We start from the raw sequence: 57,671 nt of genomic DNA, 5'->3' as shown, positions 1-57,671 counted from the left end.
ACATGCTTTTGAAACTGTTCGAGGCGTATAAGTCCTATAAGGCTTTAACATGTACTCCGGTGGTTCATCTTGTATTCATTGAGGAGCCTGAGGCTCACTTGCACCCGCAAATGCAGGAGGTCTTTATCCAGAAGCTCAATGAAATTGCACGGATATTCGTACAAATTTCAGGCGACGAGCGTCCCTGGCCAGTTCAGTTTGTCGTGAGTACGCATTCGTCGCACATGGCAAACAAAGCACCGTTTGATGCGATCAGATATTTCCTCGTGTCCACTGACCCAGCCGCAGTAGGATTCTTTAGCAGTCGAATTAGAGATCTAAAGAAAGATTTTGGAGATAAGAGCAACAAGGACAATGAGTTTTTACATCAGTACATGAGCCAGACGCGGTGCGATCTTTTGTTCGCGGACAAGGTCATGCTGATCGAAGGAACGGCCGAACACCTTCTCCTCCCACGTATGACGGAAAAGGTAGATGCCGGCTTAGTTGCTGGCGCGAAGCTTGGTAGCCAGTATGTTGCGATTCTGGAGGTCGGAGGCGCATACGCTCACATATTCGCACGGCTACTCGACTTCTTGGAACTTCCTGCCCTCATAATAACGGATCTCGACTCTGTGACGGGGCCGAATAGCGGCACTGCCTGCAAGGTATCGGAGGGAAAAGGCACGAGCAATGCCTGTATCCGTGATTGGTTCGGTGGGGCTAATGTGAGCCTTGCTGCATTACTCGACAAGAAACCTGAAGATAAGGCCAAGGGAAACCGCCGAATCGCTTATCAGGTACCCGAAGAGGGGGCGAAACCTTGCGGACGTAGCTTCGAGGATGCATTCGTTCTTGCGAATGCCGTCAAATTTGATGTTGATCCAAAGGATCCGGAGCAGTTTGCATGGGATTATGCTTCTAGGCAGAAGAAGTCCACTTTTGCGCTCAAGTACGCTATTGAAGATGGCGAATGGTCAGTCCCTCGTTATATTACAGAGGGCTTGGAATGGCTAGCGACTGCTGGATCGTTTGTTACTGCGGCTGCTGTGATCCTGGAAGTTATTATCCCGAACGAGGCAGCAGATGCCTAAGAACCCACTCATGCCGAATCCAGCCATAGTAGCCGCCGAAGAATCGCTTAATGCGATTTTCGAATGTATCGACCAAAGGCAGAGCTTCCTGCTCGAAGCTGGAGCTGGTTCCGGAAAGACCTACTCGTTGGTCAAAGCGCTGCGATATGTGACCGGCAATCAGGGCCGTGAATTCGCTCGACGCAATGCCAAGGTTGCTTGCATCACGTTCACTAACGTCGCTAGTGACGAGATAAAGTCGCGTATTGACGGACATCCTTCAGTCGTTACATCGACAATCCACGCTTTCTGTTGGTCCCTCATTAAGGACTTCCAGCCAAACCTGAGGGCAGAGTTGCCAAACCTTCCAAAATGGAAGGAGCGACTCGACGAAGGTGGTGACGTGGCAGGTAGACCAATCGAATATGACCTCGGCTATCCTTCTGCTGCACCGGAAGACAGCATGGTATCGTTGGGCCACAATGACGTGCTTGCACTCATAGTAAAGCTCATGAGGCTGCCAAAGTTTCGGAGGATATTCGCCGCACGTTATCCCGTTCTTTTCATCGACGAATATCAGGACACGGACAAAGAATTTGTAGAATCGCTGCTGGAACATTTTGTTGGGAAGGCTGATAGTCCGTTGATTGGTTTCTTTGGTGATCACTGGCAAAAGATTTATGCGGAAGGCACCGGAGGAATCAAAAACACCGATCTCATCACTGTTCCGCAGAAGTCAAATTTCCGTTCGGTTGAGACAGTAGTAAACGTTTTGAACCGAATGCGGCCTGGGTTGCCGCAGTCATGCAGCGAGCCTGGAAGCGCAGGCATTGCTGTCGCGTTTCACACTAACGGTTGGAAAGGAGTGCGTCGGGATGGCAAGGGGGGCGGGCACTGGACCAACGATCTTCCATCTGATGTGGCGCACGAACACCTCGAAGCGTTGCGCCTCAGGCTGGAGGGAGAAGGATGGGACTTCTCTGCGGAGAAAACAAAGATTCTCATGCTTACACATAGCGTTCTTGCTACTGAGCAGGGATACGATCAACTTGCAAAGGTGTACAGTCGAAATGAGTCGTTCCTAAAGAAAGAAGACGCTCACGTTAAGTTTCTACTGGATACTGTCGAGCCGGTTTGCTCTGCGTACGATAAGAAGAAGTTCGGTGAGATGTTTGCTGCACTCGATGCGCGCACACCGAATATCCGTTCGTTTACTGAAAAGGCCGCTTGGGTAAAAGATATGGCCACGCTGTTGAACTTCAGGGAAAACGGGACTGTGGGGGATGTTATGGATCATTTGATGACTACGCGGAGACCACGGATCCCAGACGCTGTAGAGCGCAGGGAGCGAGACCTTCAAAAGTGGGATGCTGAACCTGGAGAAGAAGAGCCTAAACTGATTGGGCGGGTGCGTAGCCTTCGAAGCGTGCCTTATAAGCAAGTCTCGGCGCTCGCGCGATTCGTCGATGACAGCACCCCTTTCTCCACAAAACACGGTGTCAAGGGAGCTGAATTCGAGAACGTGCTAGTTGTCGCTGGGCGTGGCTGGAGCCAGTACAATTTCAATGAGCTACTAGAAACGTTCGATGTCCCTGCCGACGAAGCAAAGTTCCAGCGAAACAGAAATTTATTTTATGTGGCATGCTCGCGACCAAAGAAACGATTGGCTGTACTCTTTACGCAGCATTTGTCGGAGGCATCACTCGGAAGGTTAGGAAAATGGTTTGGTGAGGAAAATGTACATGCTTTTGCTCCTTAGATTTAGTAGCCTAGATTTCACCTGACCTAATAGGTAAGGCAAGAGGCGGCTCCTCCCCACTGTCGTTAGATAAACTGAAGCACTTGGAAGTTACCGGTCTGTTAAACAAGTGTTTGGTCAGTCTGATTGTCCCGCATAGCTTTCAAATTATCAGCTTCAAGCCCGGCGGCAGCGCCTCGCCCAGCATGCGCTTGGTATTCGCTTCGTCCAGTTGCGTCACTTCGCTGACCATGGCCTGCCACAGCGGTGGGGCGCCCACGGCTTTCAGGCGGGCGAGGATGGTGGCGCGCAGTTCGTCGCCGATGTCGCGCGAGCGGTCGCCCGTCATGCGCGCCAGGTGGGTGGCGGCAAACGCCGCCGGTTCCGTCTTTTTCCAGTCCAGCGCCAGCAGCACGTGCAGCCAGTCGGCCACGGTGGCGCTGTCGACCACTTCGTGCGCGCTGCCGTGGAAGGGCTGGCGCGCGCCGACCCTGGCCAGCGCCCACAGGGTGTTCGTGTCCGCCGCTTCGCGGCCGGCTTTCTCCAGCCGCTTGATCAGCCACGCGCCCACTTCGGCCTTGTAGGCGCCGGGGATGCGCTCCAAGGAGGCGCCCAGGCGCAGCATGTCGTCGTCGCTGCCATTGACGAGGATGACGGGGCGGCTGCCCCGCTGGGCCGCATCGGCTTGCAGGTTGAAGGCGAAGTCGTCGAGCAGGCGCAGCTGCTGCTCCGTGCTCAAGCCGCCGGCCACCCGGCGCCACAGGGTCCACCATTCGGCGCACACCTGGTTATCCTTGTGATGCTGGACGCCCGTGTCGAACAGGGCCCACAGCTGCTCGATGCGCCACGGGTCGAGCGTATCGCCATAGCCGGGGCGCAAACAGTAGCCAGTCAGGTTCAGCCAGACCCGCTCATGCTCGGCGGAGCGGCGCCGGCCGCGCGCGCGCAGCATCAGGGCGTCGAACAGCTGGCGCAGCAGCGGCGTGTCCCAGCTTTCGCGTCCACCCAGCCCCCGTTCCAGGTGCTGGCGCAACTGGCGCACTTCCTTGGTCTCGACCTTTTGCGCCTTGCCGCCGAAGATGCGCTCGATCTTTTCGATGGCTTCCTTGATGCGTGGCGAAACGGCTTGAGCCTCGCCATCGCCTTGCTCTTCCTTACCAGCGCGCAGCTGGAATTCCAGCAGCCAGCGCTGGCCGGCATCGGCTTCGGCCACGCAGTGCACTTCCAACGTCCCCACTTCCGTCATGACGGTTGCCAGCTGCACGGTGATGTCGCGCTTGTCGCCGCTTTCCGCTTGCAGCACGCTGGCCAGCGGTGGCAGGCGCAAGTATTCTCCGGCGTCCAGATCGACGATCTCGCCCAGTTGCGGCGGCGTGCCCGCCTCAAAGAGGGACGTCGCCAGGTGGAAGCGCACGGGCCGGCCCAGGCGCAGCGCGAACAGCCGCTCCGTCAGGCGGATTTCTTCGCCGCTGGCGCTGCCACGGGGCAGGATGCACACGGCGCGGTGATCCTTGCCCGCCTCGCCCAGCACGAGGAAATAGCTGCGCGGCGAGCCGCCGCCGATGCGCGGTGCCTGGCCGCGCCGGGCCAGCGCGTAGGCGACGGCACCACGGGCCACGGCCACGTCGGGATTGTCGTTATGCAGGATGGTCAGGGGCTGGCCCCGCCAGTGCGCCATGGTTTCTGCCAGGCGTCGCGCCAGCGCGTCGGCGCGGAACACGCCGCCGTTCAGCAGCAGGGTGTCGGGCAGTGCGCCTTGGTGCTGTTGCAGAAAGCTGGCCAGGTGGCGCGTGATGGCCGCGTCTTGTGCATACGGCAGGCCGAATTCGACGATGCCCGCGCGGCCCTTTTTCGCCGTCTCGGTGAGTTCCACTTTCGGGAAGAAGCCGTCGACCACCATGGCCGCCACTTCCTCGCGCGTGACGTCGGCGGAACGGCTGCCGCCGATCAAACGTGATCCCCCGCCCAGCAAAGTGACGGTGGCCTTGTCCGGCGCGTCCTGCGACAGCAGCAGCTCCTTGGCGGCGCGGCAGCGTTCCATCAGCTGCGACAAGCGAGCGGCAGACAGCTTCATGCCGCCTTCGACGCCTGCGGCCATGCGCGTTTCCACGAGGTGGGCCAGCGCCAGGTCCATATTGTCGCCGCCCAGTATCAAATGGTTGCCCACGCTGCTGCGCGTGAGCTGCGGTTCGCCGTCGTCATCGAAGGCCACGTCGATCAGGCTGAAATCCGTGGTGCCGCCGCCCACGTCGCAGACTAAAATGCGACGCGTGTCGGCCAAGTCGTCGCGCAGGGTGGCGCGCCGGCGCTGCAGGTAATCATAAAAGGCCGCCTGCGGTTCTTCCACCAGCCGCAGGGTGGGCAAGCCCGCCATGCGGGCCGCTTCCAGGGTGAGTGCGCGCGCGCCCTCGTCGAACGAGGCGGGGATGGTCAGTACCAGTTCCTGCTTTTCGAGTGGAGCATGCGGGAAGCGGTGATTCCACGCGGCGCGCACATAGGCGAGGTAGCTGGCGCTGGCCGCCACGGGCGACACCTTGGCCACGTCGGCATCGGCGCCCCACGGCAGGATGGGTGCCTGGCGGTCCACGTTCGCATGCGACAGCCAGCTCTTCGCGCTGGTGACCAGCCGGCCCGGCACCTGGGCGCCCAGCTGGCGCGCCAGGACGCCCAGCACGGCGTGTTCGACGTCTTGCTGTGGCCACGGCAGCTGCAAGTCGCCCGCCGCCAGTTCGCCGGCAGCGGGGTGGTAGCGCAAGGACGGCAGCAGCGGGCGTGCGCCCACTTCGCCGGGAGCGACCAGCTGCTCGATGGGAAGCAGCTCGATGCCCGTCTGCGTATCGTTGGCATCTGCATAGGCCACCACCGTGTTGGTGGTGCCCAGGTCGATGCCGACCAGGAAGGCCGGCTGCACCTTCGCGCCGCGCATGCTTATTGCTGCGGCGTGCCGCGCACGTCGAATTCCACTTTCCAGCGCTCGGCGCCGTCAGGGGAAACGGCCAGCAGCTCCAAGGTGCCCGCTTCCGTCACGCGCGCATGCAATTTGACCTGCACCACGTCGCCGGCCGACCGGCCTTCGGCGGATAACGTCGCCTGGATTTCGCTCAGTTCCTGCAATTCATCGGGGCCCCAGAAATCGAGCAAGTCGCCGATCTGGTCATTGCGGCGCGTGGACGAGGCAAAGAAGCGGAAGTGCACGGGTTCGCCCACGACGAGGCCAAATTGCTGGCCTGGCAGTTCCAGTTCGCTGCCTTCTTCCATGCCGAACGGCGCCACGCACAGGGCCTGGATCGGCGGTTCCATGCCGGGGATGGCCGGCATGGCCGACTCGATTGCCACATAGAAGGAACTGGCCGTGCCGCCGCGGATGCGCACGCCATGGCCGCGCCGCACGTAGCTGTAGTAGGCGGCGCCGCGCGCGACGGCCAGGTCCAGGTCGGCCCCGGCCAGCATGCGCGCCGGTTCCGCGCCTTCCATGTACAGCCAGTCGTTGACGGTCGCCATGATGCGCTGGACCAGCAAGTCGGACTTGAAGACGCCGCCGTTGAACAGCACGGCCGTCGGGTGCAAAAAGCTGGCTTCCGCCGACTGGCGGCCCGCAAAGCCTTCCAGTTCGGCAGTCGCCGCCACTTGCCGGCCCAGGAAGGCGGCCAGGTGGCGCGTGATGGCCGCGTCCTGCGCATACGGCAAGCCCAGTTGCGTCAGGCCGGCGCGCGTGCGCACGGCGGGGCGGCTCGATGCTTCCACCTGCGGGAAGAAGCCGTCGAGGATGAAGGTGGACACTTCGGCGCGCGTCAGTTCCGTGCGGATGGAGCCGCCGATCAGTTTTGAGCCGCGGCTCGGCACGACGATCGGTGCCACATCGAGGCCGCTGTCGGCCAGCAGACTTTCCTTGGCGCTGCGGCAGCCATACGTGAGTGCGCGCATTTGCCAGGCGTCGAGCTGGGTGCCGTTGGCGGCCAGCTTGCGGGCCACCAGGTGGGCCAGGGCCAGGTCCATATTGTCGCCACCGAGCAGGATGTGTTCACCGACGGCCACGCGGTGCGGTTCCAGTACGCCGTCGCGCTCGAGCACGGCGATCAGCGAAAAGTCGCTGGTGCCGCCGCCCACGTCGACGACCAGGATGATGTCGCCCGGCTTGACTTCCTTGCGCCAGCGGCCTTCGCTCGTCTGGATCCAGCTGTACAGGGCCGCTTGCGGCTCTTCCAGCAGAGTGAGCGAGGTGTAGCCGGCCGCCTGCGCCGCTTCCATCGTCAGCTCGCGCGCGGCCGGGTCGAACGAGGCGGGAATCGTGACGGTGATTTCCTGCTCGGCGAACGGCGCTTGCGGGTGGGCGTTGTCCCAGGCCTGGCGCAAGTGCGTCAGGTAGCGCGTGGCGGCCGTGATCGGCGAGATGCGCGCCACTTCCGCCGGCGCGTCGTTCGGCAGGATGGCCGCGCGGCGGTCCACGCCCGGGTGGCACAGCCAGCTTTTCGCGCTCGACACCAGACGGATCGGCGTGGTGGCGCCGCGGCTGCGGGCCATTTCGCCGACGACGAACGGCGCTTCGGCTTCTTCGGTGACCCAGGGCAGGGCCAGGTCGCCGGCCGCCACTTCATCGGCGTGCGGCAGGTAGACGAACGATGGCAGCAGCGGCAATTCTTCGACCGTGCCCGGCGCCGACAGTTGCGGCACTTTCAGCACGCCGTGGCTCGATTGCTCGCCGTCGCTCTCGACCAGGTTCACATACGACAGGGCGCTGTGGGTGGTGCCCAGGTCGATGCCGATGGCGTAGCGCGCGGTGTTCGGGGTGGCGTTCCTTGTGTCGTTCACAGTTCCACCTCGGCCGGTGCGAGGATGGCGGCGTCGTGCTGCGCGCTCAGTTTCGGCAGGCGCACGCTGGACGCGCGCCAGCCGCGGTGGCTCAAGGTACCCGTGAATGGCGCCGAGCCGACCACGTTGCCCGTCAGGCGCACCTGGGCAGAATCAAAACCTTCCTGCAGGACGATGCGGCTGCCCTCTGCTTCCTGGCGCACGGCGTCGATGGTGAAGTATTCGCGCATGACCTTGGCGCAGCCTTCATGCACGAGGCGGGCGGCCGCGCCGATGTCTGCGTCCGCATGGCTGCCCAGGTTTTCCTGGGTGAAGTCGATCAGGCGCGCTTCGCGTTGCAGCAGGGCCAGCAATTGCAAGGCGGCGTCCGGCGTGGCTTCTTTCAAGATGACGGGGGCGGCGGCCGGTGTCGGCACGGGGGCTGGCGCCGGGGCCGCTGGCGCGACGGGAGCAGCCTCGGGCAGGGACAGCTTTTCCACGCGGGCCGCATAGGCTGCGTCCGACAGGGTGCTGAAGAAAGCGCCGAAAGCCAGCGGGACACGGCGCCAGAACGATGGGTGGGACGATGAAGTGCTCATAGGGAACTCGTTTCTCTGATCTGTAGGGTGGCGTCGGCGGCGCGCCCGGTGGCGGGGCCGCTTCGCAGGGTAGTGCTTGTGCCGGGCCTGTAGGGTCGGCTGTGTTTGCCCGCATGATACCAGCTACCGGGCCGCCGCCAAAGTCGCCGCCCCCGGAACGGCGAGCCTGACGCGTGGATTTTCTTTGTTCCTGCGCAAAGAAACGGTGAATGTTGCGAAGCTTCGACTAAAATCGCGCATTATCTTTTCGCATTGCCTTTATGCCATGTCTACCGACTTTTCCCCCGACTTTTCCATATATCTAGCCAGCAGCACCTACATCGACAGCGACCATCCGGCCGTGCGCGCCAAGGCGGCCGCACTGGCGGCCGGTGCCGTGGGCGACGCGGCCATCGCGGCCCGCTGCTTTGCCTTCGTGCGCGACGAGGTGGCCCACAGCTGGGATTACCAGCGTAATCCCGTCACTTGCCGCGCTTCCGACGTCTTGCAGCATGGAACGGGATACTGTTATGCGAAGAGCCATCTGCTGGCCGCGCTGCTGCGCGCCAACGGCATTCCTGCCGGCCTGTGCTACCAGCGCCTGGCTGTCGGCCAAGTGGGGCCGCCGTTTTGCCTGCATGGCTTGAATGCCGTGTATCTGCAGGAGTTTGGCTGGTACCGCATCGATGCGCGCGGCAACAAACCCGGCGTCGATGCCGCCTTTGTGCCGCCACGCGAGCAGCTGGCCTTTCCCGTGCTGGCGCCAGAGGAGCGCGACTTGCCGGAAATCTGGGCGGAACCGCTGCCGCAGGTGGTGGCGTCGCTGACGCAATACGCCACCGTGCACGACGTGGCGGCGCACCTGCCCGATATCACATTGCTGCCGCTGTAAAAATAATCCAGGAAAGAAATCATGAAAAAAGTGTATGTAGGCCTGATCGGCCTGATGTTGCTGGCCGGTTGCGGCGGCAAGGGCGAGAGCGGCGGGCAGTCGAGCGCCGCGCGTCTCGATGGCAAGGAAAAGGGCAGCGAGTTTCTTGCCTATGAACATAATGTCAGCGTCGATACGCACGAGGCGCAAGTGCGGCCCCTGTATGAAAAAGTGCTTGCCGCCTGCAAGGCCGATACGGAAAACGGCTGCCTGTTGCTCGATTCCAGCCTCGACAGTGGGCGCTATGTGCATGCGCGCATCAGCATGCGCGCCAAGCCGGCCGGCATCAAGAAGCTTGTCGCGCTGGTCGCGGCCGAAGGCGACGTCACCAGCCAGGGCACCAAGGTGGAAGACCTGGGCCGTCCCGTGCTCGACAGCAAGAAACGCCTGGAGATGCTCAAGCAATACCAGGCGCAATTGCAAGACCTGGAAAAGCGCTCGGGCGCAAATGTCGATGCCCTCATCAAGGTGACCAAGGAACTGGCCACTGTGCAAGTGGAGCTGGAGCAGGCGACGGCGGCCGACGCGCTGTTGATGCAGCGCATCGATACGGACTTGCTGAACGTGGCCATCAGCGCGGAAGGCAAGCAATCGTTCTGGACGCCCGTCAAGCGCTCGCTGGGCAATTTCACGGACAACCTGTCGGAAGGCGTGGCCAACGCCATCACGGCCATGGCCTACATCCTGCCGTGGCTGATCGCTTTCGTGCTGCTGTTCCCGCTGGGACGCAAGGGTTGGCGCCGCTTGAGAGGCGTACCGCGCAAGGATTGATGCCGGGATTGTTGCGTCCGGCGCACCGTTTTACGGCAATTTGAAACCTGGCTGCACAGTCCTTGTGCAGCCAGGTTTTTTTTCGTGCGGCGGGAGCCGCGTGCACCATGGCGGACACCTGCTGGCGCTGGCATGCATTCTGCTTTAACAACATCGTATGCCCAGCTCGACCCCCACGAACCCATCACAGGAGTCCCCATGTCACGACGCATCATCCTGAAAGCGGCCGCCGCCGGCGCACTGGCCCTTGCCACCTCCACTTACATGCAGGCAGCCCTGGCCGCCGATACGATCAAGGTAGGCATTTTGCACTCGCTGTCGGGCACCATGGCCATTTCCGAAACGTCGCTGAAAGACGTAGCCTTGATGACGATCGCCGAGATCAATGCCAAAGGTGGCGTGTTGGGCAAGAAGCTGGAAGCCGTCGTCGTCGACCCGGCGTCGAACTGGCCTTTGTTCGCGGAAAAAGCGCGCCAGCTGGTGGCGCAGGACAAGGTCGCCGTCGTGTTTGGCTGCTGGACGTCCGTGTCGCGCAAGTCGGTTTTACCCGTGTTCAAGGAACTCAACAGCCTGCTGTTTTACCCGGTGCAATACGAGGGCGAGGAACTGGAAAAGAATGTGTTTTACACGGGCGCCGCGCCGAACCAGCAGGCGATCCCCGCCGTCGAATACCTGATGAGCAAGGATGGCGGCGGCGCCAAGCGCTTCGTGCTGCTGGGCACGGATTACGTGTATCCGCGCACCACCAACAAGATCCTGCGTGCCTTCCTGAAAAGCAAGGGCGTCAAAGATAGCGATATCAGCGAGGTCTACACGCCGTTCGGCCACGCCGACTATCAAACCATCGTCGCCAACATCAAGAAGTTTTCCACGGGCGGCAAGACAGCCGTTATATCCACCATCAATGGCGATTCGAACGTGCCGTTCTACAAGGAGCTGGGCAATGCGGGCTTGAAAGCCACGGACGTGCCCGTCGTCGCGTTTTCCGTGGGCGAGGAAGAGCTGCGCGGCATCGATACCAAGCCCTTGCTCGGTCACTTGGCGGCGTGGAATTATTTTGAATCCGTCAAGAACCCCGTGAATACGGCCTTCATCAAGCAGTGGAAGGCTTACGCTGTGGCACAAAAACTGCCGAACGCGGGTTCGGTCGTGACGAACGACCCGATGGAAGCGACCTATGTCGGCATCCACATGTGGGCGCAAGCCGTGGAAAAAGCCAAGTCGACGGACACGGACAAGGTGATCGCCGCCATGGCCGGCCAAAGCGTCAAGGCGCCATCGGGCTTCACCCTGACCATGGATGCCACGAACCACCACCTGCACAAGCCCGTGATGATCGGCGAGATCAAGGCCGATGGGCAATTCAATGTCGTGTGGAAAACCAAGGAACCGATCCGCGCCCAGCCTTGGAGCCCGTTTATCAAGGGGAATGAGGGTAAGCAGAAGTTATGAGTTAGCAGCAGAAAGGCCGGGGTCAGACCCGACGGGTCTGACCCCAGATTTCGCTTGGGCTGAAGTAACGATGAGAGGTCTTTCCGCATGCGTCTGCTACGTCGTATTTTGTTATTACTTTGCCTGTTGCCGCTGTCTGCGCAGGCCGCCATTCCCCCCGACCTGCTCAAACCGCTATCCGGCGACGACCCCGACGCCAGAGTCGCTGCCGTCGCCCAGATCGCCGCCCTGGCCACACCCGAGGCCGCCCGTGTGCTGCAAGCCTTGCAGGACGACGCTTTATACGCAACACCCGACGGCAAGGTGTATATCGTCGACGGCGAGCAGGCGTATGACCCTGCACTCGGCAAGAGCGTGCCGCTGCCGGACGGCATCGATGGCGTGATGGTCAACAACCGCTTGCGCTCGGCCGTGGCGGGCGCCTTGTCCGGGTTGAAACTGCTGGCGCCCGAGCGCTCTACGCGCCTGGCCGCCGCGCAGGCATTGCAGCAATCCGTGGATCCGGCGCAGCTGCCCCTGATCCACAAGGCGCTGGCGCAAGAGAGCGATGCCGAGATCCAGCAGATATTGCAAGTGCTGATCGCCAGCGCCAACCTGCATGCGCCAGACGCCGCCACGCGCAAGCAGGCCGTGCAGGCGCTGGCCGGCAGCAGCGATGCGCGCCTGCTACCCGTGCTGCAAGCCATGCTCGAGAAGGGAGGCGAGCCCGACGAAGCCGTGCAGCTGGCCGCCATCGAGACCATGGGCCAGATCAAGGGCCGGGTGGCGCGCATGGAATTCGCCGGCAACGTGTTCTATGGCATTTCACTGGGCAGCGTGCTGCTGTTAGCCGCCTTGGGGCTGGCCATCACGTTCGGCTTGATGGGCATCATCAACATGGCGCATGGCGAACTGCTGATGATAGGCGCATACACGACCTATTTATGCCAGCTGTTCTTCCGCACCTATCTGCCTGGTCTGCAGGATGCCTACCTGCTGGCCGCCTTGCCGGCGGCCTTTCTCGTCGCGGGACTGGTGGGCGTGGCGCTCGAGCGCACGGTGATCCGCTGGCTGTACGGGCGGCCGCTGGAAACCCTGCTGGCCACCTGGGGTATCAGCCTCATCCTCATGCAGACGGTGCGCACGATCTTCGGCGCGCAAAACGTGGAAGTGGCCAATCCCGCCTGGATGTCGGGCGGCGTGACGGTGCTGGGCGGCCTAGTGCTGCCGTACAACCGCCTGGCCATCATCGTCTTCGCCGTCCTTGTCGTGGTGGCAGTGTGGCTGATCCTCAACAAGACACGGCTGGGCCTATTCGTGCGGGCCGTCACGCAAAACCGCCGCATGGCCGATTGCGTGGGCGTGGCCACGGGCAAGGTCGACATGCTGACCTTCGGCCTCGGTTCCGGCATCGCCGGGCTCGGTGGCGTGGCCCTGTCGCAGCTGGGCAATGTGGGGCCGGACCTGGGCCAAAGCTACATCGTCGATTCCTTCATGGTGGTGGTGCTGGGCGGCGTAGGGCAACTTGCCGGCACCGTCATCGCCGCGCTGGGCCTGGGCGAAGTGAACAAATTCCTCGAACCGGTGGCGGGCGCCGTGCTGGCGAAAATCGCCATTTTGGTATTCATCATCATTTTCATCCAGCGCCGGCCGCAGGGCCTGTTTGCCATGAAGGGACGCAGCGTCGAATGACTACCTCCTATCAATCCAAGCAGGGCCTGTTCACGCGGCCCGTCTGGCTGGCGATTGCCGCATGCACGCTGCTGGCGGCGCTATTGCCGATTTTTAACCTGGCGTTTGCCGAAGGTCATGCCTTGCACGTGTCCGCCTATACGGTGGCGCTGGTGGGCAAGTTCATGTGTTATGCGCTGGCCGCGCTGGCGCTGGACCTCGTCTGGGGCTACACGGGCATCTTGTCGCTGGGGCACGGCGTGTTCTTTGCCCTGGGCGCGTATGCGCACGGCATGTATCTGATGCGCGCGATTGGCGACCAGGGCCAGTACCAGAGCAGCTTGCCCGACTTCATGGTCTTTCTCGACTGGAAAACCTACCCGTGGTACTGGGCCTTCACGGAACATTTCTGGTACTGCATGGCCCTCGTCGTGCTGGTGCCGGGCGTGCTGGCCTTTGTGTTTGGCTACTTTGCCTTTCGTTCGCGCATCAAGGGTGTGTATTTTTCCATCATCACGCAGGCAATGACGTATGCCTTCATGCTCTTGTTCTTCCGTAATGACACCGGCTTTGGCGGCAACAACGGTTTCACGGATTTCAAGACCATCCTTGGCCATGACATCACGGCGCCCGCTACCCGTGCCGTGCTGTTCCTGCTGACCCTGGCCTTCCTGCTGGCCGCGCTGGTGGGCGCGCGCGCCATCGTCCGCTCGAAACTGGGCAGGGTGCTGCAAGGCGTGCGCGACAGCGAGGCGCGCTTGATGTTCCTTGGCTACAACCCGCTGTGGTTCAAGCTGTTCGTCTGGACCTTGTCGGCGGTGCTGTGCGGCATCGCTGGCGCTCTGTACGTGCCGCAAGTGGGCATCATCAATCCGTCCGAAATGTCACCGGCGAACTCCATCGAAATGGTCGTGTGGGTGGCCGTCGGCGGACGCGGTACTTTGATCGGTCCCATCCTGGGCGCCTTCACCGTCAACGGCTTGAAAAGCTGGTTCACGGCCGCCTTGCCGGAACTGTGGCTGTTCGCGCTGGGCTTGCTGTTCATCGTCGTCACCCTGTTCATGCAGCAAGGCATGCTCGGCGTGTTGAACAAGCTCAAACGCAAGAAAACGGCCGTCGTGGCAGAGGAGGCCGCATGAGTATCCGCATGTTGCCCGGCATGGCCAGCGCGGAAACGGGCGCCAGTTATTCGCGCGTGAAAGGCGAGGGCGTCGATACGACGCATGGCGCCATTTTGTATCTGGAAGACATCAGCGTGTCGTTCGACGGCTTCAAGGCCATCAATAAGCTCAGTCTCGACATTTCCGTGGGCGAATTGCGCTGCATCATCGGCCCTAACGGCGCGGGCAAGACGACGATGATGGATGTGATCACCGGCAAGACGCGGCCCACGTCCGGCACGGCCTGGTTTGGCCAGACCATGAATCTGGCGACGATGACGGAAGCGCAGATTGCCCACGCGGGTATCGGTCGCAAGTTCCAGCGCCCCACCGTGTTCGAGCAGCACACGGTGTTCGACAACCTGGAACTGGCGATGAAGATGGACAAGCGCGTGGCGCCCACCCTGTTTGCGCGTTTAAGCTCGGAGCAGGCAGGCAAGATCGAAGCGATTTTGCGCTTGATTCGCCTCAACGGCCAGGAAGCGCGGCCAGCCGGCTTGCTGTCGCACGGGCAAAAGCAGTGGCTGGAAATTGGCATGCTGCTGATGCAGGAGCCGCAGCTGATTCTATTGGACGAACCGGTGGCCGGCATGTCCGATGCCGAAACGGCGCGCACGGCGGAATTGCTCAATGAATTGCGCGGCAAGCATTCGATCATGGTGGTCGAGCACGACATGGGTTTTGTGACTGACATTGCCCAGCAAGGCATCGTCACCGTGCTGCATGAGGGTGCCGTGCTGGCGCAGGGGCGCATGGACGAAGTGCAGGCGGACGAGCGCGTCATCGAAGTCTATCTGGGAAGGTGAACACATATGCTGGAAGTTGAGCAATTGAATCAATACTATGGCTCCTCGCACACCTTGCGCGGCATCAATCTGTCGGCGCGCAAGGGCGAATGCCTGGCCTTGCTGGGGCGCAATGGCGTGGGCAAGACGACCTTGCTCAAATGCCTGATGGGCGTGCTGCCCGTGGCGCAGGGCAAGGTGGTCTTCCAGGGGCGCGACATCACGAAGCTGACGCCGCATGCGCGGGCAAAGCTGGGCATCGCTTACGTGCCGCAGGGGCGCGACATCTTTGCGCGCCTGACGGTCGAGGAAAACTTGCTGATGGGCATGGCGGTGAAGCGCGGAAAACAAGCGTCGTGCATCGATTCCCATGTGTATGAGCTGTTTCCAGTGCTCAAAGAGATGCTGCAGCGGCGCGGCGGAGATTTATCTGGCGGGCAACAGCAGCAACTGGCCATCGCCCGCGCCCTGCTGGCCGAGCCGCAGCTGATCATCTTCGACGAGCCGACGGAAGGCATCCAGCCCTCCGTCATCAAGGATATCGGCAGGGTCATTTCCTTGCTGAAGCAGCGTGGCGACATGGCCATCGTGCTGTGCGAACAGTATTTCGATTTTGCCCGCGAGCTGGCCGATGAATTCATCGTCCTGTCGCGCGGCAGTGTCGTCGCCAGCGGCAAGGCGGAACAGATGGATGGCGAGGACGTGAAGCGGCACCTGGCCGTGTAAGGTCAGACGAGCTGGAACCAGCCCAGCACGGCGCCGGCCGCCAGCAGCCACAGCAAATGGATCTTCGTGCGCCAGATGATGAGGCCGGTCACGATGGATAGGCTCCACAAGGGCCAGTCCGTGCGGATGTCATGGTTGGCGCCGCCCAAAATCATGCCCGTGGAAATCAGCAGGGCGACGACGATGGGCGCCATGCCTTGCTTGAAGGCGCGCACGGGGCGCAGGTCGCGGTTGCGGTAGCCCCATTGGGCCGCCACGTAGGTGAGGGTCGTGCTGGGCAGCATGATGCCCACCATGGTGATGAACACGCCCAGGTAGGCGGCCGTGTAGCTGCCCGCGTTCATGCCCACGTTCCAGCCCATCAGGGCGACGAACAGCACGTTTGGCCCGGGCGCGGCCTGGGCGATGGCGATCGACTCGTTGAATTGCGCCTGGGTCAGCCAGCCATGCTGTTCGACAAGGAAGCGGTGCATTTCGGAGGTGGTGGAAATGGCGCCGCCGATCGACATCAGCGACAGCATCAGGTAGTGGCCGAACAGGTTCAGCCAGTCGCCTGTGCTCAACACCAGTTGCAAAGGCGGATTCATGGGGACAGCTTTCGATAGGTGAGCAGGCAGCCGATGCCGCCCAGGCCCAGCAGGATGTACAGCAGGGGCCAGCGCAAGATCGCCACCATCAGCACACCGAGCACGGTGATGGACAAGGTGAGCCACAGGGGCAGCGGATGCTTGGCCAGCGCGGTCGCCAGTTTCACGCCCGTGGCGGCGATCATGCCGGCCGAGACGGCCGCCATGCCGCGCAAGGCGCCCGCCATCTGCGGATTGTCGCCAAAGCGCGTGTACAGCACGCCCAGCACGAGCACGATGACGAGAGGCGCGGCCAGCATGCCGGCCAGCGCCGTCAGCGCGCCTTTCAAGCCGAAATAGCGCCCGCCCACCATCAGGGACAGGTTGACGACATTCGGCCCGGGCATGATTTGCGCCACGGCCCAGTCTTCGAGGAATTCCTCCTGCGTCAGCCAGCGCTTGCGCTCGACCATCTCGCGCTGGATCACGGCCAGCACGCCGCCAAAGCCCTGCAGGGCCAGCCAGGTGAACGAGAAGAACAGGTCGGCAAGCGAAGCTGGTTGCGGACGGGGCAGGTCGGGCGGAAGCGTGGAAGGTGCGGGCATGGCTGATTATCGCCGTGCCTGCTTCGCCTTGTCCATGCTTATGTCCATACATAGTTGCTGGCGTGGCTTATAACACCTAACAAAACCGTAGCGAGCGGAAGTAAGTTGCGGTTGAGAAGCGCAACTGTACGAAGGTACAGTGAGCATCGCAGACCGCAAATTACGACGCGCAGTAGGTTTTGATAGGTGTTCTCAGCCCCCGCCTATGCCGGCGATGACCACGCCCGTGCCGCCGCACATGGGGCAGGGCTGGCCATCGGCCCTGGCGCCCCGGCCCTGGCAATGCGTGCAGACGTTTTCACCGGTGCCGGGGGTGCCGGGAGGGGCTATGTCGCCGGGATTTTTGGCTGGTTCGGGTGTTGTATTCATGTCGTGTCTCCTCGTCCATGCAGCGCGAACGCCGCGTGATGGCAGCCATTCCATACTAGGCTGGCGACAGGCGCTGCGTTTGATCTGCCTTAGACGTGCGGCCTTGTGTATCAGAAAAAAACTGCATGGGAATAACTGGCTGGCATTGACATCGCGCGTTTTTCGGCAATACTTTCGCTGTCACTCTTCCTCGCTGCCATCCCGGCGCCGTTCTCCGCCGCCATGTCCCGCCATGTCTACCTTCCGCAGGAGTCATTCATCATGCTGAGTTCCCAAGAAACCTTGCACATGCCCGTCAAACCCGTGGCGCTGCATGCCCGCGTCGACCAGAAGATGTGCGATATCGTCAACCTGGGCATCGCCGTGCAGGCAGCCTTCAGCACCTTGTGCGCGCTGGAATACCTGAAGTCATACAATATCGCCCCCGAGCTGATCGAGCGCGTGCTGCTGCATCCGGAGCAGCGCCGCCAGACCGTGCATTGAGTATCCGCATTGCAACTGTGTTGCCGGCAGCGTTAGCTCGGTGTTGTCGGATTGATCATTACGGCTCAGTTATGCACAAATGATGGGTTAACGAAATTGCTGAAATAATTTTCCTGTGATTATGTGTGAGTTTCCAAGTGCTTGATTTTAATGGATTTTATTTTTGCTGTTTGATTGAGCAGTTTATTGAAAGCCGCACGGGCTGTGGCTTTGAGGGCTGTCAATAGGCCCTTATCCACAAAGATATCCACAGTCCGTGTGGATATCTGAAAAAGCGCTTAACAATCCGCCACTTAGGAAATTGGGGCCGCCCGGCACATGCGATGGGCCGGCAGGATGGGCCAAAATGGGGCATGCCACAAGCCTGTATGCCTATCCAGTGCTCTGGTTTTGTGACTGAAAGTAGCGGCCGTGTTCAGGGCGTGCCGCCGGCCGGCGCCGCTGGCGTGTTGCCGCACTGGGCCAGGGCTGCGGCCAGTTCGGCGACTTGTTGCTCCGCTTCGCGCAAGGTGGCGTAGGTGCGCAGCGAGGCGATCACGGTGGTGAACAACTTGCGCGTGGTCAGGTCCGTCTTGCACCAGAAATCGTTGATGTCGTAGTCGATGATGATGCGGTGCTCGAGCGCCTGGCCGGGCTGGCCCGTGCGCAGGATGATGCGCACGGCGCTGTTGTGCAGATCTTCGCGGATCTGGCGCGCCACTTGCAGCCCGGCATCCTGGGTTTCCATGATCACATCGAGCAGCACCACGGCGATATCGGATGTGCTGCGCAGCAAGTCCAGCGCCTCGGCGCCCGAATACGCGTGCAAAAAGCTCAGCCTTCGTCCCTGGAAGCTGGCCTGGCTGAGGGCGAATTTGGTCACCACGTGCACGTCGACATCGTCATCGACGATCAGCACGCGCCATGGCGCCGCGGTGGCAGGCTCTGCCGGCGCGTCTGCCCGTTCCAGCGGTTCGTCGACCAGCCAGTCCGGTTCGTCCGCCCCCTTGGCGGCACTATCGCTATCCATGTTCATGCGTTTATCCACCGTTGATCGTGCTCGCTACTCCACACTATGCCAGTCTACGGGGTTTGTCAAAACAATGCTGTTCAAGCAAGACGGCCTGGCGCCAGGATTGCTTATGCACAGCAAAATATATTTTCATGGTGGTGAAGTAACTTTGCTCCAGCGCAAATTCGTGATTGCAAGTCATTGATTTCATTGGGGTAAAAAATTGCCTGTGAAATCAGCAAATTGTTGAAACCCGCATCAATACTGGTGTTGCGGCTTGTCAAGAGGGGCTTATCAACAACTTTATCCACAGTTGCTGTGGATATCTAAAAAAGCCGTGCAAAAACCGGGGCTTAGCGCCCGTTCGTGAGGCAGGGTCGTAGCATTCATGCGGCAAGTCCAAGCCCGCTCAGCTGGGCAAAGGCATGCAGGAAGCGCTGCTTCGCTTCGGCCGGACCCATGGCTTCGATTATACCGGGCAAGGGGGCGATGCCGTCAAGGTAAGCCCAGCGCTCGGCCGAGTGCGGCATCAGGTCGCGCTTTTCCGTCGCCAGCGCGATCAGGTCGGCCCGCTTGATGGGCGCGTAATCGGAAAAATCCAGCCCATACGTGGCGGCGATGATGGCGCTGACCTTGTCTTCCAGCACGGCAAATTCCGGCAGCAATACTTTCAAGGGTTTCACCATGTCGCCCAGGTAGGCTTCGGCCGCGTCGTGCAGCAGGGCGGCCAGGCGCAGGGGCGGCGGCACCAGTTCGGCGACGATCAGGCTGTGCTGGGCGACCGAGTAAAACACTTGCGTCTGTCCATTGAAGCGGCACTGGTAAGCGAGGCCGTGGGCGATGTCCTCGATGGCGACCTTGTCGATATGCGGGCGCAAGGGATAAAAACGGTTGCCGGAATAGGTGGAAACGTAGTCGGTGGTAATCATTGCCATGGCATGGTGCTCGGAACGCTCAAGAGGCTTCATCGTACACCCGATGGCATGGGCTTGCCCCGGCTGCCGTGCGCAAGCCCATGCTATGCATCTTGGCAAATCCTTTAATTTATTTCATATCATGCAATGCTCTTTCTGAAATACACTGTAGCAATCTTGTTTGTCTGAAACTTTAATTGGGGGCAGGGCAATGACGGCGCAACCTTCGGCAAGACCTTCGTATATCTATCAGGGCGGTTCGGTGATGATGCACTCGCCGCTGCAATTGAAACAGTCGGAAATGTATGGCTATTTCGTCAAGGGCGACCTGGCCAAATTGCAGGCCACCGTGAATACCACCTTGAACCAGGTGGCGGGCAGCAAGATGACCCTGAAAGCCCTGTCGCCGTATGTGATGCTGACGTTTACGCGCGTCAACCATGCGGATTCCGCCAACCCCGTCGACCAGGCCAAGGGCTGGATCACGGAAGTCGATATCGTCACCTGGATCATGGTCGGCCAGATGGATGCGGCAGGCAAGCTTGCGCATATCTATTGGTACCCGTGCCATATTTTCGTCGATGATGCGATGGCCCTGATCAACGGGCGCGAGCTGTTCGGCTATCCGAAATACCTGTGCGACTACGAGATTCCCGCCGCCGGCAGCGAGCCGCTGCGCTGTTCCGTCGCCGCCAAGGGCTTCCAGCATTTCTCACCGGAAACGAAACTGGCGCTGCACCCGCTGCTGGAAGTCAACGCCACCGTGCAGACGGGGCCGCACAAACCCGTCAACAGTTTCCTGGAGCTCATCGAGCAGGCGTTCCAGATTTTCCTCTCCATTCCCGATTTCTTCGACATGGACCAGGCCGGCTGGGCCGATATTCTGTCCTTGCTGCGCAACCCGCGCATCGACCAGATTTTCCTCAAGCAATTCCCCGACAGCGCGGGCGTGAAAGCCGTGTACCAGGCCCTGGTGGCTGCGCCGGCCGAGATCAACCGCCTGCACAGCGCGCGCCTGCTCGGTTATGAATACGAATGCACCTTGCATGCGTTCGACAGCTTCCCTCTGGACCAGACCCTGGGCTTGCAGCTGGGACCGCAAACGGCGATTTTGCCCTTCAATGTGAACTTCGATTTTACGGCCATGCCGGGCGAGGAGCTGGTCGACAATTCCCGCATCGCGCCTGAAAAGATCGCCATCCTCGGCGGCGGCGTGGCGGCCATGACCACCGCGTATTACTTGACGAACCAGCCGGGCTGGCAAAACCGGCACACCATCACCGTCTACCAGCTGGGCTGGCGCCTTGGCGGCAAGGGCGCCAGCGGGCGCAATGCGCAAGCGGGCCAGCGCATCGAGGAACACGGCTTGCACATCTGGTTCGGCTTCTACGCGAACGCCTTCAAGATGATCAAGGAAGCGTATGCGAGCCTGGAGCGTCCGCCCGGCGCGCCGCTGGCCACCTGGCGCGACGCATTCAAACAGCACGATTACGTGGCCCTGTCGGAAGACGTCAAGGGGCAGTGGCGCAACTGGTCCATCGTCTTTCCCACCTTGCCGGGCGAGCCGGGCGAGGGTGGCGAAGACATCACGCTGTGGCAGATGGCCATCGCCATGGTGGGCTGGATCGAGCAGTGGATACGCCAGATCCGGCAAGTGGCCGATGCCGATGCGCGCATCGTGCGCGCCAGCGCGTCGCAAGGCGAAGGCGTGTGGCCGGGCTGGCTGCGCCGCCTGGCCGATGAAGTGGTGGGGCAGGCTGATGAACTGGGCCTCGACGTGGGCTTGTCCGTCGGCGCGCTGGTGGCGCTGGTGGCCGACCTGGCGCCCGATTCCACGCGCCACGATCAGGCCCGCCACCAGCTGCTGGCCAGCACCCTGAACGGCATCCGCGCGTGGCTGCGCCTGCGCTACCGCGCCCTGATCGATGGCGACGATGAATTGCGCCGCCTGTTCACCTGCCTGGACCTGGGCATCACGGTCATGAAAGGCATGTTCGAGGATGGCGTGTTCAAGAACGGCTTTGACGTCATCAACGATATCGATTTCCGTGCCTGGCTGAGAAAACATGGCGGCGACGAGCAGTTCAGCGTCAACTCGGCGCCCGTGCGCGGCTTTTACGATCTGGTGTTTGCCTACGAAGGCGGCGATTTTTCCAAGCCGAACATCGAGGCGGGGACGCTCTTGCGCTCGATGGCGCGCATCGGCCTGGCCTACAAGGGCGGCATCATGTTCAAGATGCAGGCCGGCATGGGCGACACCATCTTTACGCCGATGTACGAAGTGCTGAAGAAAAGGGGCGTGGAATTCAAATTCTTCCAGCGCGTGGAAGAACTGGTGCCGGGCGCGGGCGACATCGACAGCATCCGCATCACGCAGCAGGTGCAATTGAAGGACCCGGCCGCCGGCTACGCGCCGCTGGTGGACGTCAAGGGCCTTGCCTGCTGGCCCAGCGCGCCCGATTACGCGCAGATCGAACCGGCCCAGGCGGCGCTGCTGCAGGCGCAGGAAGTCAACCTGGAATCGTACTGGAGCGCCTGGCCGCAGCAGTACCAGCAAGCGTTCGGCCGCGCGCTGCCCGCCACGGTATTGAAGAAGGGCGTCGATTTCGACAAGGTGGTGTTCGGCATTTCCATCGGTTCGCTGCAGGCCCTGTGCCCGCAGCTGCTGGCGCAAAGCCCGGCCTTGCAGCTGGCGGCCGACAAGGTGAAAACCGTGGCCACGCAGGCTTACCAGGTGTGGCTCAACAAGAACCTGGCGCAGATGGGCTGGACCACGCAGCCGAAAGGCCAGCAGCCGGTGCTGTCGGCCTTTACGGAGCCGTACGACACGTGGGCGCCGATGGACCAGCTCCTGGCGCACGAAGACTGGCCGGTCGGGCTGGAGCCGAAAAATGTCTCGTACTTTTGCAGCGCCTTCCCCGTCGACAGCTACCCGCCCGTCACCGATACGGATTTTCCCGCCCGCTGCGCGGCCAGGGCGAAGCAGGGCGCCGTGCACCAGCTCGAGCGCGAGATCGGCGCGCTGTGGTCCGAGGCGGGCGCGCCTGGCGCGTTTCCGTGGCAATGGCTGGTCGACGCGAAGGAGAGCGCGGGACCGGCGCGCTTCGACAGCCAGTACTGGCGCGCCAACGTCGACCCATCCGAACGCTACGTGATGTCGGTGGTGGGCAGCACGCAGTACCGGCTGGCCACCGACCAGTCAGGGTTCAGCAACCTGTTCCTCACGGGCGACTGGATCAAGACGGGCCTCAACGCTGGCTGCGTTGAGGCGGCCGTGATGGCGGGCATGCAGACGTCGCGCGCCATGACGGGCTATCCGGCCGTGATCCAGGGCGAGAAGGATTTCTAGGCATGCGGCGCCTGATGCTGTCGTGTCTGGTTCTGTTCCACCTGCACGCGGGCGCGGCGCCGCCCGGCGCGATTGTGCTGTGGCCGGGCGAGCCGCCCGGTGGTGCGGCACCGGGTCCGCAGCGCGACAGCGCCAAGGGCTCCATCACGCAGGTCGAGCAACCGTATCTGATCGCGCACCGCCCGGCGCAGCCGAACGGTATCGCCATTCTCCTGGTCAGTGGCGGCGGCTATGCGCATATCGAGGCGGGCAAGGAGAGCGGCCCCACCGCCAGCTGGCTGCAGGCGCAGGGCATCACGGCGTTTGAACTCGTGTACCGCCTGCCGCAGGAAGGCGGCGGGGTAGCCGCGCCATTCCAGGATGGCCAGCGCGCCATGCGCGTGATCCGTGCGCGCGCGGCCGAATGGGGCATCGACCCGGTGCGCATCGGCATGCTGGGTTTTTCCGCCGGCGCGCACCTGGCCGGCATGACGGCCGTGCAGCCCGATGCCGTCCGCTATGCGCCTGTCGATGCGGTGGATGGCGTCTCCGCGCGGCCAGACTTTGCCGTGCTGCTGTATCCCGTGCTGACCATGCAGCGACCATTTGACACGACGCATGCGAAGAAACAGCTGCTGGGCGCCCATCCCACGCTGGCGGCGCGCGACGCGCTATCGGTGGAATTGCACGTCGATGCGCGCACGCCGCCAATCTTCATCGCGCAGGCGCTCGACGACCGCGTGTCGCCGCCCGAAAACAGTATATTGATGGCCGGCGCCCTGCGCCGCGCGGGCGTGTCCGTCGAACTGCATCAGTTCCAGAGCGGAGGGCATGGCTGGGGATTGGGCAAGCCGGGCAGCGAACCGGCCGCGTGGCCGCAGCTGTTGCTGGCGTGGCTGCAAGCGCATGGCTGGATGCCTCAGCCTGCTGGCTGAGCTTCCAGGTCCCGCCGCGCCGCATCGAGCGCCTCTTGCAGCTGCGGCAGGAACTGTTCCACGTTATCGAGCTGGCCGTTCGAGGCCAGGGTTTCCATCTGGTGGCACAGGCCGTGCAGGGTGGGGCGGCTCAGGTAGCCGGCACTGCCCTTCAAGGCATGGAAGGCGGCAGCGGCCGCGCTGGCGTTCCCATCGCGCACGGCGTGGCAAGCGAGGTCCAGGCGCCGCGGCGCTTCCGTCAGAAACGCTTGCGCGATGCGCTGCAGGTGCTGCTGCGACAGGCCTGCCAGCGGCAGGATGTGCACTGGTGCCGTCATGGGATCGGCCGGCGCGGGTGACTGGTCCTCGGCGCCGTCCAGGCCGAACTGGCGCGCCAGGGTATCGTCCTCGGTGGGTACGGCAGGCGGCAGCGCGTGGCCGCGCGCCAGCAGCAAGTCGATGATGGCGTCGATTTTTTCGAACAGCAGCGCTTCGTCGACGGGTTTGCTGAGGAAGTCGTCCATGCCGGACGCCAGGTAGCGCTGCCGGTCATGTTCGCTGGCGTTGGCCGTCAGCGCCAGGATGGGAATCTGCGCGTCGGCAATGGGGAATTGCGCGTTGCCGCCGGCGCGGATCAGGCGCGCGGCCTGTTCGCCATCCATCTCCGGCATGCGGCCATCCATCAGCACGCAATCGTAGGCGCTCGTGCCCAGCGCGCGCAGCGCCTGCTCGCCGTTTTCCACGATGGTCACCTCATGCCCCATGCTTTCGAGCAGGGTGCCGATGATGATCTGGTTGGTGCGCACGTCTTCGGCGCACAGGATGCGCAGGCGGCAGGCGTGGCGCGCGTGGCGTGCGGGCCGGCGCGCGTCGGCCGCCGGCGCGCTGCCGTCTTCCAGCGGCAAGGTGAAATGGAAGCGCGAGCCGATGCCGACCCGGCTTTCCACGCCGATCGTGCCTTTCATCAGTTCGACCAGTTCCTTGCAGATGGCCAGGCCCAGGCCCGTGCCGCCGTAGCGGCGCGTGGTGGAATGGTCTGCCTGCTCGAATTTCTGGAACAAACGCGGCAAGGTGTCCGCGTCGATGCCGGGACCCGTATCGCTGATGATGAATTCAATGGCGTTGCGACCGTCCTGGCGCGGTGGCGTGCGGGCACGCCGCACTTCCAGCAGCACTTCGCCATTGGCCGTGAATTTCAGCGCGTTCCCCAGCAGGTTGATGAGGATTTGCCGCAGCCGCGTGGGGTCTGCGCGCACGTAGCGCGGCAGGTCCAGCGCCAGTTCGCGGCGCAGCAGCAGGCTTTTGGCGTCGGCCTGGCCCTGCACGATGCCGGCTGCGTCGCCGATCAGCGCCAGCAGGTCGAAGTCCACGGTTTCCAGGGTAAGCTTGCCCGCGTCGATCTTCGAGAAATCGAGGATGTCATTGAGGATGGTCAAGAGCGACACGCCATTGTGCAAGCCGATGCGCAGGTATTCCTGCGTGCGCCCGCGCACGGACTGGTCGCGCAGCGCGAATTTCAGCATGCCGATCACGCCGGCCAGCGGCGTGCGGATGTCGTGGCTCATGGCCGACAGAAAATCGATGCGGTGGCGGCTGACCACTTCCGCGTGCTCCTTGGCCTTCAGCAGGGCGTCGTTGCTGAGGGTGAGTGCCAGGGTGCGTTCCTGCACGCGCTGTTCCAGGTTATTGCGCAGCAATCGGATCTGGTCGGCCAGGGCAAAGGCCAGCAGCAAACCGTCGAGCGTGCCGCCGAGCAGGGTCACCAGCTGGGCGTTGGCCACCATGGCCGGCATCAGGCCCAGGTTGGCCGGCAGGATCAGAAAGCCGGGCAGCATCAGGGCGACGAAGGCCAGCACGAAGAAGCGCGCCGGCTGGTAGCCGCGGCGCCAGACGACGATGCCGCAGATGAGCGCCAGCAGCATCCAGATGCTGATGGCGATGGTGGCCAGGGTATGCGCATACGACAGGGCGAAGAAGCAGCTCGGCAGCAGCAGCAAGGGCAGCACCAGATTGATCTTGCTGATGCTGTGCAGCCGGGGCGAGTAGTCGCGCAGGCGCAGGAAATGCATGTAGAACAGCGTGCTGAAGACGGGCAACAGGAAAAACGGCACGTAATGGAGCTGCAGCATATGCCAGTCGAACAGGTCGGCAAAGACGTGGAAAGTCATGGCCCAGGCCAGGCCATACGTCAGCACGTACAGCGTGTAATAGGCCGAGGCTTTTTCCAGGGTGATGGAAAAAATGAAGAAATTGAACAGGCCCAGCGCCAGCAGGGCGCCGATGGATGCCACCATCAGGAAGTTTTCCTTGCCCACCAGCTTGCGGTAATCGCGCTGCGTCTTCACGCCGAACATGGGCGCGCGCGCGTAATACGGGCTGGAAAAGCGGATCAGGATGTCATACGTGGCACCCGGCGCCAGCTGCACGTTCCCGCCGTAGTGCAATAAATACTCGTGCGGCCGCTGGTAGCCCGTCAGCAAGGTCTGCGGCGCCGTGTGCTGCCCGGGGCCATACACGTGCACGTCCACCAGGTCGATCAGCGTGTCGTTCGGGTCGATGACCCAGGCGGTTTCAGCGCTGTCGTTGCGCACCTGCGCATGCAGCCAGTAGGCGCCGCCGAACAGGTCGACCTGGCCGGCCGGACGCTGGCGCGCCAGCCAGGCGGGCAGGGCGGCCGCATCGGCCGGTGCGGCTTCGTTGTCGGCGAGAAATAGTTGCCCACCTATGCCCAAATGGTGGATGCCTTGCTTGCCCAGGGGAATGGGAGTTGCCTGCGCCGCGCCCGCCATGCCCAGCAAGCCGAACAGCAGGCTGAGCAGGAGCGGCCAGCCGCATAGCCAGGCGCAGACGCGGTAGCTGGAAGCGCGGTGGCAGGGAGGGGGCGGGTGGGCTGGCATCGATGGGCTTGGTGATGGTCGCGCGGAAATGGCGGCAACGCCGTTTGCATTGGAGTGCCCATTTTAATCGACTCTCGGTGACACACGGGCAATTTCATGTCCTGTCCGCCTGGCGCCCGCTCCGGTATCATGGCGCCTTTGCCCGCGAGATATTCATGCTCAGTCCCGACCAGTTCCTGGCCTTCCTGGCCGCCGCCGTTTTGATCACCGCCAGCCCCGGCCCCGACAACCTGATGGTGCTGGGCGTGGGCATGTCGCGCGGACGCCGCCAGGGCATGGCGTTCGGCCTCGGTTGCGCCCTTGGCTGCCTCACGCACACGGTGCTGGCGACCATCGGCGTGTCGGCCCTGCTGGCCGCCTCGCCCATGGCATTTACGGCGCTCAAAGTGGCCGGCGGGCTGTATCTCGTGTGGCTGGGCATCGGCGCCTTGCGCAGCCGTGGCGGCGCCAGAGTCGATGGCGCGGCGGCCTTGCCCGACGAATCCTTGCTGCGCCTGTTCGGCAAGGGACTGTTTGCCAACAGTATCAATCCGAAAGTCGTGCTGTTTTTCCTGTCGTTCCTGCCGCAGTTCATCGTCGCTGGCCAAGGCAATGCCAGCTGGCAGACGGCGCAACTGGGCCTGGTCTTCACGGCGCAGGCGTGCGTGCTGTTCGGCCTGCTCGGCTATTTTTCCGGCGCCGTCGGCCTGTGGCTGAACCGCCGCCCGCGCGCCGGCCTGTGGCTGGACCGGGTGGCCGGCACCATCTTCATCGGCCTGGGCTTGCGATTGATCCTGGCACGCTGAGTTCTTGCCGGGCGGTAATGCGGAACGCCAGTTCCATCTGATCCTGCACGGCCATGGCGCCGCCCAGGACGGCGAACGGCACGATGCCGAAGTCGCTCTGTTTCAGCAGCAGGCTGCCGCTGGCCTGCAGGCGGCGTCCATCGGCCGCTTGCTCGACCCGCACCGGCAGCTGCACCGTGCGCGTCACGCCATGCAGCGTGATGTCGGCATCAAACACCTGCTTGTTGCCCGTGCGGCGCGCGGCGATGCTGACCCACGGATAGCGTTCCGCCTCGAGCACGCGCACCAGCATATTGTGGCGCGTGCCGGCGATGGCGTCGGCCGACGGCGTCGTCGTCAAACCGGCCGCCTGGCGCAGGCTTTCTTCATCCACGCTCATCTCGTCAAGCCGGAAGCGGAATTGCGCGCGCCCCAGCGCGGGCGCAACGACGCCCTGCAGGCTGCGGCTGGCCACCACGTGGTCATGCCCGAGCCGCGCCAGCGCACCGCCACGGCGCACGGTGATGGTCAGCAGGGATTCGTCGGGCGCAATGTGCAGCAGCTGCACGCCCTGCCGCTGCCACGCGGGCGCGGGCATCGCGGCAGGGGTAGCCGGCGCGGAAGCCGGGGCAGGCGCGGGCGGCAGGGGTGTGCAGGACGCCAGCAAGGCGCAGGCAAGCAGGAAAACGGTGCGAAGATTCTGGCTGAACATGGGGCAGAAGAGGCAAGGGCGATGGGGGCATAGTACGCGATCCGCGCGGAGGTGCGCGTGCAATGTTAGAGCTAGGTCATATGGCGGTCATATGACGCTGTTATGATGCTTTTGTTGGCACACAGCATGCGATGCGCAGATCACTACGTTCCGGGAGCGATAGGATGCAGGCATGACTCAACAGCTTAGCCGGTGAGCTCAACCATCGGCACCAGATACGTTAAACTTGTTTTATAGTAATGATTGCAGGGCGGGGCAGGGGAAATACGGGAAACGGGCGGGGATTTAATGAAGTCCTAAGCCTGTTTCAACGAAGGGCTGGCATAGTGGATACATGGCGCACGGAAACCCCGAGCGCAAGGTTGCCGGACACCTCAATGACCGGCACGATTTCCACTTTTTCATGTGTTTTCCCGTTTTATCCCTGCGCTCTGAAACAGCGTTTCAACCGGCTACCGCACTTTGCGAAGCCGGTTTTTTTTGCCTGCGTTTTCATCAGTTCCCGGCACCAGGGCCGGGATGCCAATTACTTAGCCTGCCTGTTTCGCCAGCCACGCATCGACTGCCGGCAGGCGCTCGGCGCGTACCTTGATACGGTACTTGATGCCGGCCACGGAGCTGTCGGCGTCGCCGCGCGCGCCGGCCGGCAGGTTCGCTTGCGCGTACGCTTCCAGCTTGGCGATCATGTCCGGCTGCGCCGAACCGGCGGCCAGGCGCGGGAAATAGCGGCTGCGCGAGCTGGCGTCGATGCGCGCATTGACTTGCTCCAGGTGCGCCAGTGCGAAGTCGAAGGCCAGTTCCGGATGCGAGCGCGACACGCGCGAGATCATGGCAGGGCTGTTCGTCACGCCCGGTTCATCCGTCAGTGCCAGCGCCAGCGCGCGCTGCGCCAGTGCGGGATCGTCGCTCGAGGCCAGCAAATCGTACAGCTGATTCTTGACCAGCGGCGTCTTTTCCTGCCGCGCTTTGGCGTGCAGCTGCTCCCAGGTGGCGGCGTCCGCATGCTGCGCCACCACGCCCAGGATGGTACGGCGCAATGGCGCGGGCATGGCGGCCGCATTTTGCTCACCGGCCTGTTCGCTGGCCTCATAGCGGCGGCGCGCTTCCGCGATCACGCCCGGTTCGCCCATGTCGCCGAGGATGGCGATCAGGCGGCCGCGCAAGGTCGCCACGCTCGACGCCTCGCCCGCGCGCGCTTCCCAGCCCGTCTGCGCCATCATCGGCGCCAGGCGCGCCATGGCGAAGCGGCCGAAAGCCTGCTGGCGAACGGCATCACCGGCATACTGTTCGTACAGGCTGCCCAGTGAGCTGGCCACCTTGCCCAGCACCTGCGGATCGGCCGACAGCGGCGTCGCCTTCACCAGTTCCAGGAAGTCGGCCAGGTTTTGCGCACCGGCCAGGCCCAGCGACTGGCTGTCCGCCAGCAAGCCCAGCTGGTCGATCGGCGCCAGGCGCGCAAAGCTGCCCGCCAGCGCGCGCGTGTTGGCCGGCGCGTACACGGTACGGTAGTAGCCGCTCTGGCCCGCGTTCACGAGCAGGGCGCCGCAGCCGGGCACGTTCAGGGTGGCCTTGCCATCCTTGAGCACCACCTTGGCCAGCTTGCCGTTGCCGACCGTCGACGCGATCACGGGCACTTGCCACGACAGCGGTTTCTTATTCGGCTGGTCCTTGGAAAATTCCGTCTGCGTCAAGGTCACGCGCGTATTGCCGTTTCTGCATACGGCGTCGCCCACCGTGATCATCGGCACGCCCGGCTGCAGGGTGAAATCATGGGCGATGGCGCTGACAGGCTTGCCCGCGGCCGCATCGACTTCGCGCCACAGGTCGTCGGACACCGTATTGCCATACGCATGCTTGCGCATGTAGTTGCGCACGGCCGTGCGCCACGTGTCGGCGCCCACATACGCTTCGAGCATGCGGATCACGGCTTCGCCTTTTTGATAGGTGATGCCGTCGAACGCCTGGCTGGCCTGCTCCACCGTGGCGATGCGCTGCACCACGGGGTGCGTGGTGCGCAGCGCATCCTGGCTCATGGCCGACTCGCGTCCGCCGACGCTGGACAGGGCCGTGTTCCACTCCGGGTGCAAACGCTCCGTGGTGCGGCTTTCCATCCACGAGGCAAAACCTTCGTTGAGCCACAGGTCGTCCCACCAGCGCATGGTGACCAGGTCGCCGAACCACTGGTGTGCCATTTCATGCGACAGCGTGGTGTAGATGTTTTCCTTGTCTGTCTGCGTCGAGATGGTCGGGTCGAGCAGCAGGCCGTATTCGAAGGTGAAAACGGCGCCCCAGTTTTCCATGGCGCCGAAGAACTGGCTGCGGCCCGGTGCGGCGATGTTGTCGAGCTTGGGCAGCGGGTAGCGCACGCCGAAATAATCGTTGTATTCGCGCAGCAGGGCGACCGACTCGTCGAGCGCGAAGCGGCTTTGCGCCAGCGCGCCCTTCTTCGTGATGACGCCTATCTCCGTGCCGTCGCTCATGGCCGTGGCCCGCTCGAAGTCGCCCAGGCCAAAGAACAGCAAATACGTCGACATGCGCGGCGTGGTGGCGAAGCGCACGTGCTTGGTGCCATTGCCCAGGTCCTCGCTGCTGGCGATCGGCATGTTCCCGACGGCCATCTGGCTGCTCGGGACGATCACGTCCAGCGCGAAGGTGGCCTTGTAGTCCGGTTCATCCCACGACGGCAGCATGCTGCGCGCGTCGGAATTTTCGAACTGCGTGTACAGCGCGCGCTGGCGGCCCTGCGGCGTGTCGTAGTCGAGCGAGAACAGGCCCGTGGCCTGCGTGCCGATCTTGCCGCTGTAATCGATGCGCAACAGGTACTCGCCCTTGGCCAGCGGCTGGGCGAAATGCACGGTGGCCGTCTGCTTGTCCGCATCGAAATCGATCTTGCGCGTCACCTGCTTGCCGCCGCCCGCGCCTTCGATGGCGGCAGCGGCAAACTCCAGGTTCAAGGCGTTGAAGGTGATGCTGGCGGTCGGCGCGTCGACGGCGACCTTGATGGCGGCTGCGCCCTTGAAGGTGGAGGCGGCGGCGTCCGGCGTGATCGACAGCGCATAGTGCAAAGGCGTGACGCCGCGCGGCAACTGCGTGGTGGTCGTGGTGGCGTGGCTGGCCGAGGCGTATCTGCTGGCGGGTGCGGCGTGGCCCGCATGGGCGGCGGTGATGGAAGCCAGTGCCAGGACGGCGGCGGCCAGTTGGCTGCGGCGGAAGCGCGGAGTCGGTGTGCGATGCATGGTATGCCCTAGTTTCATGGATAAAACGCCCGCCAGCCGGATGGGCTGCGGGCGTTGATGGCGGTAGCGGGACATCGCTGGAACTGGCGGCCAGCGTTCCCGTACAGCAATCTAAGGTGAAACGGGGGCAAAGTCAACGCGCCAGGGGCGCCGCACCATGGCGGTGCGCTGGTATGATGGGCGCATGATTGTACTGCCGCAGGCCAGTCCCGCAGCCGCGCCCACTAACATAACAAGACGAGACCCAAGCACATGAAACTGATTATCAGCCCCCGCACGCCCAATCCGCGCCGCGTCACCATGTTCATCGCCGAGAAGGGCATCACCGGTATCGAGGAAGTGGCGCTCGACCTGATGGCGGGCCATCATCGCGATCCCGCCTTCCTGGCGAAAAACCCGCTGGGCCGCGTGCCCGTGCTGGAACTGGACGACGGGCGCGTGCTGACCGAGACCCGCGCCATCTGCACTTACCTGGAGGGCTTGCAGCCGCAGCCGAACCTGATGGGAGATGGTTACGAGGAGCGCGCGTTCATTGAAATGGCAGACCGCCGCGTGGAACTGCATTTGTTCAGCGCAGCCGCCAACTGGGTGCGCCACGGCCATCCGGCCCTGGTGGCGCTGGAAAACCCGCAGTTTCCCGATTTCGCCACGGCGCAGGCGGGCAAGCTGCGCGAGACGGCGCAATGGCTGGATCAGGTGCTGGCTCACCAGCCCTACATCGGCGGCGACCGCTTTACGATTGCCGACATCACGGCCTTCTGCGCGCTGGAATTTGTGCGCGGCCTGATGAAGTACCGGCCCGGCGCGGAAGGCTTGGCCAACCTGCAGGCCTACCGCGACCGCATCGCGGAACGGCCCAGCGCGCAGGCGAAGTAAGGATATTTTGCTACCGGCCCACGTCAACAATGTTTGTCGGGTTACGCCCGCTGGGCTAACCCGACCTACAGCTACGACTTCGGCCTGTATTCCGGGTAGGTCGGATTAGCGGGGCCGCCGAGGCGCGTGAGCGCGTAATCCGACACCACCACATTACTTCAGCTGCTCCAGCAGGAAGGTGTAGGTCAGCGCCCACATCAGCGCCTGCTGGTCGTTATTGGCGGCGCCCGCATGGCCGCCTTCCGTGTTTTCCCAGTACAGCACGTCGTGGCCTTGCTCTTCCATCTTTGCCACCATCTTGCGCGCATGGCCAGGGTGGACCCGGTCGTCGCGCGTCGAGGTGGTAAACAGCACGCGCGGATATTTCTTGTCCTTGAAGACGTTCTGGTACGGCGAGTACTTGCTGATGTACGCCCATTGTTCCGGCACGTCCGGGTCGCCGTACTCTCCCATCCACGAGGCGCCCGCCAGCATCTTGTTATAGCGGCGCATGTCGAGCAGCGGCACCTGGCTGACGACGGCGTTGAACAAATCGGGACGCTGCACCAGCACGGCGCCCGTCAGCAGGCCGCCATTGCTGCCGCCCATGATGCCCAGGTGGCGCGGGCTCGTGATCTTGCGCTTGATCAGGTCCTGCGCCACCGAGATGAAGTCGTCATACGCGCGCTGGCGGTTTTCCTTCAGCGCCGCCTGGTGCCAGCGGGGACCGAACTCGCCGCCGCCGCGGATATTTGCCAGCACGTACACGCCGCCCTTTTCCAGCCACGCCACGCCGGTGGTGCCGCTGTAGCTTGGTTTGAGCGACACTTCAAAGCCGCCGTAGCCATACAGCACGGTGGGGTTGCTGCCGTCGAACTTCGTCTTCTTGCCCATGATGGCGAAATATGGCACCTTGGTGCCATCCTTCGACGTCGATTCGAACTGCTCCACCTTGTACGGCGTGGCGTCGTAGTAGGCGGGCAGCGACTTGATCTTCGTGCGCTTGTCGCTTTGCGCCGTGGCCAGATACAGGGTGGTCGGGTTGAGGAAGTCGGTCACCGTCAGGAAGTACTGGTCCGAGTCGACGGAGTCGAGCGCGCTGACGGCCAGGGTGCCCAGCTTGGGCGCATCGACGGCGCGGCGCTGCCACTTGCCGTTCACGTGGCGCAGTTCCGTCAGGCGGTTCTTGACCTTGTCCAGCGTGGTGACGAGGATGGCGGACTTGGTCGCCGTGACATTGTCCAGCGACGACGTGGCCGTGGGCGCGTACAGCACTTCCAGTTCCTGCTTGCCCTGCATGAAGGCCTTGAAATCGGTGGCCAGCAAGGAGCCTTGCAGATAGGTCTTGCCGTTCACTTTCCAGTCCGAGCGCAAGGTGATGACCAGCTGGTCGCGCACGGTGAAGGCCGTAGCGTCGTCCGGCTTCGGCACCTTCTTCAACTCGGCGCCGTCGCGCAGGAACATCTCGCCGCTGTAGAAATCGATTTGCCGCTCGATAAATTGATGTTCGTAGCCTGGCGTGAAATCCTTGTAGGCTGCCGCGCTCAAGTCGTCGGGCTTGGCTTCATACAGCGTTTGCGCCTGCGCCAGCGGCGTGCCGCGCTGCCACTGCTTGATGATGCGCGGGTAGCCCGAGCTGGTCATCGAACCGGGGCCGAAATCGGTGGACACGAACAGGGTATCCTGGTCGATCCAGCTGGTGCTGCCCTTCGCTTCGGGCAAGGTGAAGCCACCCTCGACGAAGGCGCGCTTGGCCACGTCGTATTCGCGCACCACCTTGGCGTCGCCGCCGCCGCGCGACAGGGAAATGAGGCAGCGTTCGCCCTTCGGATACAGGCAAGAGGCGCCGCCCCAGACCCAGTTTTCACTCTCGCCGGCGGCCAGCTGGTCGAGGTCGATCACGGTTTCCCATACGGGTTCGGCCAGCTGGTATTGCGCCAGGGTCGTGCGGCGCCAGATGCCGCGCACGTGCTGGGCGTCGCGCCAGAAATTATAGTAAAACTCGCCTTCCTTGCTGACGTAGGGAATGCGTTCCTTCGAGTTGAGGATGGTTTTCAGGCGCGCCTGCAGGGCGGGGAAGCCGGGCTGGGCTTCCAATTCCCTGGTGCTGACGGCATTGTGCTGCTTGACCCAGGCCAGCGGCTTGTCGCCGAGGACTTCTTCCAGCCACAAATGGGGATCGATGTTGGCGGCGGCAGGGGCGGGGGCTTGCGCATGGGCGATGCCCGCTGCGGCCAGGCCGAGCAGCATGCTGCCGGCGAAGGTACGATATGACGACATGTAGGGTTCCTGGTTGGTCCGATGGAGGCCGCGTTGCAGGCAAAACGGCGCAGCCATGGTGCCATGGATTGCTGCGAGGAACCAGTGTCTATGGACGGCTAATTAAAAAATAATTACTTTTCCAATATTGTTTGCTGGAATGGAAGCTGGCCGCAGAATCTGCGGCGTACTGCCCCCTTCAGGATACGCCAGGGCCCATCAGCGAGGTTACGGTGAGCCGCGTCTTTTCGACATCGCCGCCGTCGCAGTGATAAATCCATAAGGAATCGTTGTCGCGGCTGTCGATGAACAGGATGCGCGTGTTTTCCTCGCCGATGGCCAGGCACTCCGCCAGCTCGGCAGGACTGAACGGTGCAGCCTGCTTCGACCCCGTTCCCGCCGCTTCTGCCAGCGCCTGCGCAAAGCCAGCCAGTTGCCTGACTGCCAGATAGCTTGTTCCATCCACCTCGACGTCTTTGCACAGCGCGTCCAGGCTGTACAGCGTGAAGGGTTCTTCATCGGTGAAAATCGCCACGTCGGGACGTGGCTTTGCGCTGCGGAGGTGAGCGAGATAGGCCTGGGGCAGGGCCACTTTTTCCCTGGCCAGCAATTTTTCCAGCTGCTTGCCGCTTTTCTTCGCTACGCGGACGGCCTTGGGCGCGACGGCTTCGCACGCCTGCGCTGTCCAGGCGACTGGATTGAACTGGAACATCCTTGCACATGCGGGGCAGTGCAGGAACATGAACGTCATTTTTTTACCGATGGCCGTTTTCAAGAACGCGCCATCCGAGGCATCCATTGCGCTGCTGTCGAAGTGGCGCCCGCAGTCGCCATCGTAGGGGCACGTGATGTCAAGCATAGGCGTATTTCTCCATCCGCAAAGCGATCTCTTCTTTTTCTTCCGGAAAAGAGGCTGCGGGATTTTTCTGCCAATAGGCAATGCCTTCGTTCAAGGCCCACAAGGCTTTTTCCTGCTTGCCCGCCATCAGATAAAAATCGCAGGCCCTCGCATGCGATTCTTGCGCTTCGACGAGAGCCAGGGCCGCATTTTCCCAATTGGACAGGCGCTCAAGCCAGGGGACGGCCAACTCCAGCAGATTGTCCCGCAGGCAGGCCATGACCGTTGCCCGATGGGACGGATCGACGAGCTGGAGTTCCTTGTCCTGCTTGCCATCGAGGATAGGGAATTGCCAGTTTCTGATATTCCAGTCCGCCACGCCGCCAACGATATTGTTGACAGGTTCACGGCCGTAGCGCGCCGTGTGCCATGTTGCATAGGATCTGGACGAGACTTGATAGTGGCTCCAGAATGCTGCGCAGACATCTTCTTCGTTGTGACGGTTGGCCTGGAAATGGATGGCCTGGACGAATTCGTTCTGCGTGCGCTTGAAGGTCAGCTGGCTAGGCGAGAACTTGAAGCCCGCTGCGCTCAGCGGCTCCAGCAAGTACGCTTCAATATTGGCGATGATCAGCGCTTTTGGTTTCATTGCGTTTCCTGGCATGCGTCGGTTGCGCAATGTTGCCATAGATCAGTGCCAGCGCACCTTGCGACGGGCAATCGTGCGAGGGAAAGCCTGCTGCCATTTCCCTGCACGCTGGCGGACGCCGTGTTCTAGCCCGGCAGCTTGGCCACCACCTTGATCTCGAACTGGAAACCATACAGCCACGTCACACCAACGGCCGTGACCGTCGGGTGCGGCGCCTGGCCCCAATACTCTGCCTGCACGATATCCCAGATGCGCTGGAAGTTAGCCTGCGGGTCGACGATAAAAATGGTCACGTCCTGCGCGTCGTCGAAGGTGCAGCCGGCGGCGTGCAAGATGGCGTTCAGGTTGTCGAAGGCGCGCCGGACCTGGGCGTCGAGCCCGGGTTCGGGCGTGCCATCTTCGCGGCTGCCGACCTGTCCCGAGACAAACAGCAGGCCGTTGGCGCGCACGGCAGGGGAATAGCGGTTCTGTTCATACAGGGCTTGGCGGCCCGCAGGGAATACGACGTCGCGTTTCATCAGCTTTCCTTTATTGATACAGCGAAGTTGCTGCCTGGAGAACACTTTATCTGCTGCCAACCTGCGGATAAAGCGGCCAGATCGGACTGGACTATTTGTATAATCCAAACAATCGAATGGCGGAGGTGTGGATGGACAGGTTTGATGCGATGAAGGCGTTCGTACGGGTGGTCGAGACGGGCAGTTTTACGCGCGCGGCCGCGACCTTGCACATGAGCCGCACCACGGTGACGCAGCTGGTGCAACAGCTCGAGGCGCGCCTGCGCCTGAAACTGCTGAACCGCACCACGCGCAAGGTCAATGTGACGGCCGATGGCGCGGCCTATTACGAACGCATCGTGCAGGTGCTCGATACCCTGGAAGAAATCGAAACGAGCTTGCCGCATGCCGCCGCCTTGCCGCGGGGCCAGTTGCGGGTGGACGTGCCCAGTCCGCTCGCCGCCTTGCTGCTGGTGCCGGCGCTGCCCACGTTTCATGCGCTGTATCCCGATATCGTGCTCGACATGGGCGCCAGCGACCGCATGGTCGACGTGATCGCCGACAATGTCGATTGCGTGATACGCGGCGGTGACATCACCGACCAGTCGCTGATGGCGCGCAAGCTCGCCAACTTGCCACTGGGCGTGTATGCGGCACCGGCCTACCTGCAACGGGTGGGCACGCCCTTGCATCCGCTGGACTTGCAGGACAGCGCGCACCGCATCGTGCGCTTTCGCTGGGGACGCAGCGGCAACGGTTTTCCCTACGTGATGCACCGCGAGGGCAAGAGCGTCAAGATCCATGGCCAGTATGTGTTGTCGATCGACGACGGCAACGCCTATCTGGCGGCCGGGGTGGCGGGGCTGGGCGTGCTGTGGCTGCCCGATTATATGGCGCGCCCGCACGTGGCCAGGGGCGACCTGCTGCCGTTGTTCGAAGCATGGACGGTCGATCCCATGCCGCTCTATCTCGCCTATCCGCCGAACCGCCATGTCAGCAAGAAACTACGCGTCTTTATCGACTGGGTGGCCGAATTGATGGCCCGGCATTCCGCCCGCGCTACCGCCATCACGGCAGCTGATTGACCCACACGGGCGCCGACCAGACGATGTTGCCGTCATCCTGCGTCAGCCGCGCGTAATAGAAATGGGGGCCGGGCGCGGGCGTGATGGTGAGCTCGGCCTGGTCCGATACTTGTGTGACGGAGCCGTTGCCGCCCGGTACGCCGTGGAGGATGGCGATGGCGGCCGCTTGCCTCCCGGCGCTGTTGCTGAAGCTGGTGGCCAGGCGCAAGGGACCGCGGTTGTCGAAGCGCTCTCCCATCAGCTTGCCATTGGCCGTGAAGAGCAGTTGCGCATGCTTGTCCATCGTGGCGTAGACGCGGCGCGCGCGCAGCGCGTCGAGGAAGCTGTCGCGTGAAACGGGCGTGCCGGCGGCCGGGCTGGCCACCAGCACGGCCGTGCGGTTGCCATACGACGCGCCCCAGTTGGCGCAGTGATTGTCCTGGTTGCTGCTGAAGGCCACGTGGTAGCCGGCCGCCAGGGCCCGGTTGCAGGCCGCCTCGTAATTGCTGCGCCTGCTCTCCGTTTCCTGATCGTTCGTGGAAAACGCGGACGTATTCATGACTTCGCACAGCACCATGGCCACGTCGCCGTCCGGCGTGTAGCCGAGCGGCTGCTCATTGACGAGAAACTGGCCCGTTTGGGCCGGATGGTTGAACTGCCCGATCCAGCCCCGTTCGCGCATCAGCGTGTACAGGCCCGCGTAATCGCCCTTCGGCGTCTCCACGTCGGCCAGCAGTTCCCCGCCGGCATTTTTTTCCCAGCCCAGCAACTGCTCGCTATTGATGATATTCAGGTGGCCACCCTTGTTGATGACGCCCCATTCCATGCCGTACAGGGCCAGGAAACCGGGATGGGCGGCAGTGTAAGCGGCCGCTTCAGCCAGCCCCGTCTGGTACAGCGCGATCGCTTCGGCAGGGGTGGCAGTGCTATTCGTGCCGTCCGAACCGTCGTACATATGGTTGTGCTCGGATGTCAGCAGGACGTCGAGCCCGTGTTCTTGCGCATACTTGTAGGCATCGATGGGGCCGTAGGGCGCCGTTTGCGGGTCTTGCGCGCCATGGCAGGCGTCGAGCGCCGCGCCGCCATCGCTGTGGCGCGTCTGGCTGTGCAGGTTGGCGTAGACGATGCGGTAGCCGGGCTGGCCTTCCAGGCCGGGCAGTTGCTGCAGGCCGGCCTGGAAGGCGCGCACCATGGGCGCCGTGCTTGCACCGCGCTGCACCTGGATGGGCCACTGCTGTTCCACCTGCGCTTCCCGCGGCGTGCCGGCATCGGCCACCGCCAGCAGGCGTAACTGATACAAGCCGTCCTGTGCCAGCACCCTCCGTTCGCGCGCATCGGCGTCGGCGCGGCCATCCCAGGGCAAGTTCACGCTCTTGCCGTTGGCCCCCACCTGTTCCGTGCCCGACCAGCGCCGCAGCACGGCGCCTTGCGGGCCGGGACCCGATAGTGTCAAGGTCCAGCGCACGGCATGGCTGCGGCCTTCGTCGGGATAGGTGAGCCGCACGACAAATGTACGCGCCTGCGTGACACGCTCACCGCGCGCGGCGTGAAAGGGCGCGACAACGGTGGCATCAAGCTCGCTGTGTTCCTTAGTCTCTTGCGCGGCGGCAGTGTTACTCCATGTCATCAGCAACAAACCCGCGCACGCACATGCCATCCATGGCGACCAAGGTGGCCTTAGGCGTCGTCGTTGCAGTGTCTTGACCATCGTGGCCTCCCGCTACTGCTTCAGATGCAGTTTAGACAAGAAATGCCATCGCTGGTTCCCCGCATGCACCAGCAAGTGGCGTGCTTGCACCGTGATTGGCCATGATCTGGCGCAAAGCCAGTGCGAATGGTGCCGCTTGCCCGTCAGACAAGCTGGCACGGCGCTTGCTAAACAGAAGGTACGGATCAACGGCGATCCCCTGAATAAACGAACAACGGTCCAACGACGGACCACATGGACAACGGCGTCCGCCCAGGCTGATTTTTCATCGGCGGGGGCGGGCGCCGTTTTGTTTTATCAACGGGATATTTCGGGAACCTATCATGGCCAGCCAAAAAGCAACGCGCATCGCGCTCTTCTCCCTCGCCACGCCGCCCATGCGCGCATTCCACCTGACGTGGATGGCATTTTTCGTGTGTTTCTTCGCCTGGTTCGCTTGCGCTCCCCTGATGCCTGTCATCAAGGGCGAGTTCGGCCTTTCCTTGGCGCAAGTGGCCAACATCAATATCGCGGCCGTCGCTATCACCATCCTCGTGCGCCTGATCGTCGGGCCATTGTGCGACCGCTACGGCCCGCGCAAGACTTACACGGGCTTGCTGCTGCTGGGCGCCATTCCCGTGCTGGGCGTGGCCGCGTCGCAAAGCTATGAAAGCTTTCTGTTCTTCCGTCTGGGCATCGGCGCCGTCGGCGCCAGCTTTGTCATCACGCAATATCACACCTCCGTGATGTTCGCCCCGCGCGTTGTCGGTACGGCGAATGCCGCCGCCGCCGGCTGGGGCAATGCGGGCGGCGGCGCGGCGCAGGCGCTGATGCCACTGCTGCTCGGTGCCGTGGTCATGCTGGGCGTGTCCGAATCGATGGGCTGGCGCGTGGCCCTGCTGGTGCCGGGCGTGCTGATGCTGGTGATGGCCGTTCTCTACTGGCGTTATACGCAGGATTGCCCTGAAGGCAATTACTCGGACTTGCGCGCCGCCGGCACCGCCATCGAAGGTGGCAAGAAGGGTGGCTGGGACAGCTTCAAGGCGGCCAGCACCAACTACCGCGTGTGGCTGCTGTTCGTCACCTATGGCGCCTGCTTCGGCATCGAAATTTTCATCCACAACATCGCCGCCGTGTACTACGTCGACCATTTCGGCCTGTCCTTGAAATCGGCCGGCCTGGCCGCCGGCAGCTTCGGCTTGCTGGCCCTGTTTGCCCGCGCCCTGGGTGGCTGGATGTCCGATAAACTGGCCCTGCGCGGCAACCTGAACAGCCGCGTGACCCTGCTGTTCATGCTGATGATCGGCGAAGGCGTGGGCCTGCTGTGGTTTGCCAAGGTCGACAGCGTCACCTGGGCCGTCATCGCCATGCTGGTCTTCGGCCTGTTCACCCACATGGCGTGCGGCGCCACCTACGCGCTGGTGCCTTTCATCGACAGCAAGGCGCTGGGCGGCGTGGCCGGCATCATCGGCGCGGGCGGCAACGTGGGCGCCGTGGCGGCCGGCTTCCTGATGAAGGGCACGGGCGACATCCGCCAGACATTGATCATCCTGAGCGCGCTGGTGGTGATCTCGGCCCTGTGCGCCATCGCCGTGCGTTTTACCCGTGCAGCGGCCGAACCGAACATGGCCGCGGCCTGAGGAGACAGTAATGACTCACCCTTTGAACATCGTCGTCCTTGGCCATGGCATGGTCGGGCATAAATTCCTCGAACGCCTGGCATTGGAAAACGCGCCGCACCTGTCCGTGACGGTCTTGTGCGAAGAGCCGCGCCCCGCCTACGACAGGGTGCACCTGTCCGAATTTTTCAGCGGCAAATCGGCCGACGACCTGTCGCTGGTGGCGCCCGGCTTCTTCGACAAGGGCAACGTCGTCCTGAAACTCAATGCGCGCGCCGTGTCCATCGACCGCGTGGCGAAAACCGTCACGGCCAGCACCGGTGAAGTGCTGGCCTACGACAAGCTGGTGTTCGCCACCGGCTCGACGCCGTTCGTGCCGCCGCTGCCGGGCAAGGAGCGCGATGGCTGCTTCGTCTACCGCACCATCGAAGACCTGGAAGCCATGCTGGCCTGGGGGGGCAAATCCAAAACTGGCGTGGTGATCGGTGGCGGGCTGCTGGGTCTCGAATGCGCGAAAGCCTTACGCGATTTGAAACTCGATACCCACGTGGTGGAATTCGCGCCGCGCCTGATGGCCGTGCAGGTCGATGAAGGCGGCGCGCGCGTCCTGCGCCGCAAGATCGAAGAGCTGGGCGTGACCGTGCACACGCAAAAAAATACGCTGGCCATCGTCGACGGCGAAGAAGCCACGCACCGCATGCAGTTCGCCGACGGCAGCCACCTGGAAGCGGACATGATCGTCTTCTCGGCCGGCATCCGTCCGCGCGACGAACTGGCGCGCGCCTGCGGCCTGGACGTGGGCCCGCGCGGCGGCATCGCCATCGACGACAGCTGCGTCACCTCCGACCCTGACATCTATGCGATCGGCGAATGCGCACTGTGGGGCGGCCTGGTCTTCGGCCTAGTGGCGCCCGGCTACGAAATGGCCCGCATCGCGGCGCGCCACCTGTTGCAGGAAGAGGGCGAAGCATCGTTCAAGGGTGCCGACATGAGCACGAAGCTCAAACTGATGGGCGTGGATGTGGCCAGCCTCGGCGACCCGCACGGCAATGCGCCGGGCAGCCGCTCCTACCAGTTCATGGATGAGCGCAAGCAGATCTACAAGAAAATCGTCGTTTCCGATTGCGGCAAATACCTGCTTGGCGGCGTGATGGTGGGCGACGCCAGCGAATACGGCACCTTGCTGCAGATGATGCTCAACAAGATCGAGCTGCCGGCATCCCCCGAGTTCCTGATCCTGCCACAGGCCGATGGCCAGCAAAAGGTGGGCCTGGGCGTGGATGCCTTGCCCGAGTCGGCGCAAATCTGCTCATGCAACGACGTGTCGAAAGGCGCGCTGTGCGCGGCCGTCGCCGAGGGCGCCACCACCATCGGCGCCCTGAAAAGCTGCACCAAGGCGGGCACCGCGTGCGGCGGCTGCGTGCCGCTGGTCACGCAGATCATGAAGGCGGAAATGCAGAAGCAGGGCCTGATGGTGAACAACCACGTGTGCGAGCACTTTGCGTACTCGCGCCAGGAATTGCACCACCTGGTCCGCGTGGGCAAAATCCGCAGCTTCGGCGCGCTGCTGTCCGCGCATGGCCAGGGCCTCGGTTGCGACGTGTGCAAGCCCGTGGCGGCGAATATCCTCGCCTCGTGCTGGAACGATTTCGTGCTCTCTCCCGTGCACGCCAGCCTGCAGGACAGCAATGACTACTTCCTCGGCAATATCCAGAAGGATGGCACGTATTCCGTCGTGCCGCGCATGCCGGGCGGTGAAGTGACGGCCGACGGCTTGATCGCCGTGGGCATGGTGGCGAAAAAATATGGTCTCTATACGAAGATCACGGGCGGCCAGCGGGTCGACCTGTTCGGCGCGCGCGTCGATCAGTTGCCGGCCATCTGGGAAGAACTGATCGCGGCCGGCTTCGAGTCGGGCCACGCCTACGGCAAGTCGCTGCGCACGGTGAAATCGTGCGTCGGCTCCACCTGGTGCCGCTATGGGGTGGCCGACAGCGTGGGCTTTGCCATCGAGCTGGAAAACCGCTACAAGGGCTTGCGCACGCCGCACAAGATCAAGTTCGGCGTCTCCGGCTGCACGCGCGAATGCGCCGAGGCGCAGGGCAAGGACATCGGCCTGATCGCCACGGAAAAGGGCTGGAACCTGTACGTGTGCGGCAATGGCGGCATGAAGCCGCGCCATGCGGAACTGATCGCCTCCGATCTCGATGAAGCCACCTTGGTGCGCTATGTCGACCGCTTCCTGATGTTTTACGTGCGCACGGCCGACCGCCTGCAGCGCACCAGCGTATGGCGCGACAACCTGGAAGGGGGCCTCGATTACCTCAAGCGCGTCATCATCGACGACAGCCTGGGCATCGCCCACGAGCTGGAAGCGGACATGCAGCACGTGGTCGACACCTATGCCTGCGAGTGGAAGGAAGCCGTTTCCAACCCCGCCGTGCGCCAGCGCTTCCGCCATTTCGTCAACAGCGAGAAGAGCGATGAAAACGTGGTGTTCGTCGAAGAGCGGGGGCAGATCCGGCCCGCCACCGAACTGGAACGCCGCAGCACCGTGATCCCCATCCTTGCCGTGGAGGCGTGAGCCATGAATGCGATGAATGAACTTTCCGGCGCCACCGCCGACAACTGGGTAGCCATCTGTCCCTTGGCCGACATCGTGCCCGACACGGGCGTGTGCGCGTTGCTGGGTGGCCGCCACGTGGCCGTGTTCCGCGTCGGCGATGCGGCGCCGCGTGTGTACGCCATCGACAATATCGACCCGAATGCGGGTGCCTCCGTGCTGTCGCGGGGTCTCGTCGGCAGCATCGGCGAGCGCGTCGTCGTCGCCTCGCCCATCTACAAGCAGCACTTCGACCTGGCCAGCGGCGAGTGCATCGAAGCGCCCGAGCATTCGGTCGCCGCCTGGCCCGCGCGCGTGTTTGCCGACATGGTGTGGGTGGCCCTGTGAATCCGCCAGCCAAGGCCACTGCGCGTCCCTCGCTCATCGTCGTCGGCAACGGCATGGCCGGCATGCGCACGGTCGAGGAACTATTGAAGCTGGCGCCGGACCTGTACGACATCACCGTGTTCGGCGCCGAACCGCACGGCAATTACAACCGCATTTTGCTGTCGCCCGTGCTGGCCGGCGAAAAGTCGGTGGATGACATCATGCTGCACACGCGCGACTGGTATGCGCAGCACGGCATCACCCTGCACGCGGGCGACCCCGTTGTGCGCATCGACCGCAAGGCGCGCACCGTGCAATCGCTGTCCGGCATCACGGTCGCCTATGACCGCCTGCTGCTGGCCACCGGTTCCACGCCGTTCATCGTGCCCGTGCCCGGGCATGATCTGCCGGGCGTGATCGGTTTTCGCGATATCAGCGACGTCGACACCATGCTGCAGGCGGCGCGCACGCACCGCCACGCGGTGGTCATCGGCGGCGGCTTGCTGGGACTGGAAGCGGCCAACGGCTTGCAGCGCCAGGGCATGGACGTCACCGTCGTGCACATGAGCGGCGCCCTGATGAATCAGCAGCTGGACGCACCCGCGTCGATGCTGCTGAAAACGGCGCTGGAAGCGCGCGGCCTGCGGTTTTTGATGCACGCGCAGACGGCGGAAATCCTCGGCAGCGATCGGGTGCAAGGCGTGCGTTTTGCCGATGGCACGTCGATCCCCGCCGACCTGGTGGTGATGACGGCCGGCGTGCGCCCCAACATCGCGCTGGCGCAAGCGGCCGGCCTGCACTGCGAACGGGCCATCGTCGTCGACGATTGCCTGCAAAGCTACGACCCGCGCGTGTACGCCGTGGGCGAATGCGTGCAGCACCGGCGCGCCACGTTTGGCCTCGTCGCGCCCATCTGGGAGCAGGCGCGCGTGTGCGGCGCCCACCTGGCCGGCGCAGGGCATCGCCGCTACGTGCAGCAGGCCAGCGCCACCAAATTGAAAGTGACGGGCATCGACCTGTATTCGGCCGGCGACATCATCGGCGGCGAGGGCAGCGAAGACCTGGTGCTGCGCGATCCGCGCCGCGGCGTCTACAAGCGCCTGGTGGTACAGGGCAGCCGCCTGGCCGGCGCCGTGCTGTATGGCGACGTGCAGGACGGCCCCTGGTATTTCGACCTGATCCAGCAGCGCCGCGACATCAGCAAGCTGCGCGCCCATTTATTGTTTGGCCAGGCGCTGTGCGCCCAGGCCGCCTGACAGCGACCAACAGGACCTCCATGACCACTTGCACGCCCGTGAAAACCACTTGCCCGTATTGCGGCGTCGGCTGCGGCGTGGAAGCGACACGCCTGCCCGACGGCGCCATCCGCATCGCCGGCGATGCCAACCACCCGGCCAACCTGGGCAAGCTGTGCGTGAAAGGCTCTGCCCTCGGCGACACCCTGGACCTGGAGAACCGTTTGCTGCAACCGCAGGTACGCGTCGATGGCGTCCTGCAGCCGTCCTCCTGGGATGCCGCGCTGGACCAGGTGGCGGGCGGCCTGCGCGCCATCATCGACAAGCATGGCCCCGACGCCGTCGCCCTGTACGTTTCGGGCCAGCTGCTGACGGAAGACTATTACATCGCCAATAAATTCATGAAGGGCTATGTGGGCAGCGCGAATATCGACACCAATTCGCGCCTGTGCATGTCGTCGGCCGTGGCCGGCCACAAGCGCGCGTTCGGCGAGGATATCGTGCCCGGCTGCTATGAAGACCTGGAACTGGCCGACATGGTGGTGCTGGTGGGTTCGAACACGGCCTGGTGCCACCCGATCCTGTTCCAGCGCATCGCCCGCATCCGCGAAACCCGGCCGGAGATGAAACTGGTGGTGATCGACCCGCGCCGCACGGCCACCTGCGAGCTGGCCGACCTGCATCTGCCCGTGAAACCGGGCACCGACGTGTGGCTGTTCAACGGCTTGCTGTGCTATCTGGCGAAGGAAGGCGTGATCGCCGATGATTTTGTGACGCGGCACAGCAGCGGCCTCGATGAGGCGCTGGCCGCCGCCCATGTCGACTGTTCCGATCCTTTGCGTGTGGCGAAAATCTGCAAGGTCGACCCGCAAGCCTTGCTGGCGTTCTACCAGGCGTTTGCCGCCACGCGCAAGGTCGTCACGGCCTTTTCGCAGGGCGTCAACCAGTCGTCTTCCGGCACGGACAAGGTCAACAGCATCATCAACTGTCACCTGGCGACGGGGCGCATCGGCCAGCCCGGCATGGGACCGTTTTCCCTCACGGGCCAGCCGAACGCCATGGGCGGGCGCGAAGTGGGCGGCCTGGCCAATATGCTGGCGGCGCACCTGGATCTCGACAAGCCGGCGCACCGCGAAGCCGTGCAAACCTTCTGGGACTCTCCGCGCATGGCCGACAAGCCTGGCCTGAAGGCGGTGGAGCTGTTCCACGCCATCGAGGCGGGTAAAGTGAAAGCCGTGTGGATCATCGCCACCAATCCGCTGGTCAGCATGCCGGACGCCGACCAGGTGCGCCGCGCGCTGGCCAAGTGCGAGCTGGTGGTGGTGTCCGACATCAGCACCGGGTCGGACACGAACGCCCACGCAGACGTGCTGCTGCCCGCCCTGGGCTGGGGTGAAAAGGATGGCACGGTGACCAATTCCGAGCGCCGCATCTCGCGCCAGCGCGCCTTTTTGCCGGCGCCCGGCGAAGCGCGCGCCGACTGGGACGTGCTGTGCGACGTGGCGCGCCGCATGGGCTATGCCGGCTTCGATTTCACGGCGCCGCAAGCCATCTTCGATGAACACGCGCGCCTGTCCGCCTTCCGCAACGACGGGGCCACAAAGCGCCTGTTCAACCTGGGCCACCTGGCGGGACTGGATGCGGCGCGCTACGATGCCCTGGCGCCGCAGCAGTGGCCGCAGGGCCAGGCGCGCCTGTTCGGCGACGGCCGCTTCGCGCATGCGGACGGGCGCGCGCGCTTCGTGCCGACGGCGCCGCGCGCGCCGCGCAATATACCCGACGAAGACTATCCACTCATCCTGAACACGGGCCGGGTGCGCGACCAGTGGCATACGATGACGCGTACGGGAAAGGCGGCGAAACTGTCGGGCCATATCGCCGAAGCGTTCATCGATATCCACCCGCAGGACGCGCTGTTGTACAGCGTGCGCGAAGGCGAGCTGGCGCGCGTGTCCAGCGCCTGGGGCGCGATGGTGGCCAGGGTCGTGCATGGCGGCGGCATCGCGCGCGGCCAGGTCTTCGTGCCGATCCACTGGAGCGACGCGAATGCCTCCGACGCGCGCGTGGGCGCCGTCGTCAATCCCGTTGTCGACCCCGTCTCGGGCGAACCCGAATTCAAGCATACGCCCGTGCGCATCGAGCAGTTCCGCGTGCACTGGCATGCGTTCGTGTTGAGCCGCACGCCCTTGGGCCTGGACGGCGTGGCGCACTGGACGCGCATCCAGGGCGAGCAGTTCCTGCGCTACGAGCTGGCCGGGCGCCAGCGCATCGACGACCTGGGCGCCTGGGCGCGCGCGCTGCTCGGTGTCACGGACGACAACGCCGACTGGCTCGATTACGCGGACGCCAGCGCCGGCGTGTACCGCGCCGTGCACCTGGACGAGGGACGCATCGCGCAATGCGTGTATGTCTCGCCTCGTCCCGACCTGCCGTCGCGCAGCTGGCTGGCGGGCCTGTTTGCGCACGCGCAGATGGATGCGGCCGACCGCGCTGGCGTGCTGCTGGGCCAGCCCATCGGCAAGGGCGTGGACGCCGGTCCCACCGTGTGCTCGTGCTTTGGCGTGGGGCGCAACACCATTTGCGCTGCCATCGTGGAGCAAAAATTGACGACGACGGCGCAGGTGACGGCCTGCGTCAAGGCGGGCGGCAATTGCGGCTCCTGCGTGCCGGAGATACGACAGTTGCTGCTTGAGGCACGCAGCGCTGCCTGATAGTCTGTCCTTTCCTGCGCGGCTTTGTTATATTGCCAGCTCTACAGGAGAGAGGCAGTGTGATGACAGCAGGACAACACGACACGGTCTGGCTGACGGGCTTGAGCGGCGCCGGCAAGTCCAGCATCGCCGGCGCGCTGGCGCGCCAGCTCAAGGCGCAGGGCCGCGCCGTGGCGGTGCTCGACGGCGACCAGCTGCGCCATGGCTTGAACCGCGATCTCGGTTTTACGCCCGAAGACCGGCATGAAAACATCCGCCGCGCGGCCGAAGTGGCGCGCCTGATGAACGGGGCGGGCCTGACCGTCATCGCCGCCTTCATTTCCCCGTACCGCGCCGACCGGGCCATGGCTGCAGACATCATCGGCGCTGCGCATTTCATCGAAGTTCACGTCAGCACGCCGCTGGCCGTGTGCGAGGCGCGCGATGCCAAGGGCTTGTATGGAAAGGCGCGCGCGGGGCAGCTCGCGCAATTCACGGGCATTTCCGCGCCGTACGAGGCGCCGCTGGCGGCGGCGCTGACCCTGGACACGGGCACCCTGGCGCTGGACGAATCGGTCGAGCGCCTGTGCCACTACCTTCAGCGACGTACGTGACGAACTGGCGAAAACAGCTGCGCCGGCGCCTGCCCGCCAGCCTGAAGGCGCGCATGAGCATGGTCGTCTTCCTGCTCGTGCTGGGCGCGGTCGCCTCGCTGGCGCTGGCCACCCTGGCCGTGGCCGAGCGCGGCATGCGCGACGTGATGGGGCGCCAGCAGTACGTATCGCTGGCCAGCGCCGCCGTCTTCATCGACGAGGAACTCGACGCGAAGCGCAATGTGCTGCGCGCGATCGCGGACAGCCTGGCGGCCAGCGGTGCGCACGACGGCGCCAGCCTGCAGCGCTTCCTGGCCGCGCAAACGGTGCTGGGCAAGGAGTTTTATTCGTCCGGCGTCGTCGATATCGATGGCATCGTCCTGGCCAGCGTGAGTCCCTTCAAGCCGCAGGCGGGGCTGAACGTGAAGGGCCGCCCTTACTTTGAACAGACGCTGGCGACCCGGCGTTCGGTGATTTCCTCGCCGCTTAACGGCAGCATTTCCGGCATGCCCATCGTGGTGGTGACGCAGCCCGTGTTCGACGCGCACGGCGGCGTGCGCTATGTGCTGGCGGCCAGCGTCAACCTGCGCCAGCCCGATTTCCTCGGCCGTCTGGGCGCCCTCAAGCCGGGCCCTGGCGGCTACCTGTACATCATGACCAGCGAAGGCGTCATCGTCGAGCATCCCGACAAATCGCGCATCATGCAGCATATCGAAGCCCACGGCCCCGTCAGCGTGCCCACGCGAAGCGCCATGCAGGGCTACGAAGGCTGGATGACGGGGACCACCACGCAGGGCATCGATGCCCTGTTCGCCTACCACCGCATCGCCTCGACGGGCTGGATACTGGCGTCCGTGTATCCGATGAGCGAGGCCTTTGCGCCGCTGCACGCCATCCGCAGCAAGATCCTGCTGGCCGCCGTGCTGCTGGCGGCGCTGGCTGGCCTGGCCGGCTGGCGCATCGTGCTGCGCCTGTTGCAGCCTTTGGAGCGCTTGCGCCGCCAGGTGCACCAGATCCGCCGCCAGCGCCTGGGCATCGAGGCGCTGCAAATCGAGCGGCGCGACGAGATCGGCGACTTGAGCCGTGATTTTTACTCGCTGGTGGCCGAGCGTGAAATCGCCGAGGCGCAAACGCGCGACAGCGAGCGGCGCTTGAAACTGCTGACGGACCATGTGCCCGTGGTGATCGTGTATATCGACCGCGAACACCGCTACCAGTTCATCAATGCGACGTTTGAGCGATGGTTCGGCGTCTCGGCCAGGGAGAGCCTGATGCATTCCATGCGCGAGGTGCTGGGCGAGGAAGCCTACCAGCTGCGCGAGCAGCACCTGCTGCGCGCCTTCGCGGGCGAAGAGGTCGACTATGAGTTCACGGTCGACAACGAGGCGGGGGAGCGCACCTTCCATACCAGCTACGTGCCCGATGTGGGCGAGAGCGGCGCGGTGGAAGGCGTGTATGGCCTGATTCACGAAATCACCAAGACCAAGGCGATGCACACGGCACTGCAGTTCGCCGCCGCCACCGATACCCTGACGGGCATCGCCAACCGGCGCCGCTTTGACGAGCAGCTGGCGCAAAGCATGCAGCGCACGCGGGCCGCGCGCGCGCCGATGGCGCTCGCCTATCTCGATATCGACCGTTTCAAGGCCATCAACGACAGCCTGGGACACAAGGCGGGCGACGAGGTGTTGAAGGAATTCGCTTCGCGCCTGGTGCGCAGCGTGCGCGCCAGCGACCTGGTGGCGCGCCTGGCAGGCGATGAATTCGTGATCATTCTCCAAGGCGTGAACGGCGCGGCCGAAGTGCGCCAGGTCGGCGCCAAGATCGTCGACGCCATCCGCCAGCCCTTCGAGCTGGCCAGCGGCCCGCTGCCGGTGACGACCAGCATCGGCATCGCCATCTTCCGCGAAGGCACGCTGACGCCGGCGCAGCTGCTGGACCTGGCCGACCAGGCCCTGTACGCGGCCAAGGGGCAGGGCCGCGATGGCGTGGCGCTGCTCGAGGCGGCGCCGTAGCGGCTACAGGGTGGCGCTCCAGTGGTCGAGCTGCTGCGTGGTGGCCGTCACGCCGCCGCACACGATGACGAGCACATTGCGGTAGGGCGCCAGTTCCGGCGCCTTGCCGTAGACGGCCGCCAGCGCCGCGCCGCAGGCCGGTTCCACCACCAGGCGCTGGTCGGTGATAAAGCGCTGGCAGGCGTCGACGGCGTCCCGGTCCGACACCACCACGCTATGGAGCAGGCGCGTCTGGCTGATGGCGTATGCCTGCGCGCACACCTGGCGCGCGGCCAGCGAGGTGGCGATGCTGTTGACCGCCGGCAGGGCCACGTGTTCGCGCGCGGCCACGGCCGCCGACAGCGAGGCGGCGCCTTGCGTTTCCACGGCCACGATGGCCACGTCGTCCCAGCCGTTGCGCTGCAAGCCTTCGGCCACGCCGGCCAGCAGGCCGCCGCCACCGACTGACAGCACCACGGCGTCCGGTTTCAGGCCCGCGCTGGCCACTTCATCGATCATGCCGGCATGGCCCTGCCACAGCAGCGGGTCGTCGAACGGATGCAAAAAGGCGTCTTGCGGTGTGAGCATCGACTGCGCCAGCGCGTTCGCTTCCTGCCAGGCGGCGCCGTGCACGATGACTTCGGCGCCCTCCTGCGCGATCAGGGCCTTGGCCCGTTCGCTGGTCGTTTCCGGTACGACGACGATGACGGGAATGCCCAGCTGGCGTCCCGCATAGGCGACGGCGATGCCGGCATTGCCGCCGGAAGATGAGATGAAACGGCTGGCGCCGCGCCGCGCGTATTCTTCGCAGGCCAGGCCGATGCCGCGGATCTTGAAGGAGCCGGGCGGCTGCAAGGCTTCGAGCTTGAGCCAGATGGCGCGCTCGCTGTGCAGGCTCAGGGCGCGCGAGTTGAGCAAGGGAGTTTCGATGTGCAGGGCCATGCGTGTTCCTGGTAAACAGTCAGGCCAGCATCATAGCCGAAGCGCGCGCGCCGCCGCGTCACCCTTGCCGGTATTGACTTAGTTCAGCGGGGCGCTCTTGAGCTGGTGCGTGCGCGCCACTTCCTTCATCGCTTCGAGCAGGTCGTCGCGCAGCTGGCGCGGCAGCTTGCCGAAGAATTCCTCGTCGTTCTGGTCGGCCATCTCGGCCAGCACGGGCACCAGCGCCTCGCCTTCCGTGGTCAGCTCGATCGAATGCTGGCGGCGGTCGGCCAGCAGGATGGACTTGCTGACCATGCCCTTGCTTTCCAGGCGGTCGATCAGTTTCGATACGGCGCCCTTGCTCATGCCGGACACTTGCGCCAGCACCGTGGGCGAGGTGCAGCCTAGGCGGAACATTTCGCGCAGCACCACCCATTCGGACACCGTCACGCCATTGGCTTCGGCTTTTTTCTGGAAACTGTGGGAAACGTGGTTGGAAACGAAACGCAGCCAGTAACCGAGGTGGGCTTCCAGCTCGCTGACGGGGACGCTGTTGGGATGGGCGGCTTGCGGCATGGCGGCCGATTCAAAATTATGGCTCATTTCTCTTCCTTCACTGGGCGGCGTTGCCGGCATGGTTAAGGCCTTCACGCTTGCTGTCGAGTGGTTTGTTTGGGAACAATCATCGTGCTTGAGGTATTTTTAACACTGTTTTCACAGGAAATCACTCAGCGGCAAAGAGTTTTTTCCTTTTTCCTTACTCTAGATAAATAAAAAGCAATATCAAGCAAATAATCGTATTGCGAGAGAGGAAGATTAAAAAAATAACTCATGTTGCATCAATGGTAACAGCATTTTTGCCGAATTGATAAATATTTCATATCATTCTGTATGCTGGCCCACACAAGACGTATTGCCCACGCGACAGCGCGCAGTTTTACTGCGGAAATGTAACTTCCCCTCAGGCCAGCACCACCTTCACGCCCGCTTCGCGCAGCACTTCGGCAAAGCGGGGCGGCGGTGGCGCATCCGTAAACAGGACGTCGATTTGCGCCAGGTCGGCCAGGCGCACGAGCGCCTTGCGGCCGAATTTATGCTGGTCGGCCACCAGCCACACTTCGCGCGACTGCTCGATGATGGCTTGCGCCACTTTCACTTCGCGCGCGTCGAAGTCGCGCAGGCTGCCGTCCTCGTCGATGCTGGAAATGCCGATGATGCCGATGTCGACCTTGAACTGGCGGATGAAGTCGATGGTCGCTTCGCCCACGATGCCGCGGTCGCGCCCGCGCACCACGCCGCCGGCCACGATGACTTCGCAGGCCGCGTTGTCGGCCAGGATGGCGGCCACATTGAGGTTGTTCGTCACCACGTGCAAGCCCGTGTGCCGGCCCAGCGCGCGCGCCACTTCCTCGGTCGTCGTGCCGATATTGATCAGCAGCGAGCAGCCGTGCGGCACTTGCGCGGCGACGGCGGCCGCGATACGCCGCTTGGCGTCGCTGTTGAACACCTGCCGCTGGCTGTAGTCGATATTTTCCACGGACGAGGGCAAACCCACGCCGCCGTGGTAGCGGGCCAGCAGGCGCGCTTCTTCCATCTGCTTGACATCGCGGCGCACGGTTTGCGGCGTCACGTCCAGCTGCTGGGCCAGCTCTTCGACGGACATGGTGACCTTCTGGCGCACCACTTCGAGCAGTCGGCGCTGGCGGGGATTCAAGATCATGGTGCTCTCTTTAAAAATCACAAAACGAACAGAAACGAACAAATAGTACTAAAAATATGTTGCTATGGGTTCGTATTCTGGCGTAACCTTATTCATATTGCATGCGTATTACGAAATGGTGATCTTAACGACAGTCGCCGGCGATGCCTAGTCTTTCCTCGCCGGCGTGTCCTGACCTACATGGAGTCCCGATGGCCGCAGCACAGCAAGGTGTGGAGACAGCGATCAAATGCGACGTACTGGTGGTCGGCGGCGGCATCAATGGCGCCGGCATCGCGCGCGACGCGGCGGGACGGGGCTTGTCGGTGGTGCTGTGCGAAAAGGATGACCTGGCTTCCCACACCTCTTCGGCCTCCACCAAGCTGATACATGGCGGCCTGCGCTACCTCGAATACTATGAATTTGGCCTCGTGCGCAAGGCGCTGATCGAGCGCGAAGTGCTGCTGCGCTCGGCGCCGCACATCATGTGGCCGCTGCGCTTCGTCATGCCGCACGCCAAGGGCCAGCGCCCGGCCTGGCTGATACGCGCCGGCCTGTTCCTCTACGACATGCTGGCGAAGCGGGAAATCTTGCCGGCCTCCAGCGGCATCGACCTGACGCGCCATGCGGCCGGCACACCATTAAAACCCCAGTTCAAGCGCGGCTTCGTGTATTCCGACGGCTGGGTCGACGATGCGCGCCTCGTGGTGCTCAATGCCGTCGACGCGGCAGACAACGGCGCGCACGTGCTGACGCGCACGCGCTGCACGATGCTGGCGCGCGAAGGCGACGCTTGGCTGGCCACCTTGCAGCACGCCAGCGGCACGCAGACGACTGTGCGCGCGCGCAGCGTCGTCAATGCGGCCGGGCCGTGGACGGCCGAGTTCCTGCAGCAGGCGGCGCCCGGCGGGCAGGGCCGGCACTTGCGCCTGATCAAGGGCAGCCATATCGTCGTCAAGCGCCTGTTCGAGCATGATCACGCGTATATCTTCCAGCATCCGGATGGGCGCATCGTGTTTGCCATTCCGTATGAGCACGATTTCACCCTGATCGGCACCACCGACCTCGACTACCAAGGCGACCGTGGCAAGGTGGAAATCGATGATGAGGAAATTCGTTACTTGTGCGAGCTTTCCAGTTACTATTTCAGCAAGCCCATTGTGCCGGCCGACGTGGTCTGGACGTATGCGGGCGTGCGCCCGCTGGTGGAAGACGCGGCGGCCGACGCCAAGGCCGTCACGCGCGATTACCGCTTCGAGCTGGACCAGGAAGGTGCGCCGCTGCTCAGTATTTTCGGCGGCAAGATCACCACCTTCCGCAAGCTGGCCGAGGAAGCGATGGACATGCTGGCGCCCTTGCTGGGCAACGCGCGTCCGGCCTGGACGGAGCACGCTTGCCTGCCCGGCGGCGACGTGTATGGCGCCGTGCCGCAGAACCGGGCCGTGCGCGAGTTCGGCCAGTTCGTGCAAGGCTTGCAGCGCGAGTATGCATGGCTGCCGGCGGCGCTGGTGGCGCGCTATGCACGCGCCTACGGCACGCGCGTCCACGTGCTGCTCGAAGGGCGGGCGGACGTGGCGGCCATGGGCGAGGAAATTGCCGCCGGCCTGTACGCGGCGGAAGTTGATTATGTGCGGCGCCATGAATGGGCCGTCAGCGCGGCCGATATCCTGTGGCGGCGCTCCAAGCTGGGCTTGCACCTGCCGCGCCAGACGGCGGACACGCTCGACGCCTGGCTGTTGCAGCACCCTTTGCCGTAAGCAGTAAGCAGCACACGTAGGCGACCGCGCCCCGCAGAGGGTGCGGCGAAGAATAAGATACATCACTGGAGGAGAAGCGCGTGCAACTGGTACTGGACAAGATCAGCAGGAAGCAGGGGGCTGACGACTTTTTATATCCGATGTCGCTGGCCCTGGTGCCGGGTGCCATCAACGTCTTGCTGGGCACCACGCGTGCCGGCAAGACGACCTTGATGCGCGTGATGGCGGGCCTGGACAAGCCCAGCGGGGGTACGGTCACGGCCGATGGCGTCGACGTGACGGGCGTGCCCGTCAGCAAACGCAACCTGGCCATGGTGTACCAGCAATTCATCAACTATCCGGCCTTCACCGTCTACGATAATATCGCCTCGCCCTTGCGCCTGCGCAAGGTACCCGAGGAGCAGATCCGCACGAAGGTACTGGCGCTGGCCGAGCGCCTGCACATCACGCCCTACCTGCAGCGCACACCGGGAGAATTGTCGGGCGGCCAGCAGCAGCGCACGGCGCTGGGGCGCGCGCTGATCAAGGATGCGTCGCTGCTGCTGCTCGACGAGCCACTCGTCAATCTTGACTACAAGCTGCGCGAGGAATTGCGCCGCGAATTGACGGAACTGTTTTCCAGCGGCAGTACGACGGTCGTGTACGCGACCACGGAACCGCTGGAAGCGCTGCAGCTGGGCGGCCACGTGGCCGTGCTGCACGAGGGACGTTTGCTGCAGCAGGGACCGACCCTGGACGTCTTCAACGCCCCCAATTCCATCGACGTGGCGCGCACCTTCAGCGACCCGCCCATCAACCTGATCCCCGCCCGCGTGGATGCTGCCGGTGTGGCGCAATCGGCCGATGGCCTGGCCATCCGCCTGAGCGGCGCACAGCGCGCCCGCCTGGGTGGCAGCACGGAGGTGATCCTCGGCGTGCGCGCGCACAGCCTGCATCTGTCGCCGCAGTCCGATGGCGACGTGGCTATCGCAGCTACGGTGGACCTGGCGGAAATCAGCGGCTCGGAAACTTATGTGCATGCGCGCCGGGGCGACCTGGCCCTGGTGGCGCAGCTGGGCGGCGTGCACAACCTGGAGATCGGCAGCGCCTGTACCGTGTATTGCCAGCCGCATGCCTTGCTGATCTTTGCGCAAGACGGCGGCCTGCTGTTCGCTCCTGTGCAAGGAGGGGTGTGACATGGCGCGCATCGAACTGGTCGACCTGGCCCACGCCTACAAATCGAACCCGACGGCCCCCGCCGACTATGCGCTGCGGCCCATGAGCATGGAATGGCATGACGGCGGCGCCTACGCCTTGCTGGGGCCGTCCGGCTGCGGCAAGACGACCTTGCTCAATATTATCTCCGGCCTGGTCAAGCCGTCGCATGGCAAGGTGCTGTTCGACGGCAAGGACGTCACGCAACTGCCGACCGAGGCGCGCAATATCGCGCAAGTGTTCCAGTTTCCCGTCATCTACGACACCATGACCGTGCACGACAACCTGGCGTTTCCGCTGCGTAATCGCGGCTGGAAAGAGATCGAGGTGAAAAAGCGCGTGCAGCAGGTGGCGCAGATGCTGGAATTGACGGGCGACTTGAAGCTGCGCGCCAGCGGCCTGTCGGTGGACGCCAAGCAAAAGATTTCGCTGGGACGCGGTCTCGTGCGCCCCGACGTGGCGGCCGTGCTGTTCGACGAACCGCTGACGGTGATCGACCCGCATCTGAAATGGCTGTTGCGCCGCAAACTCAAGGAAATCCACCACGAACTGAAATTGTCCCTGATCTATGTCACGCACGACCAGGTGGAAGCGCTGACCTTTGCCGACCAGGTGGTCGTCATGACGCAGGGCGAAGTGGTGCAGACGGGCAGCGCGCAAGCGCTGTTCGAGGAGCCCGAGCACACGTTTGTCGGCTATTTCATCGGCAACCCGGGCATGAACTTGCTCGATTGCACCCTGGACGACGGCGGTGTGCGCGTGGCGGGGCAGCTGCTGGCCGTGTCCGCTGCCGCCCGTGCGGCGCTGTCTGGCGCGCAAGGGAAAATCACGGTGGGCGTGCGGCCGGAATTTGTCGAATGCGTGAAAGCGGGCGAGGGTGGCGACCATTGCCTGGACGCCACGGTCACGGCCGTGCGCAATATGGGCACGCATTACCTGGCGGAATTCCAGCTGGGCGGCGCGACGGTGGCGGCCAAGCTGCGCGCCATCGATGCCGTCGCCGGGAATGCTGTGCGGCTGCGCTTTCCGCCGCAACGCACCCTTTACTATGTCAACGATAAGCGGGTGGCCTGATGATACATAACGGTAAAACCGATAACAACCGCCGCGCCTGGCTATTGATCTTGCCCGTGCTGCTGTGCGTGGCCTTTTCCGCCATCCTGCCCCTGATGACGGTGGTCAATTATTCCGTGCAGGATATCCTGAGCCCCACGCAAAAGGTGTTCGTGGGTACGGAGTGGTTTCGCATGGTCATGCTGGACGGCGACTTGCACAGCGCCTTGCTGCGCCAGTTGCTGTTTTCCGGCTCCGTGCTGGCCATCCAGATTCCGCTGGGCATCCTGATCGCCCTGTGCATGCCGGCCGATGGCTGGAAGGCGTCCCTCGCCTTGGTGCTGATCGCGCTGCCCCTCTTGATACCGTGGAACGTGGTGGGCACCATCTGGCAAATCTTTGGCCGCGGCGACATCGGCCTGATGGGCTATACCCTGAACCAGCTGGGCTTTGACTACAACTACAACGGCAATTCGCTCGACGCCTGGCTGACCGTGATGGTGATGGATATCTGGCACTGGACGCCGCTCGTCGTGCTGCTGTGCTATGCGGGCTTGCGCGCCATTCCCGACGCGTATTACCAGGCGGCGCGCATCGACGGCGCCTCGCGCCTGGCCGTGTTCCGCTACATCCAGCTGCCGAAACTGCGCAATGTGCTGATGATCGCCGTCTTGCTGCGCTTCATGGACAGTTTCATGATCTACACGGAACCGTTCGTGCTGACGGGC

The 57,671-nt window shown here is 63.6% G+C and carries 45 protein-coding genes (2 of these 45 running past the window's edge); 26 read left to right on the top strand and 19 right to left on the bottom strand.

The genetic code is table 11. The features are described from left to right. On the top strand, positions 1-1,073 hold the 3' portion of the coding sequence (locus OPV09_RS20025; protein WP_338679209.1) for an ATP-dependent endonuclease. The gene continues 973 nt to the left of window position 1, outside the view; only the last 1,073 of its 2,046 coding nucleotides appear in the window; its start codon lies off the left edge, out of view; it ends in the stop codon at positions 1,071-1,073. A gap of 10 nt (positions 1,074-1,083) precedes the next feature. After that, entirely contained in the window at positions 1,084-2,811 is a 1,728-nt protein-coding gene (locus OPV09_RS20020; RefSeq protein WP_338679208.1) for a UvrD-helicase domain-containing protein, read from the top strand. 142 nt (positions 2,812-2,953) lie between these two features. Here OPV09_RS20020 and OPV09_RS20015 read toward each other — a convergent pair whose 3' ends face one another. The 3 genes from OPV09_RS20015 to OPV09_RS20005 are packed head-to-tail and all read right to left on the bottom strand — an operon-like array spanning position 2,954 to position 8,177. After that, the gene (locus OPV09_RS20015) at positions 2,954-5,716 is read right to left on the bottom strand and encodes an Hsp70 family protein (protein WP_338679207.1); all 2,763 of its coding nucleotides are present in this window, start codon (positions 5,714-5,716) and stop codon (positions 2,954-2,956) included. 2 nt (positions 5,717-5,718) lie between these two features. After that, complete coding sequence (locus tag OPV09_RS20010; RefSeq protein WP_338679206.1) at positions 5,719-7,599, bottom strand: Hsp70 family protein; 1,881 nt, start codon at positions 7,597-7,599, stop codon at positions 5,719-5,721. Further along, a complete protein-coding gene (locus OPV09_RS20005) occupies positions 7,596-8,177 on the bottom strand; it encodes a DUF2760 domain-containing protein (protein WP_034756730.1) in 582 nt (193 codons plus the stop codon). The genes OPV09_RS20010 and OPV09_RS20005 overlap by 4 nt, the downstream gene beginning before the upstream one ends. 265 nt (positions 8,178-8,442) lie before the next feature. Between OPV09_RS20005 and OPV09_RS20000 the strand changes: the two genes are divergently transcribed. The 7 genes from OPV09_RS20000 to urtE all read left to right on the top strand — a co-directional run bounded on the left by OPV09_RS20000 (position 8,443) and on the right by urtE (position 15,631). Next, positions 8,443-9,048, top strand: a complete 606-nt coding sequence (locus tag OPV09_RS20000) for a transglutaminase family protein (RefSeq protein WP_338679205.1) — start codon at positions 8,443-8,445, stop codon at positions 9,046-9,048. Between the two features lie 21 nt (positions 9,049-9,069). After that, positions 9,070-9,858 carry a DUF4349 domain-containing protein gene (locus OPV09_RS19995; RefSeq protein ID WP_034756736.1) on the top strand — a complete coding sequence of 263 codons (789 nt, stop codon included), beginning with the start codon at positions 9,070-9,072 and terminating at the stop codon, positions 9,856-9,858. Positions 9,859-10,056: 198 nt separating this feature from the next. Next, positions 10,057-11,310, top strand: coding sequence for an urea ABC transporter substrate-binding protein (gene urtA / locus OPV09_RS19990; protein ID WP_070305111.1), 1,254 nt, complete (start codon positions 10,057-10,059; stop codon positions 11,308-11,310). Between the two features lie 87 nt (positions 11,311-11,397). Continuing rightward, positions 11,398-12,981 (top strand): urea ABC transporter permease subunit UrtB, encoded by a 1,584-nt coding sequence (urtB, locus tag OPV09_RS19985; protein WP_338679204.1) that lies wholly within the window; start codon positions 11,398-11,400, stop codon positions 12,979-12,981. Continuing rightward, positions 12,978-14,099, top strand: a complete 1,122-nt coding sequence (gene urtC, locus OPV09_RS19980; RefSeq protein WP_338679203.1) for an urea ABC transporter permease subunit UrtC — start codon at positions 12,978-12,980, stop codon at positions 14,097-14,099. Before urtB ends, urtC begins: the two co-directional genes overlap by 4 nt. Then, positions 14,096-14,926 carry an urea ABC transporter ATP-binding protein UrtD gene (gene urtD, locus OPV09_RS19975; protein WP_338679202.1) on the top strand — a complete coding sequence of 277 codons (831 nt, stop codon included), beginning with the start codon at positions 14,096-14,098 and terminating at the stop codon, positions 14,924-14,926. Before urtC ends, urtD begins: the two co-directional genes overlap by 4 nt. A 6-nt stretch (positions 14,927-14,932) precedes the next feature. Then, the gene (gene urtE / locus OPV09_RS19970) at positions 14,933-15,631 is read left to right on the top strand and encodes an urea ABC transporter ATP-binding subunit UrtE (RefSeq protein WP_338679201.1); all 699 of its coding nucleotides are present in this window, start codon (positions 14,933-14,935) and stop codon (positions 15,629-15,631) included. Positions 15,632-15,633: 2 nt separating this feature from the next. On the opposite strand, the gene OPV09_RS19965 is transcribed toward urtE, so the two are convergent. The 3 genes from OPV09_RS19965 to OPV09_RS19955 all read right to left on the bottom strand — a co-directional run bounded on the left by OPV09_RS19965 (position 15,634) and on the right by OPV09_RS19955 (position 17,171). Further along, positions 15,634-16,218 (bottom strand): chromate transporter, encoded by a 585-nt coding sequence (locus OPV09_RS19965; RefSeq protein ID WP_072452948.1) that lies wholly within the window; start codon positions 16,216-16,218, stop codon positions 15,634-15,636. Further along, complete coding sequence (locus OPV09_RS19960) at positions 16,215-16,802, bottom strand: chromate transporter (RefSeq protein ID WP_139089792.1); 588 nt, start codon at positions 16,800-16,802, stop codon at positions 16,215-16,217. The genes OPV09_RS19965 and OPV09_RS19960 overlap by 4 nt, the downstream gene beginning before the upstream one ends. 192 nt (positions 16,803-16,994) lie before the next feature. After that, positions 16,995-17,171 (bottom strand): hypothetical protein, encoded by a 177-nt coding sequence (locus OPV09_RS19955; RefSeq protein ID WP_175444610.1) that lies wholly within the window; start codon positions 17,169-17,171, stop codon positions 16,995-16,997. 261 nt (positions 17,172-17,432) lie between these two features. Here OPV09_RS19955 and OPV09_RS19950 point away from each other — a divergent pair, with 261 nt between their 5' ends. Then, positions 17,433-17,654, top strand: a complete 222-nt coding sequence (locus tag OPV09_RS19950; protein ID WP_051991806.1) for a hypothetical protein — start codon at positions 17,433-17,435, stop codon at positions 17,652-17,654. Between the two features lie 415 nt (positions 17,655-18,069). On the opposite strand, the gene OPV09_RS19945 is transcribed toward OPV09_RS19950, so the two are convergent. Both OPV09_RS19945 and OPV09_RS19940 read right to left on the bottom strand, forming a co-directional pair. After that, a complete protein-coding gene (locus OPV09_RS19945) occupies positions 18,070-18,669 on the bottom strand; it encodes a response regulator (protein WP_338679200.1) in 600 nt (199 codons plus the stop codon). 362 nt (positions 18,670-19,031) lie between these two features. Next, complete coding sequence (locus OPV09_RS19940) at positions 19,032-19,580, bottom strand: phosphohydrolase (RefSeq protein ID WP_051991807.1); 549 nt, start codon at positions 19,578-19,580, stop codon at positions 19,032-19,034. A gap of 244 nt (positions 19,581-19,824) precedes the next feature. On the opposite strand from OPV09_RS19940, the gene OPV09_RS19935 reads away from it, so the two are divergent. Then, on the top strand, positions 19,825-22,908 hold the full coding sequence (locus OPV09_RS19935; protein ID WP_338679199.1) for an NAD(P)-binding protein: 3,084 nt from the start codon (positions 19,825-19,827) through the stop codon (positions 22,906-22,908). Between the two features lie 2 nt (positions 22,909-22,910). Then, the gene (locus OPV09_RS19930; RefSeq protein WP_072452950.1) at positions 22,911-23,822 is read left to right on the top strand and encodes an alpha/beta hydrolase; all 912 of its coding nucleotides are present in this window, start codon (positions 22,911-22,913) and stop codon (positions 23,820-23,822) included. On the opposite strand, the gene OPV09_RS19925 is transcribed toward OPV09_RS19930, so the two are convergent. After that, positions 23,807-26,698 (bottom strand): hybrid sensor histidine kinase/response regulator, encoded by a 2,892-nt coding sequence (locus OPV09_RS19925; protein ID WP_338679198.1) that lies wholly within the window; start codon positions 26,696-26,698, stop codon positions 23,807-23,809. The two genes, OPV09_RS19930 and OPV09_RS19925, sit on opposite strands and share 16 nt — an antisense overlap. Before the next feature lie 155 nt (positions 26,699-26,853). On the opposite strand from OPV09_RS19925, the gene OPV09_RS19920 reads away from it, so the two are divergent. Next, positions 26,854-27,483: a LysE family translocator gene (locus tag OPV09_RS19920; protein WP_070302025.1), complete on the top strand. Its 630-nt coding sequence runs from the start codon at positions 26,854-26,856 to the stop codon at positions 27,481-27,483. On the opposite strand, the gene OPV09_RS19915 is transcribed toward OPV09_RS19920, so the two are convergent. Then, on the bottom strand, positions 27,446-28,174 hold the full coding sequence (locus OPV09_RS19915; RefSeq protein ID WP_072452951.1) for a YceI family protein: 729 nt from the start codon (positions 28,172-28,174) through the stop codon (positions 27,446-27,448). The genes OPV09_RS19920 and OPV09_RS19915 overlap by 38 nt on opposite strands. Before the next feature lie 530 nt (positions 28,175-28,704). After that, complete coding sequence (locus OPV09_RS19910; protein WP_338679197.1) at positions 28,705-31,410, bottom strand: M1 family metallopeptidase; 2,706 nt, start codon at positions 31,408-31,410, stop codon at positions 28,705-28,707. A gap of 252 nt (positions 31,411-31,662) precedes the next feature. On the opposite strand from OPV09_RS19910, the gene OPV09_RS19905 reads away from it, so the two are divergent. Continuing rightward, positions 31,663-32,286 (top strand): glutathione S-transferase family protein, encoded by a 624-nt coding sequence (locus tag OPV09_RS19905; RefSeq protein ID WP_338679196.1) that lies wholly within the window; start codon positions 31,663-31,665, stop codon positions 32,284-32,286. Positions 32,287-32,439: 153 nt separating this feature from the next. Here the strand turns inward: OPV09_RS19905 and OPV09_RS19900 are convergent, their stop codons facing one another. The 4 genes from OPV09_RS19900 to OPV09_RS19885 all read right to left on the bottom strand — a co-directional run bounded on the left by OPV09_RS19900 (position 32,440) and on the right by OPV09_RS19885 (position 36,532). Continuing rightward, positions 32,440-34,545: a prolyl oligopeptidase family serine peptidase gene (locus OPV09_RS19900; RefSeq protein WP_034754938.1), complete on the bottom strand. Its 2,106-nt coding sequence runs from the start codon at positions 34,543-34,545 to the stop codon at positions 32,440-32,442. Positions 34,546-34,723: 178 nt separating this feature from the next. Beyond that, entirely contained in the window at positions 34,724-35,383 is a 660-nt protein-coding gene (locus OPV09_RS19895) for a hypothetical protein (RefSeq protein ID WP_072452954.1), read from the bottom strand. Next, complete coding sequence (locus OPV09_RS19890) at positions 35,376-36,011, bottom strand: DUF4304 domain-containing protein (RefSeq protein WP_072452964.1); 636 nt, start codon at positions 36,009-36,011, stop codon at positions 35,376-35,378. Before OPV09_RS19890 ends, OPV09_RS19895 begins: the two co-directional genes overlap by 8 nt. 125 nt (positions 36,012-36,136) lie before the next feature. After that, the gene (locus tag OPV09_RS19885; RefSeq protein ID WP_072454079.1) at positions 36,137-36,532 is read right to left on the bottom strand and encodes a RidA family protein; all 396 of its coding nucleotides are present in this window, start codon (positions 36,530-36,532) and stop codon (positions 36,137-36,139) included. Between the two features lie 128 nt (positions 36,533-36,660). On the opposite strand from OPV09_RS19885, the gene OPV09_RS19880 reads away from it, so the two are divergent. Then, positions 36,661-37,593: a LysR family transcriptional regulator gene (locus OPV09_RS19880; RefSeq protein ID WP_072454080.1), complete on the top strand. Its 933-nt coding sequence runs from the start codon at positions 36,661-36,663 to the stop codon at positions 37,591-37,593. On the opposite strand, the gene OPV09_RS19875 is transcribed toward OPV09_RS19880, so the two are convergent. Continuing rightward, positions 37,577-39,199: a CehA/McbA family metallohydrolase gene (locus OPV09_RS19875; RefSeq protein ID WP_254798345.1), complete on the bottom strand. Its 1,623-nt coding sequence runs from the start codon at positions 39,197-39,199 to the stop codon at positions 37,577-37,579. The two genes, OPV09_RS19880 and OPV09_RS19875, sit on opposite strands and share 17 nt — an antisense overlap. Positions 39,200-39,603: 404 nt before the next feature. Between OPV09_RS19875 and OPV09_RS19870 the strand changes: the two genes are divergently transcribed. From OPV09_RS19870 to OPV09_RS19840, 7 genes are read left to right on the top strand one after another with little or no spacing between them, the layout of a single operon-like run. Then, entirely contained in the window at positions 39,604-40,899 is a 1,296-nt protein-coding gene (locus OPV09_RS19870) for an MFS transporter (protein WP_338679194.1), read from the top strand. A 10-nt stretch (positions 40,900-40,909) separates the two neighbouring features. Beyond that, positions 40,910-43,462: a nitrite reductase large subunit NirB gene (gene nirB, locus OPV09_RS19865; RefSeq protein ID WP_338679193.1), complete on the top strand. Its 2,553-nt coding sequence runs from the start codon at positions 40,910-40,912 to the stop codon at positions 43,460-43,462. A gap of 12 nt (positions 43,463-43,474) precedes the next feature. Continuing rightward, positions 43,475-43,828: a nitrite reductase small subunit NirD gene (gene nirD, locus OPV09_RS19860; protein ID WP_034754999.1), complete on the top strand. Its 354-nt coding sequence runs from the start codon at positions 43,475-43,477 to the stop codon at positions 43,826-43,828. Then, positions 43,825-45,063 (top strand): NAD(P)/FAD-dependent oxidoreductase, encoded by a 1,239-nt coding sequence (locus OPV09_RS19855; RefSeq protein WP_338679192.1) that lies wholly within the window; start codon positions 43,825-43,827, stop codon positions 45,061-45,063. The genes nirD and OPV09_RS19855 overlap by 4 nt, the downstream gene beginning before the upstream one ends. Before the next feature lie 20 nt (positions 45,064-45,083). Beyond that, positions 45,084-47,753: a molybdopterin-dependent oxidoreductase gene (locus OPV09_RS19850; RefSeq protein WP_338679191.1), complete on the top strand. Its 2,670-nt coding sequence runs from the start codon at positions 45,084-45,086 to the stop codon at positions 47,751-47,753. Positions 47,754-47,782: 29 nt separating this feature from the next. Beyond that, a complete protein-coding gene (cysC, locus tag OPV09_RS19845) occupies positions 47,783-48,346 on the top strand; it encodes an adenylyl-sulfate kinase (protein ID WP_425324060.1) in 564 nt (187 codons plus the stop codon). Beyond that, a complete protein-coding gene (locus OPV09_RS19840) occupies positions 48,343-50,340 on the top strand; it encodes a diguanylate cyclase domain-containing protein (RefSeq protein WP_338679189.1) in 1,998 nt (665 codons plus the stop codon). The genes cysC and OPV09_RS19840 overlap by 4 nt, the downstream gene beginning before the upstream one ends. A 3-nt stretch (positions 50,341-50,343) precedes the next feature. Here OPV09_RS19840 and OPV09_RS19835 read toward each other — a convergent pair whose 3' ends face one another. The 3 genes from OPV09_RS19835 to OPV09_RS19825 form a co-directional block, all read right to left on the bottom strand. Next, positions 50,344-51,261 (bottom strand): pyridoxal-phosphate dependent enzyme, encoded by a 918-nt coding sequence (locus tag OPV09_RS19835; RefSeq protein WP_072452975.1) that lies wholly within the window; start codon positions 51,259-51,261, stop codon positions 50,344-50,346. Positions 51,262-51,339: 78 nt separating this feature from the next. Beyond that, positions 51,340-51,843 (bottom strand): MarR family winged helix-turn-helix transcriptional regulator, encoded by a 504-nt coding sequence (locus OPV09_RS19830; RefSeq protein ID WP_046684031.1) that lies wholly within the window; start codon positions 51,841-51,843, stop codon positions 51,340-51,342. Between the two features lie 358 nt (positions 51,844-52,201). Next, entirely contained in the window at positions 52,202-52,960 is a 759-nt protein-coding gene (locus tag OPV09_RS19825) for a DeoR/GlpR family DNA-binding transcription regulator (RefSeq protein ID WP_175539324.1), read from the bottom strand. 191 nt (positions 52,961-53,151) lie between these two features. Here OPV09_RS19825 and glpD point away from each other — a divergent pair, with 191 nt between their 5' ends. The 4 genes from glpD to OPV09_RS19805 all read left to right on the top strand — a co-directional run. Continuing rightward, positions 53,152-54,696 carry a glycerol-3-phosphate dehydrogenase gene (gene glpD / locus OPV09_RS19820; RefSeq protein ID WP_338679188.1) on the top strand — a complete coding sequence of 515 codons (1,545 nt, stop codon included), beginning with the start codon at positions 53,152-53,154 and terminating at the stop codon, positions 54,694-54,696. Between the two features lie 80 nt (positions 54,697-54,776). Further along, positions 54,777-55,871, top strand: a complete 1,095-nt coding sequence (locus tag OPV09_RS19815; protein ID WP_338679187.1) for an ABC transporter ATP-binding protein — start codon at positions 54,777-54,779, stop codon at positions 55,869-55,871. A gap of 1 nt (position 55,872) precedes the next feature. After that, entirely contained in the window at positions 55,873-56,964 is a 1,092-nt protein-coding gene (locus OPV09_RS19810) for an ABC transporter ATP-binding protein (protein WP_338679186.1), read from the top strand. Beyond that, positions 56,964-57,671, top strand: partial view of a carbohydrate ABC transporter permease gene (locus tag OPV09_RS19805; protein WP_034754965.1) — the 5' portion only. The gene runs 177 nt beyond the window's last position; only the first 708 of its 885 coding nucleotides appear in the window; it begins with the start codon at positions 56,964-56,966; its stop codon lies beyond the right edge, outside the window. Before OPV09_RS19810 ends, OPV09_RS19805 begins: the two co-directional genes overlap by 1 nt.

The organism is Janthinobacterium sp. TB1-E2 (assembly GCF_036885605.1).
GTDB lineage: Bacteria > Pseudomonadota > Gammaproteobacteria > Burkholderiales > Burkholderiaceae_D > Janthinobacterium > Janthinobacterium aestuarii.
The sequence above is the reverse complement of the archived record's forward strand: the minus strand, read 5'-3'. Positions and strand labels throughout refer to the sequence as shown.

Bases quoted from the DNA above. Each gene is read 5' to 3' on its own strand.
- OPV09_RS20020 (WP_338679208.1), top strand. From the start codon at position 1,084: ATGCCGAATCCAGCCATAGTAGCCGCCGAAGAATCGCTTAATGCGATT.
- OPV09_RS20015 (WP_338679207.1), bottom strand. From the start codon at position 5,716: ATGCGCGGCGCGAAGGTGCAGCCGGCCTTCCTGGTCGGCATCGACCTG.
- OPV09_RS20005 (WP_034756730.1), bottom strand. From the start codon at position 8,177: ATGAGCACTTCATCGTCCCACCCATCGTTCTGGCGCCGTGTCCCGCTG.
- OPV09_RS20000 (WP_338679205.1), top strand. From the start codon at position 8,443: ATGTCTACCGACTTTTCCCCCGACTTTTCCATATATCTAGCCAGCAGC.
- OPV09_RS19995 (WP_034756736.1), top strand. From the start codon at position 9,070: ATGAAAAAAGTGTATGTAGGCCTGATCGGCCTGATGTTGCTGGCCGGT.
- urtA (WP_070305111.1), top strand. From the start codon at position 10,057: ATGTCACGACGCATCATCCTGAAAGCGGCCGCCGCCGGCGCACTGGCC.
- urtB (WP_338679204.1), top strand. From the start codon at position 11,398: ATGCGTCTGCTACGTCGTATTTTGTTATTACTTTGCCTGTTGCCGCTG.
- urtC (WP_338679203.1), top strand. From the start codon at position 12,978: ATGACTACCTCCTATCAATCCAAGCAGGGCCTGTTCACGCGGCCCGTC.
- urtD (WP_338679202.1), top strand. From the start codon at position 14,096: ATGAGTATCCGCATGTTGCCCGGCATGGCCAGCGCGGAAACGGGCGCC.
- urtE (WP_338679201.1), top strand. From the start codon at position 14,933: ATGCTGGAAGTTGAGCAATTGAATCAATACTATGGCTCCTCGCACACC.
- OPV09_RS19965 (WP_072452948.1), bottom strand. From the start codon at position 16,218: ATGAATCCGCCTTTGCAACTGGTGTTGAGCACAGGCGACTGGCTGAAC.
- OPV09_RS19960 (WP_139089792.1), bottom strand. From the start codon at position 16,802: ATGCCCGCACCTTCCACGCTTCCGCCCGACCTGCCCCGTCCGCAACCA.
- OPV09_RS19955 (WP_175444610.1), bottom strand. From the start codon at position 17,171: ATGAATACAACACCCGAACCAGCCAAAAATCCCGGCGACATAGCCCCT.
- OPV09_RS19950 (WP_051991806.1), top strand. From the start codon at position 17,433: ATGCTGAGTTCCCAAGAAACCTTGCACATGCCCGTCAAACCCGTGGCG.
- OPV09_RS19945 (WP_338679200.1), bottom strand. From the start codon at position 18,669: ATGAACATGGATAGCGATAGTGCCGCCAAGGGGGCGGACGAACCGGAC.
- OPV09_RS19940 (WP_051991807.1), bottom strand. From the start codon at position 19,580: ATGGCAATGATTACCACCGACTACGTTTCCACCTATTCCGGCAACCGT.
- OPV09_RS19935 (WP_338679199.1), top strand. From the start codon at position 19,825: ATGATGCACTCGCCGCTGCAATTGAAACAGTCGGAAATGTATGGCTAT.
- OPV09_RS19930 (WP_072452950.1), top strand. From the start codon at position 22,911: ATGCGGCGCCTGATGCTGTCGTGTCTGGTTCTGTTCCACCTGCACGCG.
- OPV09_RS19925 (WP_338679198.1), bottom strand. From the start codon at position 26,698: ATGCCAGCCCACCCGCCCCCTCCCTGCCACCGCGCTTCCAGCTACCGC.
- OPV09_RS19920 (WP_070302025.1), top strand. From the start codon at position 26,854: ATGCTCAGTCCCGACCAGTTCCTGGCCTTCCTGGCCGCCGCCGTTTTG.
- OPV09_RS19915 (WP_072452951.1), bottom strand. From the start codon at position 28,174: ATGTTCAGCCAGAATCTTCGCACCGTTTTCCTGCTTGCCTGCGCCTTG.
- OPV09_RS19910 (WP_338679197.1), bottom strand. From the start codon at position 31,410: ATGCATCGCACACCGACTCCGCGCTTCCGCCGCAGCCAACTGGCCGCC.
- OPV09_RS19905 (WP_338679196.1), top strand. From the start codon at position 31,663: ATGAAACTGATTATCAGCCCCCGCACGCCCAATCCGCGCCGCGTCACC.
- OPV09_RS19900 (WP_034754938.1), bottom strand. From the start codon at position 34,545: ATGTCGTCATATCGTACCTTCGCCGGCAGCATGCTGCTCGGCCTGGCC.
- OPV09_RS19895 (WP_072452954.1), bottom strand. From the start codon at position 35,383: ATGCTTGACATCACGTGCCCCTACGATGGCGACTGCGGGCGCCACTTC.
- OPV09_RS19890 (WP_072452964.1), bottom strand. From the start codon at position 36,011: ATGAAACCAAAAGCGCTGATCATCGCCAATATTGAAGCGTACTTGCTG.
- OPV09_RS19880 (WP_072454080.1), top strand. From the start codon at position 36,661: ATGGACAGGTTTGATGCGATGAAGGCGTTCGTACGGGTGGTCGAGACG.
- OPV09_RS19875 (WP_254798345.1), bottom strand. From the start codon at position 39,199: ATGACATGGAGTAACACTGCCGCCGCGCAAGAGACTAAGGAACACAGC.
- OPV09_RS19870 (WP_338679194.1), top strand. From the start codon at position 39,604: ATGGCCAGCCAAAAAGCAACGCGCATCGCGCTCTTCTCCCTCGCCACG.
- nirB (WP_338679193.1), top strand. From the start codon at position 40,910: ATGACTCACCCTTTGAACATCGTCGTCCTTGGCCATGGCATGGTCGGG.
- nirD (WP_034754999.1), top strand. From the start codon at position 43,475: ATGAATGAACTTTCCGGCGCCACCGCCGACAACTGGGTAGCCATCTGT.
- OPV09_RS19850 (WP_338679191.1), top strand. From the start codon at position 45,084: ATGACCACTTGCACGCCCGTGAAAACCACTTGCCCGTATTGCGGCGTC.
- OPV09_RS19835 (WP_072452975.1), bottom strand. From the start codon at position 51,261: ATGGCCCTGCACATCGAAACTCCCTTGCTCAACTCGCGCGCCCTGAGC.
- OPV09_RS19830 (WP_046684031.1), bottom strand. From the start codon at position 51,843: ATGAGCCATAATTTTGAATCGGCCGCCATGCCGCAAGCCGCCCATCCC.
- OPV09_RS19825 (WP_175539324.1), bottom strand. From the start codon at position 52,960: ATGATCTTGAATCCCCGCCAGCGCCGACTGCTCGAAGTGGTGCGCCAG.
- glpD (WP_338679188.1), top strand. From the start codon at position 53,152: ATGGCCGCAGCACAGCAAGGTGTGGAGACAGCGATCAAATGCGACGTA.
- OPV09_RS19810 (WP_338679186.1), top strand. From the start codon at position 55,873: ATGGCGCGCATCGAACTGGTCGACCTGGCCCACGCCTACAAATCGAAC.